Origin of the sequence: Roseobacter sp. GAI101, assembly GCF_000156335.1 — a bacterium.
Classification (GTDB): domain Bacteria; phylum Pseudomonadota; class Alphaproteobacteria; order Rhodobacterales; family Rhodobacteraceae; genus Sulfitobacter.
On record NZ_DS999213.1, the window covers coordinates 1,611,947 to 1,669,160 of the forward strand.

Here is a 57,214-nt window from a genome sequence, read left to right on the forward strand (position 1 = left end):
GCGACGCCCAGGATCGAGTTGTCGTGCTTACCGGAATAGACTGGCTCGAAGTCGCGGTCGGGCAGCAGGTCAAAGTCGCTTTTCAGGATCGCGCTTGGGGCCTTGAAGCCGGAATTCGACGTCGGCGAGGTAAAGGCCAACTGCTTGCCCTTGATATCCTCGACCTTTTCAATGCCCGAGCCGGGATAGGTGATGATTTCCATCTCGTAGCCGAAATTGCCATCCTTGGACGCCATGATCGTAAACGGGTTGAACCCCGCGCAATTGACCGCCAGCGGGTTCGATCCCGTATTGAAGCCCGCGATGTGCAAACGTCCCGACCGCATCGCTTCGATCTGCGCCGCGTTGTTCTGCACCGGGAAGAAGATGACCTTCTTGCCGGTCTCCGCCTCGAGATGGGTCAGGAAGTCGGACCAAGCCTCTTTGTAGACGGCGGGGTCTTCGACGGGCGTATAGGCAAAGATCAACGTATCGGGATCAACCTGTTCCGCCGGATCGGTGGGCGTGTCGGCGATCAGGTCGCCGTCCACATCGCAAAACCGCTTGTCCAGATCACCACGCGGGCAATCCTGCGCCGCAACGGGGGCCGCCAGCGAAAGTGCAAATGCCATGGCAGCGCCAGACAAAAGTGTATTCATTAATTTCATGTAAATATCCTCCCAGATACGAAAGGCTAACCGGAAAGGAATATTTTGCAAGCGCGTTTATGTTCGTTTTTCAGCCGGTCGGAATGCCGTGGGCCGTCCAGTCGTCGAACCGGCTTGCCTCTGGCAGGTCCGGCAAAGGCGCGTTCAAGTAGCCATTTGTGTACAATCGAAACGGGACATCCGCGTTGCGGGCCGTAAAATAGTCGATCGTGCTGTCGCCGACATACAAAGTCTCAGACGGCTTGGCGCGCAGGTCGTCGATACAGGCCAGCAAAGGTGCCGGATCGGGCTTTTTGGCCTGCCCGTCCTCTGCCCCTGCGATGACCTGAAAGTACGGCGTCAGATCCAGCCGTTCACAGATTTCGCGCGCCGGTCCGGTTGGTTTGTTGGTGCAGATGCCCAGCGGAACACCGGCATCCTGAAACGCCGCAAGTGCCGCCATCACGCCGGGGTAAGGACGGGTCAGTGTCGTCATGTCCTGATTGTAGCTGTCCATGAACAGACCAAGGGCCGTTTGCCTTTGCGCCGCGTCGTAGCCGCCTGTGGCGTCCAGGCTGCGTTCAACCAGCTTTTCGACCCCGTTCCCGATGAACGAGATGACGGTCGGCAAATCCAGCGCCTCGCGCCCCAGGGACGTGAGGGTCGCATTCGCGGCGGCGTGAAGATCAGGCGCGCTGTGGATCAGGGTGCCGTCCAGATCAAAGATGATCGCTTTGGGATATGTCATGCGGGCTACATATCGCGGCATTTGCGGTTCTTCAAAGCCAAAATACCGGTGCGCAGTCCTGGCCCCGCCCTGCTCATCCTTCTGATCTGTGCAAGCGGCGCGCCGGGACGACCGCCCCGACAATGGACTTTTGCCGGGGTTGATTGAACAGGTCGAAGCTGCCATCGTTTTCTTCAGGTTGGAAAATGAGAACCCCATGTTGGCCTATCTGACGTTGATACTTGTCTGCCAACTGGCCGGAGAGCTTGCCGTAGGTGCCTTGGCGATGCCCGTTCCCGGCCCCGTCGTCGGCATGGTCTTGCTTTTCATTCTCCTGATCGCGATTGGCTCCGTGCCCAAGGGGTTGGATCAAACGGCCACCGGCCTTCTGAATTCAATGTCCCTGCTTTTCGTTCCGGCGGGGACCGGCGTGATGCTGCATTTCAAACTGTTGGGAGAGGCGTTGCTGCCGCTCAGCCTCGCATTGATCTTCAGCACGCTGGCCACGATTGTCGTGACGGCCCGACTGATGCAATGGCTGGGAAAAGAGCGTGCCGATGAATAGCCTGCAAGACACCTGGGTTTATCTGAGTGCGACGCCGCTGTTCCATCTGACGATGACGCTGGTCGCCTTTCAGGTGGCCAACTTTGCCTTCGAGAAAGCCGGGCGAAACCCTTTGTTGAACCCGGTGCTTGGCGCGGTCTTGCTGCTTGTCGCGATGCTTTTGATCACCGGCACCGACTATGGCACCTATTTCGAAGGGGCGCAGTTCGTTCATTTTCTTCTGGGGCCCGCGACGGTCGCCCTGGCCGTACCGCTGTACCGGCAATGGTACAACGTGCGCCGGTCTGCACTTGCCATCGCAGTCAGCCTGATTGCCGGATCACTCACTGCCATCCTCACGGCGGTGGCGACGGCCTGGTTCTTTGGCGGGTCGTTGCCGATACTGGCGTCCCTGGCCCCCAAATCCGTCACGGCTCCGGTTGCGATGGCCATCGCAGAGGAGCTTGGCGGTTTGCCGTCCCTGACGGCGGTCCTTGTGATTGCGACGGGCATCTTCGGGGCCATGTTCGGGCCGGGCATTCTGAACCTTGTCGGGGTCAAGGACTGGCGCGCAAGAGGTCTGGCGATGGGCACGGCAAGCCACGGGATCGGCACGGCACGCGCGCTTCAGGTCAATGAAACGGCAGGGGCGTTTTCAGGCCTTGCGATGGGGCTGAACGCGCTTGCCACGGCGCTGTTGTTGCCGATCATATGGGGCATTCTCGTCGGTTTGCTTAGCGTCTGACCGGCCCTGCATGCGCGTGATACGTCACGGGAAGGTTTGACATGCTGTAAGCAATTCCATCTTAGACGAACAGGCAAGTGCGAGAGGCTTAGCGGCAGATTACCGTGAAGACATTGATAGCCTGTGACCTGCGCCACCGATGGTGCCGGACGATCCGGTGCCGCGTCGGGCCCGCTGCCCGAAAAGCGGAGCGGCCAATTTCTCTGCACCGGGGCGCAAAGCTTGCCACGATGGCCCTTTCGGTGACGACACCGGGGATGTATTCCACCGAATAGCGTGACCGGCTTAACGGTGTCACAAGATAGACGTGGGGCGCGACTTCTGCGCTCAATATCACCGGGGACCGATAGGGCTGCGGATACATTTCCATGTTGCACCCCGCCACCCCAAGGACAAAAAGCCACGACAGGATTGATGTGAGACACTTCATGATGACCTCCTGTGATTGGAAAACGCTATCGCGTCGGGGCCAGGTGCAAATTGATTTGCCGCAATCGTGTGGCGCGAAATCTTGGACGGTGCGGCGTTCCGACCGTTAGAATCTCGAACAGATACGAACATTGATCTGGGAAACATCACTCTGGCCTTTTACGGCCTGTAATCATCGCCTGGGCCAGATTTTCATGATGCGCAAAACTGGCCAGGATCACCCCGCCGATATGCAGCAAGGCCAGCACCAGCGTTATGTTGGCAAATGCTTCGTGCAACTCTTCGAGGCGTTCGTCTTCGGCATCATCCGTACGTGCTGCTGCGTCGTCGTCAGAATTCTCCTCGTCCGCAAGGGCAGTACTTGCGGCTGCGGTGGCCCCTTTCGTCTCGGCAAAGACCGCGCCAAGGGGGCCTTTGTTTTCCACCTGACCGTAGTAGGACATCCCGCTGATCACCGTTGCCGACAGTCCCGTCAAAAGCGCAAAGACCATCCATGCCCCCGCGGGACTGTGGCCCAGATAGCGCTTTGAATTGCCGCCGAAAACGCTGAACAGATACCGCAGGGCCGCGAATGGACCAAAAAGGAAATCACTGAACCGCGCATGTTTGGGGCCGATGAAACCCCAGATGATCCGCAAGACCACCAATCCCCCGACAGCATATCCCGCCCAGACGTGAACGGCCAAATTGCTGCCTTCGGGTTCCACGAAATATGCGGCCAGAAAGGCCACCACCAAGGACCAGTGAAAGACCCTTACGAACGGGTCCCAGACCTTGACGCTTTGCTGGCTAGATGCTGCCATGACGCTATCCCCCCTTATGGTTTTCCGGTGGCCGCGCCCGCGCGTCAGAACGGTTTCCGCTGTGCCCGGAATTCCCAGATTGTGACGTTGCCATCGCCGTTGGCGTCAGCCGCCTCATAGCTTTCCTGCGCCTTTGCCATGAATTCAGCCAAGGTCACGTTGCCATCGCCATCCGCATCCAGCGCCTTGAAACGTTCTGTCCGGTTCTGGTACCGGCGTTCCTGACTGCGCCGCCCCATCGGCATGGCCCATGGTGCGTTGTCCAGAAATTCATCCATCGAAATCTGGCCGTCGCCGTCGCCATCGAAATAGGCAAATGCCGTGCTGGCATGTTTGGACGCCTCGGAGGCGCTGATCTTCCCGTCGCCGTCATCGTCGACACGCAGGGTCATCATATGCAAATGCCCAAATAAGCCGGACCCGAAGGGCATCATGTGATCCCGGTCATCATCGTCGGTTTCTTCGGTCATCTCGGATTGAGCCTTGTCGGATTGCGCCTTGTCGGATTGCGCCCGAAGCGGGGCTGCCGTGGCCAATGTGGCAATCACTGCGACAAACGCGACAAGGCCGCGAAATGTAAGGTCGTGTTTCATGTTCTTTCCTTTCGGGATGTATGAAATCATGCAAGCAAGGGGCAAGTGCTGCAGACCATGTTCAGTCTGCGCATACGCCCCCGTTCCTAGTTCTTCCCGGAGCCGCCACCGGCCCCACCTGCGCCGCCGTCCCCGCCCGCGCCGTCAGAGGCAGGGTCGCAATCCTTGTCGCGATCGCGGTCCCGGTCGCGATCCTGATCCATCTCCGCATCGGCGCAGGTCTGCAGGCGGTCACGCTCGCGGCGCACATCGGCACATTCGGCCGACCCCGATCCGTCGCAGTCCATCAGTTGTTCGCGCACCTGCAACAAAAGCGCGCAATCTTGGGCATTCAGGCTGCCGCAATCTTGTAATTGGTCTTGTGTCTTATTCTGCGCCTGGATCACGCCGGGCATGGCAAGACCTAGCGTCAGTACAAACGGGCTGAAAAAACGCCATCGCATCGCTATTTCCTTTCCAATGGCTTCAATCTCATGACGCCAGAAATAGGATGCGCACGCCCCGTGGTATTGATACGGATCAATCCGCCCGGCACGAAGGATGCGGGTCGGCCAAACCCCGCCTCACCTGCCCCGGTCGACAATGCGGACAGGCCAATCCAGGTTGCACGCCATGGCTCCCGACCCTCACGACAGGATCACATCACCGCATTCGTTACGCGATGGCACTTGGTGCAATCCGCGTCTATTCTAGGCGAATGCGAGACATCAATCTTAAAGCCACTGAATATTTCGAGGCCGTCGCCCGACTGGGCACGGTGACCAAGGCGGCACAGGAACTGGGCGTGTCGCCCTCTGCCGTGAGCCAGCAGTTGACGTCACTCGAATCCCAGCTTGGGGTCAAACTGTTCCGGCGGGAAAAGCGTCGGTTGATCCTCAAGCTGGATGGCGACCGGCTGTTCCAGACGACGACGCAGGCGTTCCGCGCGCTCAGGAACGCCAGCAGCGCCATCGGGCGGCAACGAGACATGCGCAACATCACGATCAGGGTCAGCCCCAGTTTCGGCGTGCGCTGGCTTGGCCCCCGGATCGCCACATTCGCCGAGCAAAATCCAGACTGGAACATTCGCGTCGATGCCACCCCTGACTACAGTGCCTTTGACACCGAGGCGGTCGATCTTGACCTGCGTTACGGCGTAGGCAACTGGTCCGGCCTGACGGTCGAACCGGTGGTCAATGATCTATCGCTACCGATGTGCAACCCCGATTACCTTGCCTGGCTGCAACGCCAAAGCGATGATCCGGTCGAACAGCTAAAGCACGCCCGCCTGATCGACAGCGTAAAGACGCTTTAGCGGTGGGACATCTGGCTTGCCGCCAACCAGATCGAACTGCCCGACATCGCCTATCCTTTCCGCTTTGACCGGTCTTCCATGTCCATCGAGATGGCCAAGCAAGGTGCCGGCATTGCGCTCGACAGCGCGGTTTTGTGCCATGGAGAGTTGGAGCGCGGCGAACTGGTGCCCTTCGCGCCCCTTTTCCCGGTGGTCGATTTCATGGCCTACTGGATCGTCTGCCCGCCACGCCACCTGAACCGGCGGATCGTGAAACGCTTTGCGCATTGGGTCGTCACCGAAGCCCGTGAACACGAAGAAAGAACGCGCGCCCTGCTGATCCGTGCGGGCTGCCAATTCAGACCCGCAATCGACCTTGAGATGACCGAAGTCACACCTTGGGCGCTGTGACCGGGCGTCAGTAGATGGTCAAGGCAGGGATGAACGAGATCGCGAGAAGGACCATGAGCGCCACCAGATAGAACGGCATCAGCGCCTTGACGGTTTGCCCTATGCCGACCCGCGCAATCGCAGCGGATATAAACAGGGTCGTGCCTACCGGAGGCGTATAAAGCCCGATCGACAGATTGACGACCATCATCAAGCCGAGCTGGACGGGATCAAGGCCGATCGAATTGCCGATGGTTACGAAAAGCGGCCCCAGCAGCAGCACGGCGGCCGGCAGGTCAAGAAACGCCCCGACAATCAGCATCACGACATTCAACGCGAGGATGATCATCCAGGGGTTCTGGATGGTCGCGGCAACCCATTCCGCCAGTTCTTGTGGCACACGCTCAGCGGTCAGCACCCACTGGATCGTCGAGGACGCCATGATGATGATCATAACCGCGCCGGTCATCATCGCCGTGTCTACGCTGGCATCCCAGATGCCCTTGAACGTCAGGTCGCGGTAGACAAGGCCCGATATCAGCAGCGCATAGGCGACCGCCAGAACCGAAACCTCGGTCGGGGTTGCGATGCCGAAGCGCAGCGTGCCGATGATGAACACGGGCATCAGCATCGCCGGAAAAGCGATTATAAGCTGGCCGCGGAATTCCTTGAACCCGCCCGGCAAAGGGGAGCGCGGCAGCTTCTTGCGATGCGCCACCAGCCAGACGGTGGCAAACATCCCGATCCCCAACATCAGGCCGGGCAAGATACCCGCAACGAAGAGGTCCACGATCGAAACGTTAGAGACAAGGCCATACAGGATCAGCGGGATCGACGGCGGGATCAGTACCGAAACGGTCGAAGAGGCAGAGTTGATCGCGGCGGCAAAACCACCCGGATAACCTTCCTTCTGCTGGACCGGGATCAACGCGTTCCCCAATGCCGACGCATCCGCCACGGCGGAACCCGAGACACCGCCGAACATCACCGACCCAAGGATCGACACCTGCCCCATGCCCCCGCGCATGTTGCCGACCAGCAGCCGCGCGACGTTGATAAGGTAGACGCCGAACTTGCCCGACATCATCAGGTTGCCCGCCAGAATGAAGAACGGGATTGCCAGCATCGGAAAGCTTTGCGTCGGGGTGTACAGGCGCTGCGCGATCACCGCCAAAGGCTTGCCATCAAACCAAAGCGCTGCGGCGACGCCGCCAATCATCGCATGGGCCACGGGTACGGACAGGGCCAGCAAGGCAAAGAAAATCCAGATCATCGGAGCGGCCATGGTGTGTCCTCAGCTAAGGCTTGAATGTTCAGGGTCGCTCTTTTCCGGAGCGATGTATGCGACGCGGACCACACTGAGGGCCGCAATCACCGCCATGCTGGCGAAGGCGTAGACAAGGCTTGAATAGCCCCAGATCTGTTTTATCCCGAGCGTCGACAACGTCTGGAATTTGGACGCTCTGAGGATCGGCTGGCTCGACACCAGAACGTTGACCGAGATCACCAAGATGATGATGTTGACGGCGATCATCAGGGCACGCTGCCAGTTGGCGTTCAATGCGTCGGGCAACAGGAGGATCGCGATGTTGCGCGCCCGCGCCGCGGCGATGACGATGCCGCCCGCCACGAGCCAAGGCAGTGTCATTGCGTGAATCTCATAGGCCCAGGCGATGCCTGCCCCCGTCGCATAGCGCAGGATGACATTGACCAGAAGGGTCAGGAAGGTAAGCGAAAGCATCGCGAAGGCGATGATCTTCCCGCTCCACTCCAAGGCCGAAATCAACCCCGTTGCGGCTGTCAGGAAGGGGCGCGAACGCCCCTTCCTGTTTTCCACATCGGGCTGCAGCTGCGCCCCCGACGACATCAGAGACCCGCCGCTTCCCGCAGCGCTGCCACGAGCTCGGGATACTGCTCCGCGTATTTGTCATAGACCGATGCCGTTGCGGCCTGATACGCGGCCTTGTCTGCCTCGGCAAAGATAGCGCCTTCGGCTTCCATCACAGGACGCAGATCCTCATCGCTCGACAGGACCAGATCGCGCTGGATCTTGCCTGCTTCGGCCGTGGCTTCAAGCGCACAGGTCTGCGTTGCTTCATCCAGACCGGACCACCAGCCCAGACCTGCCACCACGGGGGTCGATTCGTACTTGTGACCGGTCAAGGTGACGTAGGGTGTGATCTCGTGCAGCTTGGCGGAATAGATGTTCACCAGCGGGTTTTCCTGTCCGTCGAAGACACCCGACTGAAGTGCTGTCGGCAGTTCGGACCATGCCAGCGGTGCCGGTGACGCGCCAAGGGCTTCAAAGATATCAACGGTCATCTGATCCGGTGGCGTGCGGATTTTCATCCCTGCCAGATCACCCGGTTCAGCCACGTTTTTCGATGTGTGCGTGACGTTGCGAATGCCGTTGTCCCAAAAGCCGAGGATCTTGAGACCGGCGTTCTGTGCACGCGCGTCGATCATTTCACCGACTTCGCCGTCCAGAGTGCCCCAGGCTGTCGGCAAATCCTTGAACAGGAACGGCAGACCCAGCAGGCCGATCTCCGGCACGATCTGGCTCATTGCGCCCTGGCTGTTTGCAGAAACCTGGATGACACCTGCCGTGGCAGAGGTCAGCATTTCCACATCGTTGCCCATCGTCGCGGACGGCGCATGGTTCACGGTGTGCGCCCCACCCGAGCAGGTGGCAAACAGCTCTGCCCATTTCTCGGCGGCGACATAGCGCGGGTTGCCTGGGTTGGCACCGTGCGCGAAAATCACTTCATCCGCATGCCCCGCACCGGCAAAGGCGGTAGTTGCGGCCAGAATGGCCAAGACGTTGATCTTCATGATGGTTTCCTCCCTTTTTGAAGATAGTCGATAGGCCCCTTTATGCGTAGGGGTATTGGGTAATTCAGTGAATGAGCGAGCCCCCGTTCACGTCCACTTCGGTGCCGGTGCAATAGGCCGACAGGTCCGAGGCAAGGAACAGGGCACAGCCCGCCACGTCGGATGCTTCGCCCGCACGCCCCATCGGAATACCGTCGAGCACTGTCTTTTGCATTTCCGGTGTCAGTTTTCCAGCGGTGATATCCGTGGCGATAAAGCCGGGACAGATTGCGTTCGACCGCACGTTGTCGGGGGCCAGTTCGCGGGCCATCGCCTTGGTCAGGCCCAGAACACCGGCCTTGGCAGCCGAATAATGCGGGCCGCCAAAGATGCCGCCACCGCGCTGCGCCGACACCGACGACAGGTTGACGATAGACCCGGATTTCTGCGCGCGCATGGCCGGAATGACGGCCTGGCTCATGTAAAGTGTGCCGCGCAGGCTCACGTCGGTCACGGCATCGTAATTGTCCGGCCCGATCTCCATCAGCTTGAGCGGCTGGGTGATGCCTGCGTTGTTCACCAGAATGTCGATGCGCCCGAACTGGTCAAGCGTCGCCTTGGCGACAGCATCGCAGGCTGCCTTGTCAACGACATTGCCCGCCAACCCGATGTGCCCTTCGCCGGGCAGGTCCTTGGCGGCGGCACTTGCCTGATCCGCATCAAGGTCCATGATGACGATCGTGGCACCATGTTCGGCAAACAGCTTGGCTGTCGCCTTTCCCAGACCACGCGGGCTTGCCGCCCCTGTAATGATCGCGATTTTTCCGTCAAGAAGGCCCATAGCCTCTTCTCCTCCCGTTAAAACTTCTGGCTTAAAGCCAGCTCTTGATCCGCTCGGCGACCTTGTCGACCGAAAGACCGTACATTTCGTGCAACGTTGGCAGTGCACCGGCTTCCAGAAATTCATCCGGCAACCCGATCATGCGGAACTGCGGCGCGATCCCGGCGGTCAGCAAGGTAGTGGCGACGGCTTCGCCCAGCCCCCCGTTGACCGTGTGGTTTTCTGCCGTAACGACCAGCCGGCCTTGCTTTGCCGCCTCGGCGCGGATGGTCTCAACGTCCAGCGGCTTGATCGTGGGAACGTGCAACACGCCGACATCGACATTGTCATCCGCCAGTTTCACGGCGGCATCCAGCGCCCGCATCGTCATGATGCCCGTGGAAATCACCAGCACGTCCCGGCCTTCGCGGATCATCTGCGCCTTGCCCAGTTCGAATTTGTAATCCGGTTTGTGCTTGCGCAGCACCGATGGCACCTTGCCCCGCAACAGACGCGCATAGACAGGGCCGTCATGGGCAACCATCGCAGGGACCATGCCTGCGACATCGGCGGCATCGCAGGGATCAATCAGCACCATGTTCGGCAGGCCCCGGAAAATGGCGAGGTCTTCGGTTGCCTGATGGCTTGGCCCATAGCCCGTCGTCAGGCCCGGCAGCGCGCAGGCAATCTTGACCGGCAGATTTTCTTCGGCAATCGCCATTGCGATAAAGTCATAGGCCCGGCGCGATGCAAACACCGCGTAGGTCGTCGCGAATGGAATGAATCCTTCACGCGCCAGCCCCGAGGCGGCAGAGAACAACAACTGCTCGGCCATGCCCATCTGGTAGAACCGCTCCGGCATCTCGTTGGCAAAGATATGAAGGTCGGTGTATTTTGACAGGTCAGCAGACAGGCCGACGATCCGCTTGTCCTTTTTGGCAAGTTCGACCAGCGCGTGACCGAAAGGCGCGTTTACGGTGTCATACCCTTCGGCCGCCAGCGACGCGATCATCGCCGAGGTTGCAACCTTGGTTTGCGCGACGCGGCGCGGCTCGTATTTGCGGGCCATCGAAGCAAGGGTCATTGTGGCTTTCCTTCTTCCAGCTTGGCGAGCGCCTTGGACCATTCATCCGCTTCGACGCGGACGAAATGGGTGATCTCGCGGGCCTCGAGGAAATCGACGCCCTTGCACATGGTCGTGTTGCAAATGATGACACGGGGTCTGGCGTCGGTAAGGTCGCGCGCCGCATCAAAGGCGGCAACCAAAGCGTCCAGGTCATTGCCGTCCACTTCTTGCGCGAACCAGCCGAACGCTTCCCATTTCGGCGCTTCGGCCCCGACCGCCAGCGCGTCGCGCGTCGGGCCATCGGCCTGCTGGTTGTTGAAGTCGACGATGCAGATCAGGTTATCCAGCTTCCACTGGACCGCGGACATCACCGCTTCCCAGGTTGAGCCTTCGTCAAGCTCGCCGTCAGACATCAGGTTATAGACGAACGCCGGGTTTTTCTTGCGTTTCAGCCCCATCGCCATGCCGACGGCGATGCCCAGACCATGGCCCAGCGATCCGCCGGTGATTTCCATGCCGGGGGTATAGGACGCCATGCCCGACATCGGCATCCGAGAGTCGTCCATGCCGTAGGTCTCAAGCTCTTCTTCCGGCAGGATGCCCGCTTCCATCAGCACGGCGTAAAGTGCGATGGCGTAGTGGCCGATCGACAGCAAAAAGCGGTCGCGCCCTTCCCATTCGGGGTCTTCGGCCTGAAAGTCCATGGCGTGAAAATAGGATGTGGCCAGCACATCCGCGACGCCAAGCGCCTGTCCGATGTACCCCTGCCCCTGAACTTCGCCCATCAGAAGTGCTTTGCGACGGATATTCCACGCACGCATCTCCAAGGACATGTTCGAGAATGCGCCCGGTGGCGTTTCAGCTGTCATTTGCTCCTCCCGAGTTGACGACCTGGGACAACGGTAGCAAGGTAAAATGGCCGCGTATTGTATGAAAACTGAAAGACCTCGTTAGCAATTCTTAACAACTTTCCCCGCGATCATCGGCTACTACTCGGGCGATTCCGCACGGGCGCGGCCGCGCCCAGAACGGAAAACTGAGGGAGGAACTTTATGTCACAGATGATCTTTGCCGACAGCTTGTCGCGCTTGGGAACAGAATCGGCTTTCACGGTACTGGCGCGGGCGCAGGCCCTTGCAGCGCAGGGCCACGACATCATCAACCTTGGCATCGGCCAGCCGGATTTCCAGACGCCTGACCATATCGTCGAGGCCGGAATTAAGGCGCTGCGCGATGGCCATCACGGCTATACGCCCGCAAACGGCATCCCCGCGCTGCGCGAAGCGGTCGCCGCCGATCTGCACAAACGGCACAAGGTCGAGGTGAACCCCGACAACGTGGTCGTCGTGCCGGGCGGCAAGCCCACGATGTTCTTTGCCGTGCTGATGTTCGGCCAGCCCGGCGTCGAGATCATGTACCCCAACCCCGGCTTCCCGATCTACGAAAGCGTGATCCGCTATTCCGGTGCCACGCCGGTGCCGATCGCCCTCGAGGAAAGTAACGGCTTTGCCTTTTCAGCCGAAGCCGTTCTAGACCAGATCACGCCGCGCACACGGCTGATCATCATCAACAGCCCCGCGAACCCGACTGGCGGCGTGACACCGCGCGCCGAAATCGACAAGTTTGTCGCCGGGCTGGCCGATCACCCCCATGTCGCCGTGCTGTCGGACGAGATCTACAGCCAGATGTTGTACGAGGGCCGCGAGCATGTTTCGCTGCTGCAATATCCCGAAATCCGCGACCGCCTGATCGTGCTGGATGGCTGGTCCAAGACCTATGCCATGACGGGCTGGCGTCTGGGTTTCGCGGTCTGGCCCGACGACGCTGTCGGCCCCGCGACCAAACTGGCGATCAATGACCATTCCTGCGTGAATGCCGCCACCCAATACGCGGGTATCGCAGCACTGACCGGCCCCCAAGATGCGGTTGCCGACATGATGGTGGCCTTTGACGCGCGCCGCAGGCTGATCGTCGAAGAACTGAACAGCCTTCCCGGTGTGCGCTGCTCGGACCCCGGCGGCGCGTTCTATGCGTTTCCCAACATCGAAGGCACCGGCATGACCGCCCGCGAGGCGCAGGACCGGTTCCTGGATGTGGCAGGTGTCGCGACCGTCGCGGGGACGTCCTTTGGCAGCTACGGCGAAGGCTATCTGCGGTTCTCCTACGCCAATTCGACCGACAATATCAGCGAGGCGATCCGTCGCATCCGCGAAATTTTATAAGAGGGCCCCGCGCGATGACCGATATTCAGTCGATGGCCCACGCCATCCGTTTCACCGCCCTTGATTCCATCCTGAACGCAGGCGAAGGCCATCAGGGGGTGCCTTTGGGCATGGCCGAAATCGCGGCGACGCTTTATGCCCGTCACCTCAAGGTGGACCCGAAGGACCCGCTTTGGCCTGATCGCGACCGTGTGGTGCTGTCCAACGGACACGGGTCGATGCTGCTATATTCCTTGCTGCATCTGGCAGGCTACGCGCATGTCACCACCGACGCGCTCAAGTCTTTCCGCAAGCTGGGATCGGTCTGCGCGGGGCATCCCGAAATCGAGCAAGAGGCAGGCATCGAGCTGACGACCGGGCTTCTGGGTCAGGGAATCGCCTGCTCTGTCGGGATGGCCGTGGCCGAAGCGCGGCTGGCCGCGCAATTCGGGTCCGACCTTGTGGACCACCGCACCTGGGCCTTTGTCGGCGACGGCTGCCTTCAGGAAGGTGTCGGCCAGGAAGCAATATCACTGGCCGGTCACCTGCAACTGGGCAAGCTGACGTTCCTTTGGGATGACAACCACATCACCGATTACGGAACGACAGACCTGTCGATCAGCGAAGATGTACCGGCGCGGTTCCAAGCCGCCAACTGGCATGTGCAAGCCGTTGATGGCCACGACATCGAAGCCGTCTCGGCCGCGATGGATGCCGCCAAGGCCGATCCGCGACCGTCCCTGATTGCTTGCCGCACCGTGATTGCCCGCGGCATTCCGCGCCTGCAAGGCCAGCGCAGCGGTCACAGCGCCCCCTTGACCCAGGCGGATTCCGACGAGGCGCGGGCCTTACTGAAGTGGGACCACGCGCCGTTTTATCTGCCCGAAATCGTACGCCACGACTGGGCCGCCTGTATGGAACGCGGCACGCAGGCACATGCGGCATGGCGATCCCGGATCGACGACCATGCATCGGCGACGACCTTTCACCAGTGGACCAGCGGCGCTTTGCCAAAGGACTGGACTGCCGCAATGCAAGGTATCACCAAAGATCAGGCGTCGCTGCGTACCCCCCGCCCGACGATCCAGTCGTCTGGTGAAGTCTGTGATGCACTGGCCCGGACACTGCCTGACACCCTTGTCCTGTGCGCCGATCTCGAGGCTCCGACAAACCACAAACGCAGCCGGATTGCCTTTGACGCATCCGACCATTCAGGCAGCTATGTCCACTGCGGCGTGCGCGAACATCTGATGGGGTCGATGTGTGACGGGATCGCCGCCCACCGCGGCTTGCGGCCCGTGAATGTCACCTATCTTGCCTTCGCCGATTACGAGAGACCCGCAATGCGCATGGCGGCGGTGATGGGTCTTCCCGCGCTTTTCGTGTTCAGCCACGACAGCATCGGTGTGGGCAGCAACGGGCCGACCCACCAGCCGGTCGAAATCCTTGCCAGTTTCCGCGCCATGCCGAACATGAAAGTGTTCCGCCCGGCCGACGCCGTCGAGACCGCCGAAGCATGGGCGCTGGCAATGGAGGCGACAGATGGTCCCAGCCTGTTTGCATTGTCGAGGCAGCCTGCGGATCAGGTGCGTGACACCTGCACCGAGAACCTGACCGCACGCGGGGCATATGTCCTGCACGAAGCGGATGGCGCGCGCGATATCACCTTGATGGCAAGCGGTACCGAAGTCGGCCTTGCCGTGACAGCACAGCAGGCGCTTGCGGGGATGGGCATTCAAGCCGCCGTGGTGTCCATGCCCTGTTGGGAACTTTTCGATGCGCAGGATGCAGACTATCGGGCCAGCGTCATCGGAACCGCGCCGCGCATCGGCATAGAGGCCGCCATGAAGTTCGGCTGGGAGCGCTGGCTTGGGGAGAACGGTCATTTCATCGGCATGAGCGGGTTCGGGGCATCGGATCAGTCCGCCAAACTGTATGAGCATTTTGGCATTTCGGTTGATGCCATCGTCACAGCCGCCACGACCATGGCGGGGAAAAAGGCGCGCTGAGCAAGCCGTACCTGTCCGCCGCCCTTGCCCGGTCTTTTGTGTTGTGCAAACGCCTGTCTCAGCATGCAGCCCCGTTCCAATGAACCGGACTGCATGGTATTTGCCGCCTCGCGGGTGACTTGACGGGCGGCTAATTCACTGCCGGGTTACATTTTGCTTAAGCCCGGACCGCTAGCATTCTATCGGTCGGCGGCACGCCAAGCCTCTCAGAGGGGGACAGCGGCAATGACATCCCGCGGACCAGAATGCGCGACCCTCAAGAGCGGCTGAACCTGGGCTCCTTTCTTGCGCCATTTTATCAGGATCGTTGCCGTATTCTTGATCCCGTGCTGGGCAAGGACCGAGGGCAAGGATTGAACATCACAGATCGCGATGATCTGCGCATCGGACTGGGCATTCGCAACGATGGTCACACAGATATCATCCGCGCCCTCTTTGGCCGAAAGGTGCGCGCTGACGCTTTGTGCTGCGGTGACCGCCATATAAAGGGCGACGCAACTGCCGGGCGCGAGATTTTTGATCGCGTCCGGCACGCCATATCCGCCTGAAAAATGCCCCGTCGTCAGGATCAGCGTGTCGATGGCATCGCGTTCGGTCAGCGTCTGCGCGCTGGCCGCCGCAGCCCCGCAGGCGGCCGTGACCCCGGGGACAATTTCAAACGGAATTGCGGCTGCACGCAGGGCGTCCATCTCTTCAAGGCTGCGGGCGAAAATTGCAGGGTCGCCACATTTCAAGCGGACGACCCGCGCGCCATTCCTTGCCGCAGCGACCATGGTTTGGGTGATTTTCTCTTGGGGCCAGCTGTGGCATCCGGGCCTTTTGCCGACATAGATCCGCTCGGCATCCCTGCGGGCGAGTTCGAGGATCTCGGGATCGACCAACCGATCATAATAGATCACATCCGCTTCCTGAAGCCGCTGCACACCGCGCAGGGTGATCAGGTCCTTGGCACCGGGGCCCGCGCCGACCAGGGCGACACTTCCCCCCATGTCCTGACCAAAATCACCGGTTTCAATCGCCTGCTTGATCATCTGCGCGGTCTCGCGCGCGGCACCGCGTGCATGGCTCCGCCGGGGGGCGTCGCCGAACACCCAACGCCACAAATCGCGCCGCACCCGAGGGGCAAGCCGGGCTGCCGCACCTGCGCGCAAGCGCCCGGCAAGCGCTGCCAGATCGCCCAGATTCGGTTCCAGCATCTGTTCCAGTTGCGTCTTGATCTGGCGGGCCAGAACCGGGGCAGTGCCTTCGGTCCCGATGGCCACCACCACCGGATCACGGTCCACGATCGACGGGGTGATCACATCGCATAGCGCGGGCTGATCGACCACGTTCACACAAGCCCCTGCGGTCTTGGCCAGGGCATGCAGCGCGCGGTCTGCACCGGGGCAGCCGGTTGCAATGAACACCAATGCGGTACCGGCAAAGTCATCCCCTCGTATCTGCCCGCGCTGCTGCCTGATCCGGCCCGTGGCAGCCAGGGCGGCAAGCTCGTCCTCCAGCGCGTCGCTGATCACCGTGATATGTGCATCTGTCTTGAGCATGAGGCGCACTTTTTGGGCCGCCTGCTCTGCGCCGCCGACGATCACGACACGTCTGCCGGCCATTTGAATGAACATGGGAAAGGTTTTCATACACGACATCCTTCATATGCGGCACGGTTGGCCCACAAGTCCTGCGCCTTGATCTGGGCCTGTGCGACGGTGGTGGTTGGGTCGACGGTCCACAGCGCAAGGGCGGCTGTGCCCGTCACGGTCGCTTCGGCGAACGCGTCCTGCGTGCGGCCTTGCCAAAGCGCAAGAGCGTCGACAGCGGCACCGGTTTCGTGCAGGCGGCGGGTTTCGGTCAGCAGGGCCGGCGCTGGCTGCTGGATATGCGCACCGTTCCGCAGGCCGAAGCAGATGATATCCTTGGACGGGTGGCGTTCGAATTCCCCGCCGCCGCCTTTGATGATGCTCAGCCTGTGTTGTCCCAGCATCGACGCTGCCCGGGCCTGTAAACTGCGGTAGGACGGGTGAAACACCCCCTGAACCGTTGCACCGGCACGCGACGGATTCCACATGCGCAAAACAGTGTTGATGCAGGACCGCAGGCCAAGATCGGCCCGCAGATCAAGAAGGCGGAACGCCTCGGGCGACAGCGTGACAAGCGGGTCATACCGGACCTGTGGTCCGACCAGCGCGCGGATGTCTTCGGCGCGCATAGTGGCGTTTTGAAAGGCGTTGTGGCCGTGCATCGAAATGCGCACCCCTGCCTGTGCCACCAGCCGTGCGGCCAGCAGGTATAGCGGTGCACCGCGGCTGCGCCCTGCGGCATAACTGGGCCAATCGAGATCGGCAGCAGGCAGCATGTCCGCCACACTTGCCCGCAAGGCGGCGGTAAAGCCTGCGATTTCCTGCGGCTCTTCTCCGCGCAGCCGAAGCACCATCAGCAACGCGCCCACGGCCTCGGGGGCGGCGCGGCCCTCCAGGATCACGGTCATGGCCTCTTGCGCCTCGGCCAGCGTCAGGGCGCGGGCACGCCCCTTGCCCTGCGCGACGATCCGGACGAAGGGTGCCAGCGTCATTCCGCAGCCGCCCGGAGCTTGTTTTGCGCGACGAGACGCGCCAGTTCCGGCTTGCAAGAGCCGCAGCTCGTACCCGCGCATGTCACTTCGCCCAAGGTCTGGACGGACTGCGCGCCCTCAGCGATCGCTGCCAGCAACGTATTCTGGCCGACGCTGAAACACGCACAGATCACAGTGCCCGGATCAGGCTGGTCCTGCCCCATCCGCCCGGCAAGCGCCTCGAGCGGTGTGGCGGTGGTGCCGATATGCGCAATCGCTGCTGCACGCGACAGGATCACCGGCTGACGCGCTGCATAGAACACAGCCTGCACCACGCCGCCCTCGCACAGCGCAACCCGCACCGCACCACTGGTGCTGTCCTCAAACACTGACGCCTCGGCATCGGGCAGTTGCGCGACCGCGCGTGCTTGCGCCACCCAGTCGGCCGGCAGATCCCGGCTCGCCAGTTCCACCTGCCAGCCCGTCTGCGTCCGTGCAATCGCCGCATAGGCCGTATCTGCGGTTGGCTGGTTGATGCAGGTCAAAAAACCGTACCAGCGCGCGCTGAAGACGCTGACAGACACGGCACCCCGCTTGAGCGCGGGCTGGCCGGAATGGGGGTCGGTCGCGGGGGTGATCACGCTGTTGATCGTGCCGTTGCGCGCGGTCTGGCGCGTCCAGTGCATCGGGGCAAACAGCGCGCCTTGCGTGACGCGGTCGGTAACGAGTGCGCGCAGTATCGTCGTGCCAAGGGTATTTCTGACCTCGACCAGATCACCATGGGCCGCGTTGATACCGGCAGCATCCTCGGGGTGGATTTCCAGATAGGGTTCAGCCAGATGTGCGCCCAGCCTGCGCGACTTTCCGGTCCGTGTCATCGTATGCCACTGGTCGCGGTTGCGACCCGTGTTCAGGATCAGACCCGCGTGCTGCGGCACGGGTGTTTCGACCGGTATCATCCGTGCCTTGCCATCGGGGTGGTAAAACTGCCCGTCCGCAAAGAACCGCATGTCATTGCGCGGCCATTGGGTGGGGATCAGCTGCGCGTAATCGGCATCGGCAAATATACTCAGGTCCAAATCACGGCCAAAACGGCGCGAGGCTGCGTCCAGCGCGATGTATTCCGCAAAAATCTCCGCAGGTGTCTGATAGGCAAAGGCATCCCCGAACCCCATCCGGGCTGCCACATCGCAAATGATGCGCCAATCCGGCCGTGCCCCTTCGGGTGCGGGCAAAAATGCCCGCTGGCGCGAGATGCGGCGCTCGGAATTTGTGACGGTACCGTCCTTTTCGCCCCAACCCGTTGCAGGCAGCAGCACATCGGCCAGATCGCCCGTATCCGTGCGCGCCATGATGTCCGAGACGGCGACGAAAGGGACATTGGCGATGGCGCGGGCCACCCCATCTGCATCCGGCATGGAAACGGCAGGGTTTGTGGACATCACCCACAGCGCCTTGATCCGGCCCGATGCGCAGGCCTTGAACAGATCAACTGCCTTGAGCCCCGCCGACCTGCATATGGTGGGGCTGTCCCAGAATGCCTGAACCGTGGCGCGGTGGTCAGCATTTTCGATGTCCAGGTGGTTTGCCAGCATGTTGGCAAGGCCGCCAACCTCGCGACCGCCCATCGCGTTGGGCTGTCCGGTGACCGAAAACGGGCCGCAGCCCGGCGTGCCGATCCGGCCCGTGGCAAGATGGCAGTTGATGATCGCGCCCACCTTGTCGGTGCCGCATGAAGACTGGTTCACGCCTTGGGAATAGACGGTCACGACCTTGGGCATGGCGGTCCAGAGGGCATAGAAGTCGGCAAGCTCGGCGGCGGTCAACCCCGAGTGCAAGGGGGCCGCCTGCCCGGCTGTCGCCACGGCCACATCAAGACCATTCACATGGCGTGCGACATAATCGGCATCGACCGCACCGGACGCCGCCAGATGTGCAAGCAATCCGTTGAACAAGGCGATGTCCCCGTCCGGAGCCACCCGCAAATGCATGTCCGCCAGATCACAGGTCGCGGTGCGGCGCGGATCGACGTTGACGACCCGCATCGCGGGGCGCGCTTGCTTGGCCGCTGCAATGCGCTGGTAGAGCACAGGATGACACCACGCGAGGTTCGAACCGACCAGCACGACCAGATCGGCCTGTTCCAGATCGGCGTAGGTCCCCGGCACGGTATCGGTCCCGAAGGCGCGTTTGTGCCCCGCCACCGACGACGCCATGCACAGCCGTGAATTCGTGTCGATGTTGGCTGATCCGATAAAGCCTTTCATCAGCTTGTTGGCGACGTAGTAATCCTCGGTCAAGAGTTGGCCCGAGACATAGAAGGCAACGCTGTCGGGGCCGTGATCACGGATTGCATCCGCGAATTTGCGGGCGACCAGATCAAGCGCCGTGTCCCAACTGGCAGGACGGCCTTCGATCTGCGGTTGCAAGAGCCGACCTTCGAGATCAATCGTTTCGCCCAGCGCCGACCCTTTGGAACACAGCCGCCCGAAGTTCGCCGGATGATCGGGATCGCCCTTGATGGTCCCATCTGCACCAGCCAGAACGCCGCAGCCGACACCGCAGTAGGGGCATGTGGTGCGCGTCAGGGTCATGCGGCGGAACGTCGGTTCAGGGCGGCCTTGTCCAGTAGAATCCGCCCGTTTTCCACCGTTGCCGGATAGGTTTCGACACGACCGTCGTCCGCGCCCTGTGCCTGGCCCGTTTCCAGCGAAAACACCCAGTTGTGCAGCGGACAGGTCACCTTGTCCCCGTGCACAATGCCTTCCGCCAGAGGGCCGCCCTTGTGCGGGCAACTGTTGTTGAGGGCGTAAACCTCATCCGTTGCAGTCCGGAACACAGCGACGCAACCGGCCAGCGTCTTGACCACCCGCGCCCCGCGTTGGGGCACGTCGTCCAGGGCGGCAATATCAATCCAGTCGCTCATTCCGCGGCCTCCATCTGCAGGGTTGCCAAAGGCTGATAGCTTTGTGCTTTTTGCTGGACGTGATCGGCCCACGGATCGCGGCGATAGATGCTCTGGCTCAGTTCGAACCCGGCAATCAGGGCTGCGCGCCCCTCAAGATCGTCCACCACACGTTCCTTGATCCAGTCCGCCCCCACCTTGCTCATCCACTTGTAGATACGATCAAGATAGCGGGCATTTTCGCGATAGAGCTGCGTGATCGCCTTGATCACGTCGATCGCTTCGCGTTCGGATGGCACCTGCACCAACAGATCCGTTTCGCGCACATCCATCCCGGCCGCGCCACCGATGGAAATCTGATAGCCGCTGTCGACACAGACGACGCCGATGTCCTTGCACGTTGCCTCTGCACAGTTGCGCGGACAGCCTGACACACCCAGCTTTAGCTTGTGCGGTGTCCATGCCCCCCACAGCGTCTTTTCCAGCTTGATCCCCAAGCCGGTACTGTCCTGGGTGCCAAAGCGGCAATGGTCGGTGCCGACACAGGTCTTTACCGTGCGCAACCCTTTTGAATAGGCATGCCCCGACACCATGCCCGCTGCGTTCAGATCTGCCCAGATGGCGGGCAGATCCTCGCCCCTGACGCCCAGCAGGTCGATCCGCTGACCGCCCGTCACCTTGACCGTCGGCACAGCGTATTTATCCGCCGCATCGGCGATGGCACGCAATTCGTCCGGTGTGGTGATCCCGCCCCACATGCGCGGCACTACGCTAAAGGTACCGTCCTTCTGGATGTTGGCGTGTTTGCGTTCATTGATGAAACGGCTTTGCGGATCATCCGCATATTCAAGCGGCCAATCCGCCAGCAGATAGAAGTTCAGCGCGGGGCGGCAGACATGGCACCCGCATGAGGTTTTCCAGCCGCATTCCTGCCAGACTGCCGGCATTGACGTCAGGTGCCGGGATTTGATCATCCGGCGCACGTCCTCGTGGGTCATATCCGCGCAGGCGCAGATCGACGCGGCGGCAGGCAGGACGAAATCATCGCCCAGCGTGACGGCCAGCACCTGTTCGACCAATCCGGTGCAGCTCCCGCAGGAGGCCGAGGCCTTGGTGGTCGCCTTGACTGCGCCAAGGTCGGTCGCACCCGCCGTGATGGCGTCTTCGATCTGGCCTTTGCAAATGCCGTTGCAGCCACAGATTTCCGCATCACGCGGTAAGGCTGCAACGGCTGCCAACGGGTCCAGCGGGGTGCCCCCCTGATAAGCCGGGCCAAAGATCAGCGTATCGCGCATCCGGGCGATATCGGTCTTGTCGCGGATCAGACCGAAGAACCAGTTGCTGTCAGCGGTGTCACCGTACATGACCGCGCCGATGATGATGTCGTTCTCGATCACCAGACGGCGGTAGACGCCGCGCCCGGGGTCCCGGAACACAATATCTTCGCGCCCGTCCCCATCGGCGAAATCGCCGGCGCTGAACAGATCGCATCCGGTGACCTTCAACTTGGTCGAAAGTTCCTTTTGCACAAAGGTTGCGGCCTCGCCCAGCAGCGTCTTGGCCGCCACCCGCGCCTGATCGTAAAGCGGGGCAACAAGGCCAAAAATTGCGCCGTCATGTTCCACACATTCACCGACGGCCAGAATGTCTGCGTCCGATGTGACCATCTGGTCATCGACATGAATGCCGCGCCCCACGGCCAGCCCTGCCTCGGCGGCAAGGGCCACGTTGGGCCGGATGCCGACGGCCATAACCAGCAGATCGCAGGGCAGTTCGGTGCCATCATCCAGCAAAAGCGCGCGGACGTGACCGTCTTTGCCAAGAATCTCCTTGGAGTTGGCCGAGCATTTGATCGTGATGCCCTTGTCCACCAAGGCCTTGCGCAACAGGTACCCCGCCGCTTCGTCCAGTTGCCGTTCCATCAGGTGGCCCATGATATGCACGACTGTGACCTTGACGCCCCGCGCGGCCATGCCTGCGGCAGCCTCAAGACCCAACAGACCGCCACCGATCACCACGCAGGTGTTGTCGGGGCCAAGGCCCATCATCCGCTCGGTATCCTCAAGATCACGGTAGGCGATGACACCTTCCAGATAGTGCCCCGGCAACGGAATGATGAAGGGATTTGATCCGGTGCCGAACATGAGCTTGTCATAGCTCAGCACATCGCCATTCTGCGCCGTCACCGTCTTGGCCGCGCGATCGATCCCGGCAATCCTTTCGCCAAAGCGGCAGGTCACGCCATTGTCGGCGTACCACTGCGGTGTGTGTGTCTCGATCTCGGCATAGGTTTTGTCCCCCGCCAACACGGGCGACAGCATGATGCGGTTGTAGTTTCCACGCGGCTCTGCGTTGAACAGGATCACGTCATACGCGTCGGGGGCCGTGTCCAGCAGGGTTTCCAGCGCACGGCCCGTGGCCATGCCCGCCCCGATGATGATCAGCTTCTGTTTCATCTCTTCACTCCGCTGCAATGGTTTTTCTGGGGGCGGCAGACGTCGTCTTGGAGGTGTTGCCATGCTCGTATTCCTCAAGGAAGTCGAGAACCTCCTGCCGGTAGCTGTAGTAGTCGGGATGCTCCAGCAGCGCCTTTCGGGTGCGCGGGCGCGGCAGTTTCACGTCTGTGATCTTGCCGATGGTCGCCTGGGGTCCGTTGGTCATCATCACCACGCGGTCAGCCAGCAAAATCGCCTCGTCCACGTCATGGGTCACGCAGACGGCAGTAACCTTGGTGCGTGACCACACTTCCATCAGCACTTCCTGCAGCTCCCAGCGGGTCAGGCTGTCAAGCATCCCGAAAGGTTCATCCAGCAGCAGCAATTTGGGCGACAGGGCAAAGGCCCGCGCGATGCCCACGCGCTGCTTCATGCCGTTCGACAAGGATGCCGCGTTCTTGTCCATGCTGTCGGCCAGACCGACACGTTCGAGGTAGTATTCGATCACATCCTGCCGTTCGGCCTGGCTTGCCTTGGGGTAGACCTTGTCGACCCCGATCGCCACGTTCTCTTTGGCGGTCAGCCACGGGAAAAGGTTCGGCGACTGGAAGACCACGGCACGCTCGGGGTCTGCGCCCTCGACGTTCCAGCCGTCCAGCCGGATTGCCCCCTTAGAGATCGGATTGAGCCCGGCCGCCATCGTCAGGACGGTGGATTTGCCACAGCCGGAATGCCCGATAAGCGAGATGAATTCGCCCTTGTTGATCTTGAGGTCGAAATTTTCGACCACGGTCAGCGGGCCTTTGGGGGTGGGATAGATCTTGTGCAGTTGCGAGAAGGTCAGATAGCGTTCTTCAATCGGGCTTTGCTGCGCCTCGGCCACTACTTTGGGGACCGCATGTATCGGGGTCACCTTCGGCAGCGTCTTGATCTCTTCGACCTTCGCCTCGATGCCAACATCCATCAGATACTTGGTAACGCCGGCCCGCAAGGCCTTGAATGTGGCATCGTTGTTCATCGCCATCCGGTCACGGGGGCGCGGAATGTCGACCGTGATCGGGTCTGCCAGGGTACCGTCAGGGTTCAGGGGCACGATGCGATCGGCCAGCAAGATTGCCTCGTCCACGTCGTTGGTGATCAGGATGCAGGTTTTTTTGTCCTGCTCCCAAATCTCGAGGATTTCATCCGCCAGATTGGCCCGCGTCAGTGCATCCAGCGCCGACAACGGTTCGTCCAGAAGCAACATTTCAGGGTTCATCGCCAAAGCACGCGCGACGGCGACCCGCTGGCGCATCCCGCCCGACAGTTCGGCAGGACGGCGGCCTGTGGCGTGGGACAGGCCGACCATCGACACGTAGTGGTCGATCTTTTCCTGCCGCTTTGCCTTGGACAGTTTGGGAAAGACCGCATCGACAGCCAGCCCCACGTTGCCGCCGACGGTCAGCCAGGGCATCAACGAATAGCTTTGAAAGATCAGACCGCGTTCCGGCCCCGGTTCGGTGATCGGTGCCCCGCGATAGGTCAGCGTGCCGCTGTCGGGCATCTCGAGACCCGCAATCAGGTTCATCAGCGTGGATTTTCCCGTGCCGGAAAATCCGAGGATGGCCAGAAATTCGCCCTCCCGCACATCGAGGTTGATCCCCTTGAGAACTTCTGCGCGATGTGTCCCCACGCCAAAGCCCTTGTTCACGTCCTTGATGGAAAGAATGCTCATATCGCTCACCGGTTTGCCGAAAAGGTAAACATGGATTGCAGCGCGAACATCACTCGGTCCAGCAGGAAGCCGATGATCCCGATGGTAAAGACCGCGACCATGATCTTGGCCAAAGACTGCGAGGAACCGTTCTGGAATTCATCCCAGACGAATTTGCCCAGACCGGGGTTCTGCGCCAGCATTTCCGCGGCGATCAGCACCATCCAGCCGACCCCGAGCGACAGGCGCAACCCGGTGAAGATCAGCGGCAGCGCCGAGGGCAACACCAGCTTGGTGATCTTGGTCCATGTGTTCATCTTCAACACGCGGCTGACGCTGACGAGGTCCTTGTCGATGCTGCTGACGCCAAGGGCCGTGTTGATCAGCGTGGGCCAAAGCGAACACAGGGTGACCGTGATTGCCGAGATCAGGAAGGATTTGGAAAACATCCCGTCGTTGCTGGCGTAGACCGCCGATACGATCATCGTCACGATGGGCAACCATGCCAGGGGTGAAACGGGTTTGAAAATCTGGATCAGCGGGTTCAGCGCGGCATTGGCCGTCTTGGACAGGCCCGCTGCAATGCCCAGCGGAATGGCAACCAGCGATGCGATCAGAAACCCGAAGAAGACGGTTTTGATCGACGTCCAGATCTGCGCGTAATATGTGGGCCTGCCGGTGTATTCACGCTGCTTGACGTCATCCGCCCTGCCGTCCGCGACCAGCTTTGCATTGCGCACATCCTGACGGTCATAAAAGGCGGCTTCCTTCTTGCGTTCTCGGATCGCGTCGGCATTCAGGCTGATGGCCTGTTCCCAGACCTGTGCGGGACCTGGGACCGCCCCCAATGACGTCTGAACCTTGGGTGCAAGTATGCCCCACGCCAGCAGGAAGATCACGATCGCCAGAAGCGGCACGCCCAGCAGACGCCAGATTTCACCCATCTGGGCGCGTGGGTTATCCCCTGCCGCAGCCTTCAAGACCGGTGTGATCCACGCAAGGCCCAGAACCTGAAACCAGTTGTCGGCCTTGTTGATGCGGGTGAAAAGGCGCGCGCGCTTTGCCTCGTTGCTCAATGTGTCGGGGTCGGTGACGGACATGACGGGAATCCTTTGATCGGGACGTAGAAAAGGTGCCCCCGCAACGGCTGTCGCGGGGAAGGGAAGCGTGTCTACCCTTTGACCTGGCTGCCAACGACGGTCTGGTCGCCCTTCAGGCCGATCGGGAGGCTTTCAAGATAGGCGTTGGGTGTGCGGCCGTCGTAGACGATCCCGTCAATGACATCGGCAGCCGCTGTCGGTTCCTTGAAACCGTCGCTTTCCCATGGAAAGTCCGCCTCGTTTGCCATGCCGTCGTCCACCAGCAGACGCGCAGCCTGAAGATAAAGGTCGGGGCGGTACACGTCCTTGGCGGTGTTCACGAACCACTCATCGGATTTCGGCTCGGCGATCTGGCCCCAGCGGCGCATCTGGGTCAGGTACCAGATCGCGTCGGAATAGAACGGATAGGTCGCATTGTGGCGGAAGAAGACGTTGAAATCGGGGATCTCGCGCTTGTCGCCCTTCTCGAACTCGAAGGTGCCGGTCATCGAATTGGCGATCACCTCGTAATCCGCACCGACATATTCGGACCGTGCAAGGATTTCGACAGCTTCTGCCCGGTTCCCGTTGTCATTTTCATCAAGCCAGATCGCCGCGCGGATCAGCGCCTTGGTCAGGGCCAGCGTGGTATTGGGGTTCGCGTCCGCGAATTCCTTCGAGATGCCAAAGACCTTCTCGGGGTTGTTTTTCCAAAGCTGGTAATCCGTGATCACCGGCACACCGATGCCTTTGAATACCGCCTGCTGGTTCCACGGCTCGCCCACGCAGTAGCCAAAGATGGTGCCGGCCTCCATCGTGGCGGGCATCTGCGGTGGCGGGGTCACGGACAGGAAAACATCCGCGCCGATCTGCCCGGAGATATCTTGCGGGGAATAATACCCCGGCTGCAATCCCCCCGCGGCGAGCCAGTAGCGCAGTTCGTAGTTATGGGTGGAGACGGGGAAAACCATGCCCATGTTGAACGCGATGCCCTGGTCCTTGTAACTGTCGACGACCGGGACCAGCGCGCTTGCGCTGATGGGGTGCTGCGGACGACCGTCCGCCATCTTGGGGACATTGGGTTTCATCTGTTCCCAGATTTCATTGGACACGGTGATGGCGTTACCGTTCAGATCCATCGAAAAGGGCGTGATGATATGCGCCTGGGTGCCATATCCGATCGTCGCGGCCAGCGGCTGGCCCGCCAGCATATGTGCGCCGTCCAGCTGGCCGTCGATCACGCCGTCCAGCAGGACTTTCCAGTTCGCCTGCGCCTCAAGCGTGACGAACAGGCCTTCATCCTCGAAATAGCCGTTCTCGTAGGCGACCGCCAATGGGGCCATGTCGGTCAGCTTGATAAAGCCGAAGGTCAGTTCGTCCTTTTCAAGGTCAAGCATCTCGGCAGAGGCCGCAGTCGCCCAAAGACCGGTGGCCGCAAGGATGAGGGGAAGCGTTTTATACATCTGGAATGTCCTTTGTCAGTCTGGCCCGGTCTGGTTCGACAAGGCCTGCAAAACGAAAAAAAGCCGCGCGTAAGCATCACGGAAAAATTCCATGGTTCTTACGAGCGGCTTTGCTCTGGGAGTATTCTGCCGTCATTGGCAGAAGGAAATCAGGCAGCAGTGCCTGACGTGTTGTATTCAGGGTTGAACAGTTCGGCCCCGGCTTCAACTATATTCTGCACTCCCGCATGCAATTTTCCTGCCGCGCGCGAATGTGCCCGTTTATTCACCATTTGAAGCATCGAAATCAAAGGTTCTGCCGTCAAAGAAAGCATCCGGCGCAAGAATCATCTGCCCCCGCGATGACGCCACGGCGGTGACATCCCGCATCGCGCCTTCGACTTTTTCCGACGCGCCGGGCAGATCCGCGCCGACAGGACCCAGATATTTTCGGTACAGATCCGTTCTGAAACACCTCTTTGCCTGCGCGATGCCCATCGCATCCACGCCCAGTTGCGCGGCGATCCACGCCGCCTGGCTGCGCCATGGAAAGGACGCGGCATGGTCATGGAACGTCAAGAACCGGTCGACTTTTGTCGGTGTGCCACCTTGCTCAAGCGTCAAGATGCCGGTGATTGCCGGCTCAATCACCTCATGCGCCAGATTAAGGTGTTCACTGCGGCCCAGAATTTCGACCGCCAAAGGCTTGTTGCGTTCCACGTCAAGCCATCGGGCCGACTGATAGACCGCGCGCATCAGGTGGCACGTCGTATCGGGGTTCTCCACAATCCAGTCATGTCGCGCGGCCAACACCTTTTCGGGCGCAAAACCCCAGACATGTCGCCCCGCCATCAGGATCTTGCCGGCCCCCCGACCGACAATGGCACTGCCCCAGGGTTCCCCCACCCAAAAGGCATCGACATGCCCCTGCATGACCGCATCCGCCATGCGCGGTGGCGGAACGGTCACGATCTCGACCTGCAGATCAGGTGTTGAAGCTGTCCAGTAGGACAAAAGCAAGCGGTGCATTGAAAACGGAAATGGCACCCCGACCCGCAAGGGCTGCGGCCCCCGCGTGCCAAGCGCGGCCAGCAATGCATCCGGATCGCCAAAGGGTACCGCCCCCAAGGCGTCCGCCAGCCCCGTCGACACACCGAACACCGTGCCGTTGGCGGAAAGCCCCATCAGATTGTCGATCCGTGCGGGCAACCCCCCAAGGCCAAGAGACATGGCAACCGGCATCGGAGACAACATCTGTGCCGCATCCAGATGCCCCAGGGCCAGCATGTCACGCAGCGCGGACCATGATGGCTGCCGGACCAGATTAAGGTCCAGCCCTTCTTCGGCCGCAAACCCAAGTTCCTTGGCGATGATCAGCGGCGCACTGTCCACCAGCGGGACATAGCCGCAATTCAACACGGTGCGGGTCATGTCAAAAGGTCCGACGCCGTGACCAGCGCCTGCGCCACATCAATCACCTTGCGGCCCTGATCCATCGCCGCCTTGCGCATCAGCTTGTAGGCCGCATCCTCGGAAATCCCGCGCCTGCGCATCACGATCCCTTTGGCGCGGTCGATCGTCTTGCGGTCCTCGAGCGCCTGTTTTGCAGCATCCAGTTCGGACTGCATCTGCCGCATCATCTGGAATCTGGCAATCGCGGTTTCGATCACCGATTTGATGCGGTTCATCTGCAACCCGTCCACGACATAGGCGCTGACCCCCGCCGCGAGGGCAGCCTGCGTCAAATGGGGGTCGGTCTGATCAACGAACATCGCGACGGCCCGCGATTTGGTGTCCGATACGGTTCCGATATGTTCCAGCGTGTCGCGATCCGGATTTGCCATGTCGATCAGCACGATATCGGGGGCATGTTTCGCGATGGACTGTTCAAGCCCTGAAACCTGGGCAATCTCGTGCACATCGCTCCAGCCTGCCTCAAGCAGAGCGTTGATGATGTTTTTCGCCTTGGCGCTATCAGCCTCGACGACAAGGATGCGCAAATCTTTTCTCATCCGCCTTGAGTAATGCTGCGGGGCATGGCTGAACATCTGCTGAAACGCAAATACGTGCGCGGCACAGGCCGACGCCAGCGGTCCGCGTATATTTTAGGCAGGCCAATGCCAAAACGAGAGTTTAACAGGCACTCGACGCCTTTTGGGGGATGCGCCCGCCCCCTTTTCAGTCAGCGACCGCTGACCGCCGGCAGGGTCAAGGATGCGGGTCTTGAAGCAGCTCCTTGAGGCTTCTTGACTGTGTCGGACGATCCCGCAGGTCCAGGGCCGAGTTGAGATCGACAAGATGGCTGCGCATCAGTTCTTCTGCGTTTTGTGCGTCCGCCTTCGCTATTGCGTCAATAAGGGCATGGTGGGCATGGCTCTCGCAGAGCGCGCTTTCACGACGCCAATACAGCGCGATAATCAGGGATGATCGCGCGATCAATGTCTCGATGAACTGCCGGATCGTATCCTGATCGGCGATCCGCGCAACCTCGATGTGAAAAACTCCCGACAGGCTTAACGCACGGCCATGATCACCGGCATCCATCGCGGCATGTTCCTGGGCGATGTGTTCCTTGAGGATGGCAATGTCGCGCGGGGTCGCACGCGCGGCAGCGGACCCTGCCGTGCGCGGCTCAAGCAGGGCGCGCGCCTCGAAGACCTCGCGGGCCTCGCGCAGGCTAGGCTGGGCAACGAATGCACCCTTGTTACGCTGGATCTCGACCAGTTGGATATGCGCAAGCGATTGCAGCGCGGCGCGTATCACGGTGCGGGAGACATCGTAGATCTCGCCCAGCTCGTCTTCACCCAGTTTCGTTCCGGGGGCGATCCGATGCTCGTGAATGGCCAACGCCAGTGCATGGGCCACCTTTTCGGTCGCATCTTTGGGTTTGGGGGGCGAAATTGGCAGTGGTGGCATAGTGCGTGTCCTTCAGAATCACTGATGCCAGAGCTGATCGTATTGAACAAGGCGATCCAAACGACCACAAAGCCTCAACTCATTGTATACAATCTTGCGTGCAATATTTGAGCAACAGCCCAAAATTGTGATCAAATTTGCGCCATTTTCAGTTTTGCCCCACTGCAAGCCACGGCTTTGTTTGAGTTTGCGGCACCCGATGCGCCCAATGGGATCAAATGTGGGGGCCTGAATGACAACATCAAAAAACGATCTGGAACTTGTCGGCGTGACCAAGCGCTATGGCGCAACGGTTGCCGTGGATGCGATTGCGCACAAGTTCAAACCCGGTTCCTACGCCTGCCTGCTGGGCCCTTCGGGCTGCGGAAAGTCATCGACGCTGCGGATGATCGCCGGGCACGAAAGCGTGACCGACGGGGCGATCCTGCTGGGAGGGCGCGATATATCGCACCTTGCCCCCGCACAGCGTGGCACGGCGATGATGTTCCAGAATTACGCGTTGTTTCCACATCTTAGCGTGATCGACAACGTCGGCTTCAGCCTCAAGATGCAGGGTGTCGACACCGCCAAACGCCGCGCGAAGGCAGGCGAGATGCTGGAACTGGTGGATTTGACGGCACTTGGTGACCGGTTGCCGGACCAGTTGTCGGGCGGGCAGCAGCAGCGGGTCGCCCTGGCGCGGGCCCTGATCACGCGGCCTGATGTGTTGCTGCTGGACGAGCCGCTGTCGGCCCTTGATCCTTTTCTGCGGATCCGGATGCGGGCCGAGTTGAAGAAGCTGCAAAAGGAACTGGGCATCAGCTTTATCCACGTCACCCACGGGCAGGATGAAGCCCTGGCGCTTGCGGACGAAATCGTCGTGATGAACAACGCCGTGATCGAACAGGCGGGCCCCGCGCAAGAGGTGTTCAACGCGCCCAAGACCCAATTCGTGGCCCGTTTCATGGGCGGCCATAACGTGATCGCCCTGTCCGGTGGGCATTACGCGATCCGCGCTGATGCCGTCGACGTGACGCCGTCCACCCAGGGTGTGGTCGAAGGGCATGTTACAGCGGTCGAATATCAGGGCACCCACGTGTCCGTGCTGTCGCGCATCGCAGGTGATCAGGAAATCACGGCCCTGATCCCCGATGGCGCATTTTTCGCAAACCCTCACAGCCCCGGCGACACCATCGGACTGTCCTGGGACACCTCGAAACTACACCAACTGACTGCATGAAGTTGCGGCTTTCCACCAACAAGGAGAACGACGAATGACGATGTTTACCAACAGAAACGGCCTTAGCCGCCGCACCTTGCTCAAGGGGGCCGCGTCGACGGCGCTGGTTGCGAGCGCATCCACCCTTGGCGCGCCGATGGTTTGGGCGCAAAACATCAAGGACGTGACCATCCGCCAGTTCGGCACGGGCGTCTCGAACCTCAACGAGGTGGCGACCAAGGTCAAGGAAGACCTGGGATTTACGCTCGAGATGACGGCCCTTGATACCGACAGCGTGACCCAGCGCGCGGCCACCCAGCCCAACAGCTTTGACATCGCGGACATCGAATATTTCATCTGCAAGAAAGTGTGGGCCGCAGGCAACCTGCAGGCGATGGATACCACCAAGCTGACAAATTATGACAAGATCGTCGGCATCTTCCGGGACGGCAAGCTGACCCCCGAAAGCACCATTGCCCAAGGGACCGCCCCCCACACCGTCGGCTTTACCTCGGGACAGAACGGCACCGATTTCGTGAATGAGGAATCCGGTTGGATGACCTTGATCCCGACGATTTACAATGCCGACACCCTGGGCATCCGCCCTGACCTGATCGGGCGTCCGATTTCGAAATGGTCCGAATTGCTGAACCCCGAATTCAAGGGCAAGGCGTCGATCCTCGACATCTCATCCATCGGGATCATGGACATGGCGATGGTCGTGGAAAGCATGGGCGAATACACCTATCCCGACAAGGGCAACATGACTAGGGAAGAGATCGACATGACCCTTGGCATCTTCACCGAGGCCAAGAAAAACGGTCAGTTCCGTGCCTTCTGGAAGTCCTTCGACGAAAGCGTCAACCTGATGGCGTCCGGTGAAGTCGTGATCCAGTCCATGTGGTCGCCTGCGATTACGGCCGTGAAATCACAGGGCGTGCCTTGCGTCTATCAACCGCTCGAAGAAGGCTACCGGTCATGGGGCGGCGGCTTGGGCATCTCGGCGGCGCTGTCCGGTCTGGAGCTGGAAGCGGCCTATGAATACATCAACTGGTACCTCTCCGGCTGGGTCGGCGGGTTCCTGATGCGTCAGGGGTATTATTCGGCCGTACCTGAAACATCCAAGGCGTTCATGTCGGCAGATGAATGGGGCTACTGGTTCGAGGGCAAGGAAGCCGAAGGCGATATCACGTCTCCGTTCGGCGACAAGCTGGCGGGCACCGGCGACACCCGCGATGGCGGGTCGTTCGAAGACCGCATGGGCGCGGTGGCCTGCTGGAATTCCGTCATGGACGAAAACCAGTACATGGTCCGCAAGTGGAACGAGTTTATCGCCGCCTGATCGACCACAAGAGGGCGCGCGCCTTGCCTCCCGAGGGTGCGCGCCCTTCCCTCCCCCTTTTGACCGGAAGCCCCATGAACAAACTGCGTGAAAATAATGCTCTCAAGGGGTGGATGATGCTATCCCCGCTGGCGCTGGTCCTGCTGGCCTTTCTGGTCACACCGATCATCATGATCACCGTGGTCAGTTTCTGGCGCGCGACCGAGTTTTCGATCATCCCCGCCTTTGTCTGGGAAAACTACGACTTCCTGTTCGGATCGCCGGTGACCTACACCGTCTTTTTCAACACCTTCAAATACGCGCTGATCACATGGGCCGCCACCTTCGTCATCGGCTTTACCGTCGCCTATTATCTGGCGTTCCATATCCGCACGCAGACGTGGCAAATCGCGCTTTTCCTGCTGTGTACGATCCCGTTCTGGACCTCGAACATCATCCGGATGATTTCATGGATCCCGTTTCTGGGTCGCAACGGTATCGCGAATTCCGCGTTGATCTCGTGGGGGGTGATCGACGAACCCGTTGAATGGCTGCTGTTCTCGGACTTTGCCGTGATCCTTGCCTTCGTGCATCTTTACACGCTGTTCATGGTCGTTCCGATTTTCAACACCATGATGCGGATCGACAGATCCCTGATCGAGGCGGCGCGCGATGCGGGTGCCAATGGCATTCAAATCCTGTGGAACGTGATCCTGCCGCTGACCAAGCCGGGCATCATGATCGGCACCATCTTCGTGGTGACGCTGGTGATGGGGGATTTCATAACCGTGCGGTTCATGTCGGGCAGCCAGTCCGCCAATGTCGGTCGCCTGATTTCGAATGACATCGCACTGCTGCAATATCCCAGTGCGTCGGCCACGGCCATCGTGTTGCTGCTGACCGTGCTGATCGTGATCGGCATCCTGCTGCGCTTTGTCGACATCCGAAAGGAGCTTTGACCCATGGAACCGCGCCCCCGCTCTTTCTATGTCCTTACCGGATTTTTCATCCTGTTCCTGCTGTTTCTCTACGGCCCCACGATCACCATCGGCATCCTGTCCTTTCAGGGTGAAAACGGTGGGCTGACCTTCCCGATGCGCGGGGTGTCGCTTTATTGGTTCAAGGATCTCTTCGAGCAGCAGGCCGTCGGCGACATCTGGGGCAGCTTCCGCCGCAGTTTCGTCCTGGGCCTGATGGTCATGGTCACGACCGTCGTCGTGTCTGTCATGGGCGGTCTGGCGTTTCGCAAGCGGTTTCCAGGGTCGGGCATCCTGTTTTACCTGATCATCACCTCGCTGGTCATCCCCTCGATCCTGATTTCGCTTGGCGTCGGTTTGATGTTCTCGCAGACGGGGCTGACCGTGCATTGGTCCACCTCGGGCTTCGGGGCGCAGTTGACCTGGACCCTGCCCTTTGGTCTGCTGATCATGTTCGCCGTCTTCAACCGTTTTGACAAAAGCTATGAGGAAGCCGCCCGTGATCTGGGTGCCAGCCCGTGGCAGACCATCCGGCATGTGGTGTTGCCGATCATCGCGCCTTCATTGATTGGCGTGGCCCTTTTCGGCTTTACGCTTAGCTATGACGAATTCGCCCGCACCCTGCTGACGGCAGGATCGTACAACACGCTCCCGCTCGAGATTTACGGGATGACGACCAACGTCACCTCGCCTGTGCTCTATGCGCTCGGCACGCTCACGACGGTGTTCTCGCTTGTCATCATCGGCGTGTTCCTCGCGCTGGCACTTGTCAGCAACCGGCGGCGTGCCAAAGCAGGCACCGACGCGGGCAAGGGTCTGGTATGATCGTCATCATCAACCCCAACAGCACGCAGGCCATGACCCGAACCATGGTCGATACCGCGCTGGACATGGGCATCAAGGTCGAGGGCTGGACGTCGCATGACGGCCCTCCCGCGATCCAGGGACCAGAGGACGGGGCCGCCTGCATTCCCCCGCTTCTCGGGCTGGTCCGCAAGGCGTCGGATGAAGGTGCCAGCGCGATCATCATCGGCTGCTTCGATGACACTGGCCTGGATCTTGCCCGCGATATCGCGCGCTGTCCTGTGATCGGCGTCGGCCAGGCGGCCTATCATATGGCGGTGCTTGCAGGGCAACGGTTTTCCGTCGTGACGACATTGCCGCAATCAATCCCCGTTCTGGAGCAGAATATTCACAGCTATGGCTTTGCGCCCCGTCTTGGCCGTGTGCGCGCCAGCAATGTGCCGGTTCTCGCGCTCGAGACGGATCTGCCGGGGTCCGCCCCAAAGGTCATCGCCGAAATCGACCGCGCCGTGGTCGAAGACAAGGTCGGCATCGTGGTGCTGGGCTGCGCCGGCATGGTCGGTATTCCCGACCTCTACGGCGATCGGCCCGACGTTCGGTTGGTCGACGGGGTCAAATCAGCGGTCCAGCTGTCGGCCATCCTGTCACGCTAGCCCCCAAGAAGTGCGATCTTGCATTTTGCCGTCGCGTGACTGTTTCTTTCGGCTTGCTTGGACGCTAAGTGTTCGGGCAAGGCAGAAACAGGAGAAATCAATGCGTATAGCGGTCTATGGAACACTTGTTGCGGTCGCGCTGACAGCCCTTTCGGGGTGTGAACTGGCAACGGGCGGTTCGGGTGGCAACTATGAGGTCGCTGGCGTCGAGGCAGATGACATGCTGAAAATGCGTGCGGGACCGGGCATCGGATATCGGGTCATCGTCGGTCTTCCGAACGGCACGGCCTTGCGCATCTCAAGTTGCCAGCAGACAGGTGGTACCCGCTGGTGCAAAGCATCCCTGAACACGTCGCCGGGGCTCGAAGGGTATGTCTCGTGGGCCTATCTAAAGGAAATCTGACCTAGATTGGTTCTGGTTTAACCTGATGCCGCACTCCATGTCGGTTCGCTAGTCTGGGGGCGGTACAGCGCTTGAAGCGGCGGTCACTAAAGGACCGGCACAAGACCTGCACGGTTTCAATCTTCGCCGCTCATGACGATATCCATTTTTGCGAAGATATTGTTTTCTTCTTCAAAGGACAGATTCGGGAACAACTCCCCCGCGGTCAGATTCTCGCGCAGTTTTTCACTGGCGGAAATGCCGGACCAGATGCGCTGGTCCGTAATCGGCTTGATCCGCATCCGGGGCGGTGCCGGAACCTCGCCACGTGCCGCGTCCCAATTCTTTTCCATCTTCAGATTCATGTTTTCCGCAATAAGATCGAAGTCCAGCCTGCGACGCCCCATCTGATACCCCACGAAGCGCCCTGACCCGGCGTAAGCCAACTGACTTGGCTGTTTCATCAGAGAACTGGCACCGGCCTCGGCACCCTGAGTAACGCAATAGCGGAAGGCAGGCGGCTTTACCGCGCGATAGATTCTGCGAAGCCCCTCGATTTCGACGGTGAACAGATTGATCCCGTAGCACCCGTTCTGGAGCCGCAAAAGCTGGTTTTCCAGTTCCAGAAATTCACCGACACCGTCAACATCAAGCTTGATGCGTTCATCGAACCTGATCTTCGTCGCCTGGGTCAGTTCTTCAAGCCTGTGGCGCGCCTGCTCTTCGCGTCGAAGGCTGTCGTTCAAAAGACCGGCCGTCTTGATCCGCGCGCCCAGCTCGATCCCGTTGAGTGGTTTGGTGATGAAATCCGTGGCCCCGACGACAAACGCGCGCTGCATCAGACCGATTTCGCGGCTGGCCGTGATCATCAGGATCGGCGTCGACCGATAGCCCGGGGTGTTTCGCAATGTTTCACATAATTCGATACCGCCGACGCCGGGCAACATGATGTCCAGCAAGAAGCAGTCGAAAGGGTGCTTTGCAGCCTTCAGCATGACCAGAGCGTCTTCGGCAGAAGTCGCGCAGGTCAGAAAATAGTTGTCATCCTCTGTCAGGCACCCCTTCAAGAGATCGCGGATGACCGGGTCATCATCAACAGCTAAAATGCGCATAAGTACTTACTTCCCCATAACTGGCCCATATCTGGCGTGCTGGTCTCAAACGGCCTCGAAACATTCTCAGCCTGTAAGGAAACACGTCTGGCGGGCAATGTTGGGGCGAGATTGTGTCACATTTTAGCCAAATGTTAATAATTCCCACAGATTCTGCCGCGCTTCCGGAAAACCGCGCGTTCAGGGGTGCCAATGCAGGGACTTCATTGGCGGTTTATCCGCGATAACCCGCCAGTCGGACCAAAAGTTGACCTTTTGACACAATTTGGCCGAAGTTTTGCGAAATGCTGTTTGAAAGTTACCGATGCCTTTGCGTGCAGTATCAAAGGCAGCAACCCCGAAGAGGTATTATGAGAATTCTTGCAGTCGATGACGATTCGGTCGTGCTGGACCTGCTTGAGGTGATCTTCAAGCAATCCGATGGCATAGAAGTCGTGGTTGCGGCCTCCGGCGCTTTGGCCCTCGAGGCGATAGCCACTTCAAAAGACGGTTTCGACTGCTTTCTTCTTGATATCTCAATGCCGGAAATGACCGGCATCGAGCTTTGTGAACGTATCCGTGTGCATGGCGCGCACCGTGACACTCCGATCATCATGCTGACGGCGAATACTGACAAGACATCGATCGAACAGGCGTTTGCCGCAGGGGCCAGCGACTATATCACAAAGCCATTCGATGTCGCTGACATCAGCACCCGAGTCCAGATTGCCGCGCGCATGGTTCAAAGTGGCGACACCGTCCGGGCAATCGACCCGTCGGAACCGTCGCGCAGCTCGGTTCCGGGCCGTCACCGCTTTGCCGTGACGGAACCGCTGCAAATTCTAAGCGCGGACCAGCTGATCCTGCCCTACTCTCTGGGCAATTATCTCTCCCAGCTGTCGCAAAGGCACTTGAACCACTGCCGGCTTTTCGCCGCCAAGATCATAGGGGTCGAGGCGCTGTATGACAGCTGCACCAGCCAGGAGTTCGCCATCGCGCTCTCGGCCGTATCGGATGCCATTTCAGACGTGGTAAACAGCCCGAAGTTGCTGTCGTCCTACTTTGGTTCAGGGATTTTCATTTGCATCGGTACCGAAGATTTCGGGACCCTTTGGCCGCAGATCGAAACGGATGTGCAAGAGGTGCTTGATACGTCTTATGCAGTCTTCGAAGACGGCCGCGCGATGAACATAAACCTGCACATCGGTCGCCCCGTACGCCCCAACGGCAGCCGGACACAACGTGTCAAACCAACGATCGACCGCGCGATTTCTTTGGTTGAACGTAGCGGAAAAAGCAAACGATTGAAGGCCTAGCACCCGCTTCGCGCACTCCGCAGGCGGGGCCTTTGCCCGGCAATGCCATTTCAACCAAGACAAACCTCACTTCAGGTCAGCGCTGATCCGCCAGGGTAACCTGCACCCCGCTAATGCATGACCCTGTTAAGATGGCTCACAAGGTCCTGTTCTTTATAAGGTTTGCTGAGGATAGCTGCCCCTTTGAATGCGGTACCCAGATCCGAACTATCGATTTGCCCGCTTAGAATTAAGAACGGGATCGCAAGTTCAGACAGGTGCAACGCAATCGCATCGGTTGTTTCCTGGCCCAAGTTCACATCCAGCATCGCGACGTCCGGTTTTTCACGGATAGCCTTGAGGGCACTTGCGACAGTCGTGAAGGGACCAATGACAGTCGCGCCCCGCGCTTCAAGAATATCAGCGATATCCATACCGATGATCGGATCATCTTCTACGACCAATACCCTTTGACCCGAGAACGAGACGTTACTGATCTGCGACTGGTCCACCGGAAATATCGCGGTTGGCGGGGCAGTTACCTCGGCGGCCTCTCTTTGAAAACTGTCGTTGATGACGATATCGCAGACCAGCCCGCCCGGGGCGAAATCGAGGTTGATGGCACCCTGATCCCGCATGGCTTTTTGCAGGATCGTCGACCCGATCCCGGTTGTCCGCTCCGCGGGCAAGGATGGGCCGCCAGTTTCAGTCCATTTGATATGAACCCGGCGGCCGGTTCCCATGACTGCTTTAATGCCCACTTGGCCGCCCCGGACCGAAAGCGCCCCATGTTTCACGGCATTCGTGAGAAGTTCGTGCAGGACCAACGCCAGAGCCTCGGACGCCTCACCAGAGAACCAGACGTTTGTGTCTCCCTCGATGGAAACGCGTGCTTCCCATCCGGCAAAGGCTTCCATCTCCATCCTGATAATATCCTGCAGGCTGGATCGCTCGGCCACCTCAGCCACCAGAACCCGGTTGGAGCGCGACAACGCGCCCAGCCGTTCCGTCAGGGAGCGAGCGAATTCTTCAACGCTGTCCGTCTTTTTCGACGCGTGGCGGATCATTGAGTTCAAGATCGTGAACGTATTCGCGACACGATGATTGAGTTCCTTCGACAACAGCTTGAGGCGGTCCTCATTCTGCTTCATCTCGGTGATGTCGATTACGTGGCCGATCAGTTTCGTCACAACACCGGTGTCCGAGAATTTTGGCATCCCCTTCGCGCTGATCCAGCGATCTACGCCATCCGCCCGACGAATCCGCGTTTCAAACGACCACGGCACCCCATCCTTCAGGGAAGCTTCCAACAGGCCACCAACGCGCTGGCGGTCCTCCTCGAAAACATAGGTTAGAAAGATTTCCCCGCTCCAACGGTCTAAAAGTTGATCATGTCCAAAGATTTGATCATGGCGCTCGTTGCGCATCGCCGTTCCGGTAACGGCGTCAAGCTCCCAAATTCCGATTTCGGATGTGGCAAGGATAAGGTCAAGGTGATCCCCGCCATTGTTCGTAAAGAGAAAGTCGTTCGTCATTATGGTCTCTCAAGAGTTCAGCCGTTCAATCATACACACCATTCTCCGTCTCGCAAACAGGCAACATAATCATGTGATAACAGAGATGCTTTGTAGGGGGTTTCATGCTGGCTCGGGCCTCGGAACCTGATCACTACCGTAGCCGCACATGCGATGGCGCACAGGAAGATCGTCGCGCATAAATCGTTTCGCGGGGCTACATGCCGTCAGTCCTTCGGGTGGCCAGATATGATCGTTGAGGCTTAGCGCCGAAGGCGCAATCCGGCATGGAAGTACCGGAACGACCCGCCCTCAGGCCCTGCGCAGAAGATTTGGCGGGCAGATCGCCAAGATCCGTCACCGCAACACGTTTTTGAAACACACCCTCCCTCCCTATTCCCTTCACTGGCCCATGCGGAATTAGCCCGGCTGTCAGTTGAAATATGAAACAGCGTCATTTGCCATAACAAGCGACGAAACCCTCACCGCGCACCGGCATGATCAACTTCTGCCAACTACGTGCGAATGCATCCTCGAAGCCGTCACAGGCACGAGATGGCACAGTCGGTGGCAGCGGCAAGGCTCCGGCTAGTGCTTCGATCCTGCGCGCCCATCGGGCAACAGAAGCGTCGGCCACGGCAATCGCGCCATGCGGCACATGATCTTTCAACCCGTCGATATCGTTGACCAAAAGAACCCGCCCCGCCGCAAGAGCCTCTATCGCAACCAGCCCGTACGCTTCCCACCGCGACGGCATGACCACGGCATCAACCCCCGCCATGACGGTGCGCTGATCGCCACAGTACCCCATAAACTTTATGCGCGGATCGTCGCCGGCACAGGCGCGCAAGGCAGGTGCCTCTGCACCGTCGCCATAGATATGCAGTGCAATGGCGGGATCGACCGTCTGCCGAAAAGCGGTGATCAGCGTATCGAACCCTTTCTGGCGGTCCAGACGCCCGATTGCTCCGATCACGCGGACGGGACCGGAGGGGGCCGCGAGGGCCCGAAAGCTGGAAAGATCCACGCAAGACTGGATGACACTCAATTTCATTGAAGGTATCGAAACCGACTGCGCCAGCCACCGGGCCTGCGCATGACTGACGGCGACGACCTTGTTGAAAAGCGCGTAGGCCGTGCGCAGCAAGACCGTGAAACGCCGCTTGCGGGTCACATTGTGGGTGACGAACCCTTCCGTATAGCTGTGTTCCACATGGACCAGAGGCGTCCCGGGATGGGCTGCACGCAACGCCAAAAGCATTGGCAGCGTCCGCCAACTGACCGCCAGATGCGATACGATGATATCGGCATTGATGCGTCCGACCGAAATGCTGCCGCGGTCTATGCAGCGCAGGCTATGGTCGCCGGTCTGCGCCATCGCAGGTGCCGTGAGGATGTGATCCAATACGCGCATCACGCCGCCGGCAGTCGTATCGTCGACAAGATGGACAATCCGGGCGCGTGTCATCGAACGGCCTTGCGGTGACGAAGAAGCTGAACGCCTTTCATGGCCTGACGCACGCCATGGGTCCCCACCATCGACAGGCCAAGGCTGGCCACCAGTGTCACAATCGATTTCACCGGTTCTTCTACAAGTGTCATCCGGGATTCCGCCAGCCACGCCCGCTGCCACATCAACGCTTTGGCCCCGTCAAGATCACTGACCGCGCGGCGGCAAAGATAGCGCAGTTGATAAGCCCGCGCGATGGGGGCATTGACGGTGAAAAAGGCCGGGTTCAGCGGGGTCAATTTGGTGACCATCCGTTCCCAGGCCGCCAATTGGCGTTCGGTCGCGGCGGACAGCCCGCCTGCGGTGATCCGGTAGTGGGTCAGCAATCCGGGAATGCCCTCGAACACCCAGCTTGTGGTCAACGCGATGCGCAACCAGCATTCGATGTCTTCAGACTGTCGGAACGTTTCGTCGAAATACCAGTCTCGCGCCGGCTCGCTTTGCGGGCGATAGGAAATCTCCTCCAGCACGGCGCGGCGCATGACGGCGGCAGAGCCGTTTCCAATCGGATTGCGTTTAAAGATGGTCGACGCACAGATGTTTTCCAACCGGGGGCGCTGCGCCTGCCCGATCAGGACGCCAGCGTCATTCATCAACGCAGACCCTGCATAGCTGACACCGACATGAGGGTTCGCCATCAGATGCGCCACATGGCGCGCAAGCTTGTGCGGCAGCCAGATGTCATCGGCATCACAGAACCCGATGATGTCACCGCGCGCGGCTGCGATGCCGCTGTTGCGTGCACCTGCAAGACCCCGATTGCCCTGACGGATAACCCGCACCCGGCGGTCGCGCGCGAATTCAGCGGCGATGCGCGCCGTATCATCGCTTGATCCATCATCGACGATGATGATTTCAAATGCGGGATATGTCTGGGCAAGAAGCGCATTCAGGGTGGCAGCCATCGTGGCTTCGACGTTGAACGCGGGCATGATGATAGAAGCAAATGTCATGGGGTAAGCCTTTCGGGAGGATCAGGAAAAAAGATAGCGGCGCAGCGGGTGCGGCAGCAGGGTGGCCACCAGCGCGCCTGCAAGGGTTGGCGCACCGCGCCGCAGGGGCGTCAGAAAGCCCACGGGGCTGTGTGCGAAACCGGCCACGCTATGGCGCAACGCATCGGTCCGGTTAGCACCAAGTCGCAGCGCGCGCCGCGCCAGATAGCGATGGTGGATTGCATGGCTTCGGGCACTGGGCCTGACACCGAAAGCCGCCGCGGATGCGATGGCACGCGCCCGCCCTGCCAGCATCGCATCAAGGTTGGTGGAAAGCCCGCCAACGCTGGTGCGATACCACGTCTGAAGCGATCGCAAGCCGATGATCCGCGCACCGCCGCCCACGACGCGGATCAGCCAGTCGAGATCTTCGTTATGGATCATCGACACGTCAAAGCCGCCCGATTGCACAAAGATGTCGCGCCGCACCGTCATGTTGGACATGGTGCACACGGGGTTTTCCCCCAGCAGCATATCGATGGTCAGATCCTGTTCGGGAACAGTCGAAAAGACCGTTGCATCATCTGGCCCGTCCTGGAAAAATCCGATCTGACCAAAGGCACCACCCACTTCGGCCTTTGCAAAGCTTTCGGCAAGCTCTGCCAGCTTGGTTGGCAGCCACAGGTCATCGGCATCGCAAAAGGCGATCAGACCGCCGCTTGAATGGTCCAGCGCGCCGGTGTTGCGGGCACTGCTTGGTCCCTTGCCCTGATTGCGCACAAGACGAATTCGCGGGTCGATCAGGGCGGCATTCTGGATCAGCGGCACCGTCGCATCCGTTGAACCGTCATCGACACAGATGGCCTCCCAATCGCCGAACGTCTGGCCGGTGATGCTTTGCAATGTTTCGACAATGGTCGTCTCGGCGTTGAAACACGGCAGGATAATCGAAAAGTCAGGCATGGTTCAGACCTTTGCTGTTGCGCGGCCAAAGGCCAGATAAAGAGCGGGAAAAGATGCGCCGACCATCAGAACCGTCGCGACAATCGCATAGCCTGTCGCCACCGCCACAAGGCCTAGAGGGGCAAGCACCACGGTGTTGAGCATGAAGGCAACGGTCATCGCCGCAGTCACCCAAAATTCGACCTGCGCCCGTCCCGTCGCCCGCAACCAGCCCGCAGTGGCGGACCAAAGCGTCGTGGGAATGGCAATGAGGCATAGAATGGACACGATCGTATCAATCCCCGACCACCCCGCGCCGAACAGAACCGGCACATAGTAAGGGGCAAGGATCGCCTGAAGGACAACGGCCGGCGTGATCAGCCCCATGGCAAGCAGAATGCTGTGACGCAGGGCAGCGCCCTTGTCGTCGCTTGCGCACAGATGGGGGAACAGAACGGTGGCGAACGCGACCGAGAAGGAATTGGCAAGGCTCAGACCCGCATTGAACGCCATGAAATAAAGCCCCAGCGCCTCTGCGCCCATCAGCGCCCCCACGATCAGCTTGTCCGCCTGAAGACGAACGGCCTTGACCAGTTCAACCCCCAGCACGGCCCATCCAAAGTGAAGAAACGGGCGCAACGGCGCGAAACCATTGCGAAGATCGCGCTTCCAGGGATGCAAACGGCGCATGGCGATCAGCCAGAACGGTGCGGTCAACAGCCGGGGCAGGATCAAAGCAAGCGCCGAAGGCCACAGCAGCGCAAGCACCGCCGAGATCAGATTCGCGCCGACGATCTGTGCCCCTGAAATAGCCGCTGTCTGGCGCAATTTTCCCGCACGCATCGCCAGGGCCGTCTGGACCAGCCCCGCAGGCATGAACAGATACTCGCCCGCAAGCAGCAGGATCAGGGCAAGCAGGACGACATTGCCCCCCGATGCGTACAAGGCAAGACCGATCAATGACTGCGCCACAAACAGACCCACACACCAGACCCAAAAGATACGGTGCGCGGTGGCGCAGATTTGCGGCAACTCCGCCTCGGGTGCGGAAATGATCTTTTGCCCGACACCGTTTTCCGTCAGCGCCTTGAGAATATCTGCTGCAGCCAGCGCCGCAGCCGCGACACCGATCTGCGCCAGATCAAGCGACCGCGCGACCGCGACAACGACCAGCAGACGCGATGCCTTGGCTGCAACCTCTGATGCGCCATAGGCAAAAAGGTTGTGCGCGATGCGAGAAGTCTTTTGAATGGCGCTCATGGTATTAGGGTCCGATCAAGGGAGGTTAACCATACCTAACCGCAACCTTTGCCCCCTGTCCTGGCCACCCCCGGAGAGGTCTAGGGCGCAACCGATCTGCATCATATCCGAACGGATAGACACTGCACGCCAACGCACCCTCGACCGGGCGGGCTGAAATGCATATCAGTGATTCAACCGAAGGCTATGAAGTGAGCGTAATGATGACGAAGACATTCAGACTTGGCTCTGCCCTTCTTGCTGTTATGGCGCTTGGCAATTGCACGGGCTTTGATGCGCCCGACAATCTGGAGCCCATTGCTGAGGGTGACGGGTATCAGGCCCAATACCGCGCCATTGATGGCAGCCGCAATTCCGCGCAATTCCTTCGGTCGCCTGCGATCAACGCCCAGAAATGCACCGCTCCCCGTGGCGGAACAGGGGGCAAGGGGGCCGGTCTGGCAGCCGCAAGCTTGCGCGGAGAGCGTCTGACCCGTAACGATCTGGTCGACATTCGCATCGGCGATGACGAGACATTCAATGGCGACTATGTCGTGTCGCGTGACGGGACGATCAAGCTGCCTTTTCTCGCCCCGATCCGCGCGCAGGGACAGCTGACCAGCGAGATTGAAAACGACATCGCAGAACAGCTGATCGCAAGGGACTTCTTTGTGGACAGGCCCAGGGTTTCGGTCCGGGTTGCCGACTTCGCTTCGGTGACAGTCGGGGTTTCCGGCGCGGTCTTCGAGCCGCACGCGGTAGAGATCGGGGGCGTGCCGGGCGATCAGGTAGACAGCAGACGCCAGACGGCCCTTGGCGCATCGACAGAGGGCCGGAACCTGTCCGCAGCCCTGCGCGCCGCAGGCGGGGTGCGCCCGGACGCTGATATCTCGGCGGTGGAACTGCGTCGGAATGGTGCGCTTTACCTGCTGGACATGCGCGGCGCATTCGAAGGCAAAAACGCCGTCGACATCATGCTGTTGACGGGCGACGAAGTTTCCGTACCCAGCCGGGGATGTTTCCAGGAAGACCTGATGCGGCCAAGTCCGATCAGCCCGCCCGGCATATCGCTTTTCCTGTCCAACCTGACGCAGCCTGCAGCAGGCAATGCGATCTCGGCCGTGGGCCGCGACGTGCGTGAAGTGCCTTACGGCACCCGCTATCTGCAGGCGGTGATCAACACGAACTGCGTCGGCGGCGCACGCGCATCAAGTGCCCACCGGTCATCCGTTCTGTTTTCGCGCAATCCGGTCACGGGGGTGTCTGTCGTGATCGAACGCGACATCGAGGATCTGGTGCGCCGCGCGGATCGGGATGACTATGACCCCTACCTCCTCCCCGGCGACTCCCTCGCGTGTTATGACAGCACGATCACCAATATCGGCGAGGTCGGAAGGGTTGTCGGCCAACTGGCGCTGTAGCTATCGGCGCGCCAGATATCGGATGGGGTGCAGGGCCAGCGCCGTCACTCGGGTTGAATTAGCGGACGGGTGACGCGCCAAACCTCTGGCAAGACCGCGATTGCGCCTTCCATTCGTGCCTGGTCTTTCCTCTTGGCCGCCTGTTCGACTTCGATCAGGGCAGAACGAAGGGCTGTCGCGCCAAACATCGCGGCACTTCCGGCGATGCGATGCGCCTGTGATGCGATTTCACCAAACGAATGACCCGCGGGGTCATTAAGAAAATCGAGCGTGCCGTCAACTTCCTGCTTGAACCGCTCAAGAAGAGATTTCAGCGCGCCGACACCCAAGGTGTCGCGCAGATCATCCAGATATGTCGCTTCAAAAGCGGAAGCCTGGTTGCCGGCATCCGGTGCTGCACCGTCCTGCCCCGGAACATGCTTGGCCAGAACACGGTTCAGGCTTTCCTGCGAGAGCGGTTTTGTAAGGATGTTGTTCATGCCGTCTGCCAAAAATGCCTCTTGCTCATCTGCCATTGCGCTGGCGGTCAACGCGATAATCGGCGTCTTGGCGCACACGCCGTGACCTGCGCGGATTGCCCTTGTCGCCGCACGGCCATCCATGACCGGCATACTGATGTCCATCAAGATTAGATCGAAGCTATTGACCGCAGCCAGATCCACGGCCACTTGCCCGTTCGGTGCTTCGGTCACTTTGTGGCCTGCACCGCTCAGCATTTCACGCGCCACCACGCGATTGATCTCGTTGTCTTCAACCAGCAAGATGTGGCTGGGACGCAGGTTTTTCTTGCCCGGACGCCTTTCGGCGGTGACATCAGGGGGCGATATCGGCGCAATCGGGAAGAATATCCGAAACGTGCTCCCTTCCCCCTTCTCGCTTTCGACCTCGATACTGCCCCCAAGGGCCTTAACAAAGCGTTGCGCGAGGCCGAGGCCAAGACCGGTACCGCCGACGGTACGCTCGTAAGACGTGTCGCCCGTCAGGAAATCTTCAAAGATATGCGCCTGAAGGTCAGGATCCATCCCGATGCCTGTATCGTTCACGCTAATCTGCAAAACCGGATCAGCATCAGGTGCGCCGTTCACCGACATTTCAACCGCGACCCGTCCGCCATGGGTAAACTTGACCGCATTCCCGATGACATTCATCAAGATGTGCTGGATCCGGTCCGGGTCCCCCAGAATCCAGTCAACTCTTGGGCCAATCCAGCCCCATTCAAGCGTCGTATCATTGGCCGATGCGGCACCGCTTTGGTTGTCGACGATGTCTTGCAGCAACGTGCTCAGGTTCATTGCGACGGACCGGAGCCTGAGCTTGCCTGCATCATATTTGGTGATGTCGAGAACGTCGGTGATATGGCTCATCAAAAGCTTGCCGGACGTGTCCATGTTCTTGACGAAACTGGCCTGTTTCGCGCTGAGGCGCGTGTTGTGCAGCAAGGAAAGATTGCCCAGCAGCCCATTCAACGGGGTTCGGATTTCATGGCTCATTGTGGCAAGAAAGTCGGTCTTGGCCTTTTCCCCGGCCAAGGCACGGTCGCGGGCCATCACCAATTCACGCTCGGCCTCTACGCGATGTGAAATATCCCGTAAAAACGCCACAAAGATTTCACCCTCATCTGTCTGTGCAGATTGGATCGCGAATTCGACGGGAAAGACTTCGCCGTTCGACCGCTTGGCTTCCAGTTTGATCCGGCCCTTTCCAACGGCTCTTCGTTCACCGCCTTCACGTATCCGTTTCATGCCTGATTCATGCGCAGCAAGGTGGTGATCCGGCACGATCAGCGCGCCCAGATCGCGACCGATGGCGTCCTTGGCCGCGTGGCCAAAGATCTGCTCTGCTGCCGCGTTGAATTCCAAAATCAGGCCGTTTTCGTCGCTGACGATGACGCCGTCCAATGCGGTACCCGTCACAATGTTCATACGCCTGCTGGCCTCGATCGCCTCGGCCCGCCGCCTGATGTTCTGGCTGTTCAGATAGCCAAGATAGACTGCAAACATCAGCAGGGCCACGATCAGAATGCTGACACCGGCCGCCATCTGCGTCAGCGTCCTGGCCACGGCCTGTCGACGCTGGTCCGCGTCGTTCGCAAAAAAGTTCAGCCCGGAGTTCGAGAGGCGTCGAACATTCGCCCTTGTGTCGGCGGTCAGATCGATCAGCGATGGCAATGCCTGGATCAATTCGGCATCCGGGGCATCAATCAGGGGTACGGCGCGGTCCAGAAAGGTCTGGACAATCCTGAGGTTGCGCGAAAAGTCCGGTAGCTCGCGCAGCGGCGCATAAATGGATGCCTGCCGCAGCGTGGTAATGCGACTGTAAAAGATATCGAATTCCCGCCGGAGGGTTCCCAGGTCAGGCTCGGGGTCTCTCAATTTCGTGACGAGGTCCATTTCGAACTCGAGAAATTCAACCTCGGTTTGCGAAAGGGTCCATTGCACATTGTCGGAACTTGCGGAATTCAACAGCCGCAAATCCCGTATGACGTTGGTGGACAGAAAGATCGCCGCCGAAAGGACAATGGCCGCCAGCAGAACAAAGGCGATCAGACGTGCGCGGACGGAGGAGCTTTTCAAACGGGACATTCTGATGCTCCTGTGTCTGGGCAGCAACCCGTTGCCTGACACCGGGTTGCTACAGGGTTACTCTAATGCTTCGACCCGGTCGAGTTGCCAAATGCTGCGCGAATAGATCACTTCGGACCGGTAGTCCGCGTCGTCATCATAGGGGTAGATGATCCAGAGCGGCCCCTTGTCGCGCACCGACATCGTTTCACCGTCCATGCGATAGGCAATGATCGGCCCGTTTTCAACCGCGTCAGAGATCGGAATATCAACGGCATAATCGTTGATCGCAGTCGCGCGCAGATTTTCCCCCGTGATCCCAAGGGCGTCGACCAGAACGTACAAAGACACACCCTTGAACGTGTGGGTTCCCTCGGTCCAGATGGTCGATGTCTCGATCTCCTCACCGTCGAGCGCTTCCAGCATCTCAAGATCGAACTGTGCGGTGCCGTCGACATTCGTATTTTCGACAAGCCCCGACACGGTGAGCAGCACATCACCCGTGGGCGTGGCAAGGTCCTGTGCGAAGACAGGCGCGGAAACCAGAGCCGCAAGGGCAGTGGCGTAAAAGATGGAGCGAAGCATGGGAACGTCCTTTTCCAGATTTAACAGTCGTATCGCATGAAACTGACGGCCAGACATCAGGTAAGACGGATAGGCTCCTATCCTTTCGGATAGAAACCCGGCTTCATGCCACTTGGCGGGCGGGCGCAGTGCAGGTGTCCAAAAAAGCCGAGAGGTCGCCGTGCAGCTCAGGGCGGTCCAGCGCAAATGCGACCGTCGCCTGGACAAAGCCCTGAACCGAACCGCAGTCAAACCGTTCGCCGTCAAAGCGGTAGCCGTTGACACCTGCCGTCTCTACGTCTGCATTGATCGCATCGGTCAGTTGCAGTTCGCCCCCTGCCCCCGGTCCCAGATTGGCAAGGCGTTCAAAAATGGACGGCTCCAGAATATAGCGGCCAATGACAGCGCTGGTGGACGGCGCGCGCGCGGGCCCGGGCTTTTCGACCAGGCCCCGCGCCTGAGAAAGCCGCCCCGTGGTCTGCGCCACATCAAGGATGCCATAAGACGACGTCGCAGCTAGCGGAACATCCATCGTCGCAACCATATGTCCGCGATGCTTGGCATGAGCGTCAACCATCTGGCCAAGCGCACCTTGCGGGGACCGGATCACGTCATCCGGCAAGAGCACGGCAAAGGGTTCATCCCCGACAAGTCGCTGGGCCAGACGGACTGCATGTCCCAACCCCAAAGGATTATTCTGCCGCACGAAAGCCAGTGACCCTTCTGACATGCGGGTACGGTCAAGGGCGGCCAACGCATCTGTCTTGCCGTTCATCGCCAGACGCTGCTCAAGCGCGGCCGCGGTATCAAAATAATCCTCCAGCGCCCCTTTGCCGGCGGCGGTGATGAAAATAAACTCCTCGATCCCGGCCGCGCGCGCTTCGTCCACGGCATATTGGATCAACGGGCGATCCACCAAAGGCAGCATTTCCTTTGGAATGGATTTTGTGGCGGGCAGAAAACGGGTCCCCATGCCGGCAACGGGGAAAACGGCTTTGCGGATATGTGTCATGATCGTGGTCCTTTTCAATGAGAGGGTCAGTATGCGCCGCGGCCAGATGTGACGGCACCGAAGGTTTTGAGGATAAGCACCAGGTCCAGCAGAAGGTTCCGTGATGCGGCGTAGGACAGATCCATTTCGACCATCTGGTCAAATCCGATCGTCGCGCGACCGGATACCTGCCAAAGCCCCGTGATGCCGGGTTTGACCGCCAGTCGCCCCAATGCCCGCGAGGGGTATTCGGAAACCTCACAGGGCAAGGCAGGGCGCGGGCCGACGATCGCCATGTCGCCGCGCAGCACGTTCAATATCTGCGGCAGCTCATCAATGGAAAAGCGCCGAATGATCCGGCCGACGCGCGTCACCCGCGGGTCGGTCCGGGATTTGAAGCAGACGCCTTCGCGGTCGGATGTCGCGATCAACCCGTCGCGCCGCTTTTCTGCGTCTTGCGCCATCGACCGAAACTTGAAGATCGTGAAGCTATTGCCATTCAGCCCGACCCGCTTTTGTTTGAACAAGACCGGCCCGCGGCTGTCGGCCTTGATGGCAAGCGCCGTGATCGCCAATAGCGGCGAAAGCGCGACCAAGGCAGTTGCAGACACTGTGATATCAAGGAAGCGCCGCTGCATGGCTGCAACAGGCATCTGCAAGACAGCACCTTTTGCCGCATGAGCCAGAAACGTCGCGTTGCCGACAAGATAGCGTTTCGCCAGACGTTTCGGTTCCTGCGCCAGACGCCAGATCCACTCCATCCTTGCGCGGCGCACCCATTTCGGGGCCCGCGATACGCTACCGGCAAGGAAATCAAACAGCGCGCCGACGGCCATGGTCAGCGGCGCGTCAAGGCGGTGTGCATGCTTGTGCAACCACAGCTCTTGCAGGGGGACGCCAAGTGCCACCAGCACGATATCCGCGCCGCTTTCGTTGATCTGCTTGATGACGGCGTCGGGATCGGACGCCCCGTTGAACCCGTCGCGTGTTCCCGCCACACAAAGCCCCGGGATCGAACGGATCAGCCGGTTTGCGGCGGCCTCTGCCGTGCCCGGTGCCCCGCCGAACAGAAAAACCGATTTGCCCATGCGGGCTGCTTCCTTCAGCAGGTGCGGCACAAGGTCGGTGCCATTCAGATTGGCAGTCAACCGGTCTGCGGTCATCCTCGCGGCAAGTTCGACACCGATGCCATCCGGCAGAACGACATCCGCCGCCGCCACCGCATCCGAGTAGTCAGAATCACGGCGCAGTACGTTAAAGCAGTGAGCGTTAATAAAGAACGAACGGCGTCGGCCCGGAGCCAACAACACCGACACCACCTGATCCGGCGTCGCATCAACCAAATCCAGTCCCAAAGCAGGGATTTTTTTCGTGGGCAGGCGCTGCATTTTCAGGGCCGCAGGTACCGGGGTGCCAAAGCCGAAGTTGATGTGTTTCATGGGGCAAGTCCTTGAGAAAAAGAAGTTGTCTCAAGCTGACCGATGCCGGGCATTCGCTCAACAGAGCGGACGGACAGACGCGCGGAACATTGGTTAACGAAACCTTTCTTGCGGTTCCAGATTCTATCCGAACGTAGAGGTATCTATTCGAACGCGCTCTCTTCTTGCCATTGTTGTGCCTGAAATTTGCCGTGCAACAATCTCATTCACAGTTTAAGTGTTGTGGAATGATGGGGAGACATAAATGCGGGTTTTGATCGCTGACGACCACGTTCTGCTGCGCGATACCTTGGTTATGTTTTTACAGGCCCAGGGCGATATCGAAACCAGCACCGCCGCTGATCTGGCAGGGGCGTGCAAGCTGATCGGGGATGAAGAACGGTTTGATCTTGTCCTGCTGGATCTCAACATGCCGGGGATGAACGGTCTGGAAGGGCTGAAATATGCGTTGACCCTCAAGGATGGTCAGCGGGTTGCCCTGCTGTCCGGTGAAGCCACCCGCGAGATTGCCGAACAGGCGCTTGATGCCGGGGCCGCGGGGTTCGTCCCCAAGACGCTTCCGGCCAAGTCCATGATCAATGCCGTGAAGTTCATGGCGATGGGCGAACAATATGCCCCCGTCGATTTTATGACTGCCGTGGATGACACGCCCACCCATCCGCTGGCAGAAAAGCTGTCCTCGCGCGAGCTTCAGGTTCTCAAGGGGCTGACAGAGGGCAAGGCCAACAAGGAAATCGCGCGTGACCTGGATATATCAGAGCCCACGGTCAAGCTGCATATGAAGACGTTGTATCGCAAGGTCGGGGCCGCCAATCGCACCCAGGCCGCGCTGATCGCGCGCGAAGCAGGGCTTTTCTGACCTATCCGAACGGATAAGCGGAATTTGCGAATGTCCCGCTGACCAACCCGTGCGCGCGCAAGCACGATGAGCCACCACAGTATAGAGTTCGGGCAAAGGAGATGCCCGATGACACTTCAAGATGGCTTTGCCCCCCACGACGGTTCGATCTACAAACTGCGCCGCCCGAAAAAGCGCCGGCCCAGTCTGCGGCGCATTCTGGCAGGCGGTCAGATCAGTGATATGGGGCGCTTTCCGCGCTATCTGGCCTTTGCCGTGCTTGGCGGGACGATGATTTGGGCACCGATCACCGGCTACCTGCGAACGGCTCCGCTGTCGTTCAAATCTCATACCTCGTTGATCCTGCCGGGCTCGGGCGCATCGGCGTCCTTGAACCTGAATGGCATTGGCCAGGCATCCTCCTATGCGAACTCGGCGTTTTCCAGCAATTCGGTAAGCCCGACAGAGACCTACAAACGTCTGATCGGGGCAGACCGGATCCTCGAGACAGCCGCGACCTCGATGGGACTGAGCCGTGAGGCCTTTGGCAGGCCCCGGATCAATCTGGTCGATCAAACCAGCCTGATCCAGCTTGAGATCACAGGCGGCAGCGCAGAGGAATCGCAGGCACGCGGGGAAGCGTTGCTGGCCGCGTTTTTCGCCGAACTGGATGCCCTGCGCGCGGATGAGCAGAACACACGCGAAGACAGCGGCCTAGCCGCGATCGAAGACTATCGCAATTCAGTCGCCGCGACGCGTGCGGACATCGCCATGCTTCAAAAGGAAACCGGGCTGATTTCCAGTGATCAATACGATGCCATCGTCGAAACGACACGTCTGCTGGAAATCCGGGTGCAGGACCTTGCAGCAACCCTTGGCGAGAAAACACAAAGCGTTGCGGCACTGGAAGCCACACTTGGCATTCCTGCGGCAGACGCGGCAACGACCCTCAAGATCTATGCGGACGCAGAGTTTATCGCCCTGACGGACGAAATGGGCATCCACGCCGCCAAGCTGTCCGAAGCACGCTCTTTGTACGGCGAAGGCCACCCGAAAGTGCAGGATGCGCGCGCGGCCCATGCCGCCGCAACTGCAGCCGCTTTGGGACAGGCGGTTCAGGTCACAGGCTTGAACGCGGCCCGGTTGGGCAATCTCGATCTGGCACCTGCCGGCGCGCGAGCAGAGCTTCTAGCCCAGCTTGTGCGCATGGATACCGAACGATCCGGAGCCAGCCAGCAATACGAGACACTGAAGGCCCGGCTACTGGAAGATTCGACCAAGCAACGAAACCTCGCAGCTGCGGCGGCACGGCTTCAGGATCTCCAGCGGGATTTCTCGGTGGCCGAGGCGGTCTTTGCAACCGCCATCGCCCGTACGCAATCAACGAAATCGGATGTCTACGCCTCCTATCCCCTGGTTCAGGTACTCGAGAACCCATCCCTGCCCGACAGACCCTCTTCGCCCAATCGCAAGCTGGCCATCGCGGCAGGCGGGGCCGCGACCCTGATGATGCTGATCGGTCTTTTGCTGGGATGGATGCGCTCGGCGCTGATCGGGCGGCTTCTGGGCCAAGGCAAGGCCGCAGCATGACACCGCAAAACCCCGCCGAACGCATGGTCTACAAGGCGATGATCTATACATGGCCGCTTTATGCGATTGGCGCGCTTTACCTCGTCGGCCCGGTTCTGGCCTGGGTCTTGGGCGGGCTTGCAGCGCTTGCCCTGTATCTTGGCCCCGCCATGCGCAGCGATCTGCGGGTTACAGGTACCGTGCCGCCGCTGGTCTGGTGTTGGTTCATCGCCATGTTCGTCATGCTTGTCGCCTTGTGGGTCGGGCATCTTGATTGGGGTCTCGGCACCAAGCAAACGATCAAGTCGTCCGTTGGCTGGGCCAAGGGCTGGGCGCTTTTGGCCTTGTTCCCCTTGATCGGAGCCGTCTTGCCGATCCGTCGCGCAATCTTGATCCGTGGGCAATGCGTCATCGGGGCATGGACCCTGGCGGTGGCCCCTCTCCTGCTGGCAGCCCCTTATATCGGCCTGCCCGAACGCATCTTCACCTCACCGCTCAAGGCCGTTGGCGGGCCAGGGCCGGAGTATTTCTCGGTCTTTCTGTTCACCTTCGATCCCGCGTCCTGGACACCGCGCTGGCAGTTCTACGCCCCGTGGTCGCCCTTCGCCGCCCTGCTGGGGGTTGTGATGGTCCTGTTCGCGCTCGAAGAAAAGGAACGCAAATGGATGCTGGCGGGCGTCGGGGCCGGACTGTTGATGATCCTTGCCTCCAAGTCGCGCATGGGGCTGGTGGGGCTGGTTGCGTGTACCATCGCCCCGCGGATGATGCCGTTGCTGATGCGCGGTTGGGCATGGCATGTGACGGCGGCCCTCACAGCGTCGCTGGCCGTCTTGGGGACCACAATGATGACTTTGGCGCGGGACGCGGTATCAACGTTCAAAGGGGCGCGCGCAGACAGCACGCGCGTACGCGAAACCCTGCAACGGATCGCAAGCGAGCGCTGGCAGAACGAGGCTGTCTGGTTCGGCCATGGCACGGTGCAGCCTGGGTCGCATGCGGTTGAATACATGCCCATCGGCAGTCACCATACCTGGTTCGGCCTGCTGTTTGTCAAAGGCATTGTGGGGTTCGCAGCCTTGCTTGTCCCGATGGTCTGGCACACATGCTTTGCGATGATGGACGCCGCACGACACCCCCGGGGACGGCTGCCCATGGGCATCTTGATGACAATTGTCCTGCTGTCCTTTGGCGAAAACCTTGAAATCGAAGCCTATATGCTGTGGCCCGGTCTTGTCCTGCTTGGCGTCCACCTGCGCGAAGTCGCGCAAAGCTCGGAAGGCGGGTAACGGGGTCGGAGTTGTGCATCCCGTCGGGTCTGTTCTTAATCATAACGCGAGCTTTCACCGGAAACAGCCAAGCACACGATCCGAACCTTGATCAGCGCAAAAGCTGACAACAGGATGTTGGCCTAGCGGTACCGAAATCTTGCCGCACCTTGTCTGCTGACAACCCAAATACCAGCTGTTTCTGGCACTCTGGGCTGACAGTTTCATCAATGTCCAGACAGTCTCTTGAACGGCCCTTCCGGCCCGGCCGCGTCCTGGTCCCATTCAAGGCGAAGGGTCCTCTCCGGGGTCTCGACCACCCGCCCGCCGGACAGGCGCGCTTCGTGATCCATGCGCCGCGCCAGCCAGCCGCGCCCTTCTTCGTCAGCCCTTTCAAGCCGGAACCGATGGAGCCGGTAGGGCAACATTTCCAGCGCCATCAGCGCGCCTGTATCACGCCGGATATCGGCCACATACCCCAAGACCAGCTCGGGGCGAAACCCATCCTTGCCGCCAATCCCCTCGTAGTCATTGACCAGATCGCCCGCCCCGAAAAGCACAAGCCGCCCCGACCGTACGACCACCGCGCGCGGGTGGTGCGAGGAATGACCGAAGACGATATCGACACCTTGCGCCACCACCGCTTCGGCGATTGCGCGATGGACCGGGGCAATCGGATAGCCCCAGTTGGAACCCCAGTGGATCGAGAGCGCAAAAATGTCACCGGGCCGCCGGACTTGCCCAAGCTGCGCCGCCACTCGGGCGACGACCTCGTCCGGCTCAAGGTACGCCACGCCGGGGTGGTTCGGACCGGCCTTCCAGGACAAGGGTATCCCGGCATCTTCAAGCGCAACGGCAAGCACCACCAGTCGCCCCCCGCCCGCGATCGGCAGGTACTGCGGCGCGAACGCCTCTGCGTCATCCCGTCCCGCGCCCGCGTGCAGGATCGCGGCATGGTCCAGGCTGGCGAGCGTATCAGCAAGCCCTGCCTGCCCCCAGTCCAGCACATGGTTGTTGGCCAGCGTGACACCGTCGATCCTGGCGGCCGTCAACAGCGCCACATTCGCAGGATGCATTCTGTAGTGGATGCCCTTGTCCGGGTCATGCGCACCGCCGGACGTGATTGCCGTCTCGAGGTTCACCAGTCTCAAATCCACGTCCCGCGCATCAAGGTCGGCCAGCAAATCGCCCCAGACATAGCCCGGATCGACCCGGCGCGGGATCGTGCCACTCGCACGTTCGGCAAGCGTGACATAGTCCTGTGCAGAGGTGACATATCCTTCGAAAAGTCGGGGGTCACAGGACTGCGGCTGAATCTGATCGATCCCGCGGCCAAGCATCACGTCACCGGCGAGAAAGAGCCGCAGACAGTCTGGAGGGCGGCTCATCCGTGCCACCACATTTGGGCGGAGGGTCGCTTTGCAGCACTTTCCGGCATGCCGCCGCGCAGTATTTGAGCTGAAAAGGGATAATCGCTGGCCATACGGCACTATTCAACATCCGGCACGCTCCGCCTTGATCACGGTCAATGGCACCGCTGGAAATATGCTCCCTCAAGAACCGGTGCGAAGCACCGCAAGCGTGGCGAAAAGCACTGAACGATGTGCCCTTCCCGCTTGATGAGAGCCTGCGAATTCTCAGACAGAAAGGAGTTCAGCTTGGGATAGAACCCACCTGCCAAGTTCCCCCTGGCGACAGACGTACCATAGAGCAGCCTCACGGAGCTGGCCGACGATGCGCTATCCCCTTCAAATCAAGAAATGGCCTGCAACAGGATCGGCCCTAGGCAGATGTCCCTTCGGCGGCTTGCCTTTCGGCATAAGACCTGCGGGCCTGCTCGATCATTTCCAGATTTCCTTCGGCCCACAGCCAGACGCCGCAGAATGCCTTGCTCAAACCCAGACCGAGGTCTGTCAGACGGTATTCCACCTTCGGGGGCACGACGGCATAGACCTTGCGCGTGACCAGACCGTCACGCTCCATCGCCCGCAGCGTCTGCGTCAGCATCTTCTGGCTGATCCCGGTGCAGGCGCGCGCCAGTTCACCGAAACGACAGCATTCCTGCTCCGTCAGGATTTCGATCAGAAGCATCGTCCACTTGTCCGCGACGCGGCCGATGATCTCTTCCACCAGACGATCGACGGCCGGGTTGTTGGCCTGAAGTCCAAGCAGCTCTTGCCGCAGCGATCCGTCTGTCATGAAACCCACACTCTCTTTTTGGTAAGTATAAATATTTCGGGTGCCTACTTTCTGAAAAATAGCACGAGTGACATGTTCGGACCAGTCAATTGAAAGGATGAACTCTCATGACCTTCACCAACCGAACAATTCTTATCACCGGCGGCAACTCCGGCATCGGCCAGGCGCTGGCCGAGGGCCTCCAGGCCTTGGGCAACCGCGTCATCATAACGGGCCGCAAGCAGGACAGCTTGCAGACGGTTCTGGATCGAAATCCCGAGATGACCGGCTATGTCCTTGATGTTATGGACGACATTGCCCTTTCGGCCTTCCCGGACGGGGTATTGGCCGCGCATCCCGACCTTGACACCGTCATCCTGAATGCGGGCATCATGGAAGCCGAAGACTACACGACCGACCCGGTCGAGCTTGACACTGCCGAGCGCACCATTGCCACCAACCTTGTTGCGCCGATCCGTCT

At 60.1% G+C, this 57,214-nt stretch carries 51 protein-coding genes and 1 pseudogene (1 of these 52 only partly in view); 17 read left to right on the top strand and 35 right to left on the bottom strand.

Annotated features, from left to right (window positions below):
* The coding region (gene phnD, locus RGAI101_RS07575; RefSeq protein WP_037229226.1) for a phosphate/phosphite/phosphonate ABC transporter substrate-binding protein at positions 1–647 on the bottom strand (647 nt) is incomplete at its 3' end.
* A gap of 70 nt (positions 648–717) precedes the next feature.
* The gene (gene gph / locus RGAI101_RS07580; RefSeq protein ID WP_254655254.1) at positions 718–1,395 is read right to left on the bottom strand and encodes a phosphoglycolate phosphatase; all 678 of its coding nucleotides are present in this window, start codon (positions 1,393–1,395) and stop codon (positions 718–720) included.
* A 175-nt stretch (positions 1,396–1,570) separates the two neighbouring features.
* On the opposite strand from gph, the gene RGAI101_RS07585 reads away from it, so the two are divergent.
* Together RGAI101_RS07585 and RGAI101_RS07590 are read left to right on the top strand one after the other, a co-directional pair.
* The gene (locus tag RGAI101_RS07585; protein ID WP_037227682.1) at positions 1,571–1,918 is read left to right on the top strand and encodes a CidA/LrgA family protein; all 348 of its coding nucleotides are present in this window, start codon (positions 1,571–1,573) and stop codon (positions 1,916–1,918) included.
* Complete coding sequence (locus tag RGAI101_RS07590) at positions 1,911–2,642, top strand: LrgB family protein (protein ID WP_008227208.1); 732 nt, start codon at positions 1,911–1,913, stop codon at positions 2,640–2,642. Before RGAI101_RS07585 ends, RGAI101_RS07590 begins: the two co-directional genes overlap by 8 nt.
* An 88-nt stretch (positions 2,643–2,730) precedes the next feature.
* Here RGAI101_RS07590 and RGAI101_RS07595 read toward each other — a convergent pair whose 3' ends face one another.
* From RGAI101_RS07595 to RGAI101_RS07610, 4 genes are all read right to left on the bottom strand, one after another.
* The gene (locus RGAI101_RS07595; protein ID WP_037227684.1) at positions 2,731–3,072 is read right to left on the bottom strand and encodes a hypothetical protein; all 342 of its coding nucleotides are present in this window, start codon (positions 3,070–3,072) and stop codon (positions 2,731–2,733) included.
* A 145-nt stretch (positions 3,073–3,217) separates the two neighbouring features.
* On the bottom strand, positions 3,218–3,874 hold the full coding sequence (locus RGAI101_RS07600) for a cytochrome b/b6 domain-containing protein (protein WP_008228926.1): 657 nt from the start codon (positions 3,872–3,874) through the stop codon (positions 3,218–3,220).
* Positions 3,875–3,918: 44 nt separating this feature from the next.
* Entirely contained in the window at positions 3,919–4,467 is a 549-nt protein-coding gene (locus RGAI101_RS07605) for an EF-hand domain-containing protein (RefSeq protein ID WP_037227686.1), read from the bottom strand.
* 86 nt (positions 4,468–4,553) lie between these two features.
* On the bottom strand, positions 4,554–4,910 hold the full coding sequence (locus RGAI101_RS07610; RefSeq protein WP_037227688.1) for a hypothetical protein: 357 nt from the start codon (positions 4,908–4,910) through the stop codon (positions 4,554–4,556).
* Positions 4,911–5,164: 254 nt separating this feature from the next.
* Here RGAI101_RS07610 and RGAI101_RS07615 point away from each other — a divergent pair.
* Positions 5,165–6,151 (top strand): annotated as a pseudogene (locus tag RGAI101_RS07615) (LysR substrate-binding domain-containing protein).
* Between the two features lie 7 nt (positions 6,152–6,158).
* On the opposite strand, the gene RGAI101_RS07620 reads toward RGAI101_RS07615, so the two are convergent.
* The 6 genes from RGAI101_RS07620 to RGAI101_RS07645 all read right to left on the bottom strand — a co-directional run bounded on the left by RGAI101_RS07620 (position 6,159) and on the right by RGAI101_RS07645 (position 11,696).
* Positions 6,159–7,415, bottom strand: a complete 1,257-nt coding sequence (locus RGAI101_RS07620; protein WP_008226113.1) for a TRAP transporter large permease — start codon at positions 7,413–7,415, stop codon at positions 6,159–6,161.
* A 9-nt stretch (positions 7,416–7,424) separates the two neighbouring features.
* Positions 7,425–7,967, bottom strand: coding sequence for a TRAP transporter small permease (locus tag RGAI101_RS07625; protein WP_254655255.1), 543 nt, complete (start codon positions 7,965–7,967; stop codon positions 7,425–7,427).
* 29 nt (positions 7,968–7,996) lie between these two features.
* Positions 7,997–8,962, bottom strand: a complete 966-nt coding sequence (locus RGAI101_RS07630; protein ID WP_008229132.1) for a TRAP transporter substrate-binding protein — start codon at positions 8,960–8,962, stop codon at positions 7,997–7,999.
* 64 nt (positions 8,963–9,026) lie between these two features.
* Positions 9,027–9,782 carry an SDR family NAD(P)-dependent oxidoreductase gene (locus RGAI101_RS07635; RefSeq protein WP_008226627.1) on the bottom strand — a complete coding sequence of 252 codons (756 nt, stop codon included), beginning with the start codon at positions 9,780–9,782 and terminating at the stop codon, positions 9,027–9,029.
* 31 nt (positions 9,783–9,813) lie between these two features.
* Positions 9,814–10,845, bottom strand: coding sequence for a transketolase family protein (locus RGAI101_RS07640; RefSeq protein ID WP_008226844.1), 1,032 nt, complete (start codon positions 10,843–10,845; stop codon positions 9,814–9,816).
* Positions 10,842–11,696: a transketolase gene (locus tag RGAI101_RS07645; RefSeq protein WP_008228953.1), complete on the bottom strand. Its 855-nt coding sequence runs from the start codon at positions 11,694–11,696 to the stop codon at positions 10,842–10,844. Before RGAI101_RS07645 ends, RGAI101_RS07640 begins: the two co-directional genes overlap by 4 nt.
* A 183-nt stretch (positions 11,697–11,879) precedes the next feature.
* Here RGAI101_RS07645 and RGAI101_RS07650 point away from each other — a divergent pair, with 183 nt between their 5' ends.
* Positions 11,880–13,049 carry a pyridoxal phosphate-dependent aminotransferase gene (locus tag RGAI101_RS07650; protein ID WP_008228198.1) on the top strand — a complete coding sequence of 390 codons (1,170 nt, stop codon included), beginning with the start codon at positions 11,880–11,882 and terminating at the stop codon, positions 13,047–13,049.
* 14 nt (positions 13,050–13,063) lie between these two features.
* Entirely contained in the window at positions 13,064–15,037 is a 1,974-nt protein-coding gene (gene tkt / locus RGAI101_RS07655) for a transketolase (protein WP_008228267.1), read from the top strand.
* Between the two features lie 206 nt (positions 15,038–15,243).
* On the opposite strand, the gene cysG is transcribed toward tkt, so the two are convergent.
* From cysG to RGAI101_RS07710, 11 genes are all read right to left on the bottom strand, one after another.
* Positions 15,244–16,668, bottom strand: a complete 1,425-nt coding sequence (gene cysG / locus RGAI101_RS07660; protein WP_008225956.1) for a siroheme synthase CysG — start codon at positions 16,666–16,668, stop codon at positions 15,244–15,246.
* A complete protein-coding gene (locus RGAI101_RS07665; protein ID WP_008226764.1) occupies positions 16,665–17,600 on the bottom strand; it encodes a glycosyl transferase family 3 in 936 nt (311 codons plus the stop codon). The genes cysG and RGAI101_RS07665 overlap by 4 nt, the downstream gene beginning before the upstream one ends.
* Positions 17,597–20,173 (bottom strand): nitrate reductase, encoded by a 2,577-nt coding sequence (locus RGAI101_RS07670; RefSeq protein WP_008225902.1) that lies wholly within the window; start codon positions 20,171–20,173, stop codon positions 17,597–17,599. The genes RGAI101_RS07665 and RGAI101_RS07670 overlap by 4 nt, the downstream gene beginning before the upstream one ends.
* On the bottom strand, positions 20,170–20,505 hold the full coding sequence (nirD, locus tag RGAI101_RS07675) for a nitrite reductase small subunit NirD (RefSeq protein ID WP_008228559.1): 336 nt from the start codon (positions 20,503–20,505) through the stop codon (positions 20,170–20,172). The genes RGAI101_RS07670 and nirD overlap by 4 nt, the downstream gene beginning before the upstream one ends.
* A complete protein-coding gene (gene nirB / locus RGAI101_RS07680; protein ID WP_008229065.1) occupies positions 20,502–22,940 on the bottom strand; it encodes a nitrite reductase large subunit NirB in 2,439 nt (812 codons plus the stop codon). Before nirB ends, nirD begins: the two co-directional genes overlap by 4 nt.
* 4 nt (positions 22,941–22,944) lie before the next feature.
* Positions 22,945–24,633 (bottom strand): ABC transporter ATP-binding protein, encoded by a 1,689-nt coding sequence (locus RGAI101_RS07685; RefSeq protein ID WP_008225320.1) that lies wholly within the window; start codon positions 24,631–24,633, stop codon positions 22,945–22,947.
* A gap of 5 nt (positions 24,634–24,638) precedes the next feature.
* On the bottom strand, positions 24,639–25,712 hold the full coding sequence (locus RGAI101_RS07690) for an ABC transporter permease (protein WP_008226878.1): 1,074 nt from the start codon (positions 25,710–25,712) through the stop codon (positions 24,639–24,641).
* Between the two features lie 71 nt (positions 25,713–25,783).
* Complete coding sequence (locus RGAI101_RS07695) at positions 25,784–27,154, bottom strand: CmpA/NrtA family ABC transporter substrate-binding protein (protein ID WP_008227683.1); 1,371 nt, start codon at positions 27,152–27,154, stop codon at positions 25,784–25,786.
* 261 nt (positions 27,155–27,415) lie between these two features.
* Positions 27,416–28,564: an ABC transporter substrate-binding protein gene (locus tag RGAI101_RS07700; RefSeq protein ID WP_008228446.1), complete on the bottom strand. Its 1,149-nt coding sequence runs from the start codon at positions 28,562–28,564 to the stop codon at positions 27,416–27,418.
* Complete coding sequence (locus RGAI101_RS07705; RefSeq protein WP_037227696.1) at positions 28,561–29,145, bottom strand: ANTAR domain-containing response regulator; 585 nt, start codon at positions 29,143–29,145, stop codon at positions 28,561–28,563. The genes RGAI101_RS07700 and RGAI101_RS07705 overlap by 4 nt, the downstream gene beginning before the upstream one ends.
* A gap of 196 nt (positions 29,146–29,341) precedes the next feature.
* Positions 29,342–30,049, bottom strand: coding sequence for a GntR family transcriptional regulator (locus RGAI101_RS07710; protein WP_008227311.1), 708 nt, complete (start codon positions 30,047–30,049; stop codon positions 29,342–29,344).
* A gap of 232 nt (positions 30,050–30,281) precedes the next feature.
* Between RGAI101_RS07710 and RGAI101_RS07715 the strand changes: the two genes are divergently transcribed.
* The 6 genes from RGAI101_RS07715 to RGAI101_RS07740 all read left to right on the top strand — a co-directional run bounded on the left by RGAI101_RS07715 (position 30,282) and on the right by RGAI101_RS07740 (position 35,405).
* A complete protein-coding gene (locus tag RGAI101_RS07715; RefSeq protein ID WP_008225394.1) occupies positions 30,282–31,268 on the top strand; it encodes an ABC transporter ATP-binding protein in 987 nt (328 codons plus the stop codon).
* Positions 31,269–31,308: 40 nt separating this feature from the next.
* Entirely contained in the window at positions 31,309–32,589 is a 1,281-nt protein-coding gene (locus RGAI101_RS07720) for an ABC transporter substrate-binding protein (protein ID WP_008226724.1), read from the top strand.
* A 74-nt stretch (positions 32,590–32,663) separates the two neighbouring features.
* The gene (locus RGAI101_RS07725; RefSeq protein ID WP_008227351.1) at positions 32,664–33,527 is read left to right on the top strand and encodes an ABC transporter permease; all 864 of its coding nucleotides are present in this window, start codon (positions 32,664–32,666) and stop codon (positions 33,525–33,527) included.
* A 3-nt stretch (positions 33,528–33,530) separates the two neighbouring features.
* The gene (locus tag RGAI101_RS07730) at positions 33,531–34,370 is read left to right on the top strand and encodes an ABC transporter permease (RefSeq protein ID WP_008229003.1); all 840 of its coding nucleotides are present in this window, start codon (positions 33,531–33,533) and stop codon (positions 34,368–34,370) included.
* A complete protein-coding gene (locus tag RGAI101_RS07735) occupies positions 34,367–35,002 on the top strand; it encodes an aspartate/glutamate racemase family protein (RefSeq protein WP_008228146.1) in 636 nt (211 codons plus the stop codon). Before RGAI101_RS07730 ends, RGAI101_RS07735 begins: the two co-directional genes overlap by 4 nt.
* Before the next feature lie 100 nt (positions 35,003–35,102).
* Positions 35,103–35,405: an SH3 domain-containing protein gene (locus RGAI101_RS07740; protein ID WP_008225721.1), complete on the top strand. Its 303-nt coding sequence runs from the start codon at positions 35,103–35,105 to the stop codon at positions 35,403–35,405.
* A gap of 116 nt (positions 35,406–35,521) precedes the next feature.
* Here the strand turns inward: RGAI101_RS07740 and RGAI101_RS07745 are convergent, their stop codons facing one another.
* On the bottom strand, positions 35,522–36,496 hold the full coding sequence (locus RGAI101_RS07745) for a response regulator (RefSeq protein ID WP_008229177.1): 975 nt from the start codon (positions 36,494–36,496) through the stop codon (positions 35,522–35,524).
* A 350-nt stretch (positions 36,497–36,846) separates the two neighbouring features.
* Between RGAI101_RS07745 and RGAI101_RS21220 the strand changes: the two genes are divergently transcribed.
* Positions 36,847–37,791, top strand: a complete 945-nt coding sequence (locus tag RGAI101_RS21220) for a response regulator (protein WP_008225873.1) — start codon at positions 36,847–36,849, stop codon at positions 37,789–37,791.
* A 110-nt stretch (positions 37,792–37,901) separates the two neighbouring features.
* Here RGAI101_RS21220 and RGAI101_RS07755 read toward each other — a convergent pair whose 3' ends face one another.
* The 5 genes from RGAI101_RS07755 to RGAI101_RS07775 form a co-directional block, all read right to left on the bottom strand.
* Positions 37,902–39,305, bottom strand: a complete 1,404-nt coding sequence (locus RGAI101_RS07755) for an HWE histidine kinase domain-containing protein (protein WP_008225953.1) — start codon at positions 39,303–39,305, stop codon at positions 37,902–37,904.
* A gap of 433 nt (positions 39,306–39,738) precedes the next feature.
* Entirely contained in the window at positions 39,739–40,752 is a 1,014-nt protein-coding gene (locus RGAI101_RS07760; RefSeq protein ID WP_008229085.1) for a glycosyltransferase family 4 protein, read from the bottom strand.
* Positions 40,749–41,747, bottom strand: coding sequence for a glycosyltransferase family 2 protein (locus tag RGAI101_RS07765; protein WP_037227698.1), 999 nt, complete (start codon positions 41,745–41,747; stop codon positions 40,749–40,751). The genes RGAI101_RS07760 and RGAI101_RS07765 overlap by 4 nt, the downstream gene beginning before the upstream one ends.
* A 21-nt stretch (positions 41,748–41,768) precedes the next feature.
* A complete protein-coding gene (locus tag RGAI101_RS07770; protein ID WP_008226715.1) occupies positions 41,769–42,689 on the bottom strand; it encodes a glycosyltransferase family 2 protein in 921 nt (306 codons plus the stop codon).
* 3 nt (positions 42,690–42,692) lie between these two features.
* On the bottom strand, positions 42,693–43,928 hold the full coding sequence (locus tag RGAI101_RS07775) for an oligosaccharide flippase family protein (protein WP_008228620.1): 1,236 nt from the start codon (positions 43,926–43,928) through the stop codon (positions 42,693–42,695).
* A 200-nt stretch (positions 43,929–44,128) separates the two neighbouring features.
* Between RGAI101_RS07775 and RGAI101_RS07780 the strand changes: the two genes are divergently transcribed.
* Positions 44,129–45,328 carry a polysaccharide biosynthesis/export family protein gene (locus tag RGAI101_RS07780; RefSeq protein WP_441295889.1) on the top strand — a complete coding sequence of 400 codons (1,200 nt, stop codon included), beginning with the start codon at positions 44,129–44,131 and terminating at the stop codon, positions 45,326–45,328.
* Between the two features lie 44 nt (positions 45,329–45,372).
* Here the strand turns inward: RGAI101_RS07780 and RGAI101_RS07785 are convergent, their stop codons facing one another.
* The 4 genes from RGAI101_RS07785 to RGAI101_RS07800 all read right to left on the bottom strand — a co-directional run bounded on the left by RGAI101_RS07785 (position 45,373) and on the right by RGAI101_RS07800 (position 50,883).
* Positions 45,373–47,910 carry an ATP-binding protein gene (locus tag RGAI101_RS07785; protein ID WP_008225851.1) on the bottom strand — a complete coding sequence of 846 codons (2,538 nt, stop codon included), beginning with the start codon at positions 47,908–47,910 and terminating at the stop codon, positions 45,373–45,375.
* A gap of 57 nt (positions 47,911–47,967) precedes the next feature.
* Positions 47,968–48,474, bottom strand: coding sequence for a molybdopterin-dependent oxidoreductase (locus tag RGAI101_RS07790; RefSeq protein WP_037227701.1), 507 nt, complete (start codon positions 48,472–48,474; stop codon positions 47,968–47,970).
* Between the two features lie 103 nt (positions 48,475–48,577).
* Positions 48,578–49,465, bottom strand: coding sequence for a UTP--glucose-1-phosphate uridylyltransferase (locus tag RGAI101_RS07795; RefSeq protein ID WP_037227703.1), 888 nt, complete (start codon positions 49,463–49,465; stop codon positions 48,578–48,580).
* Positions 49,466–49,491: 26 nt separating this feature from the next.
* Entirely contained in the window at positions 49,492–50,883 is a 1,392-nt protein-coding gene (locus tag RGAI101_RS07800) for a WecB/TagA/CpsF family glycosyltransferase (protein ID WP_008227667.1), read from the bottom strand.
* Between the two features lie 244 nt (positions 50,884–51,127).
* On the opposite strand from RGAI101_RS07800, the gene RGAI101_RS07805 reads away from it, so the two are divergent.
* From RGAI101_RS07805 to RGAI101_RS07815, 3 genes are all read left to right on the top strand, one after another.
* Positions 51,128–51,742 (top strand): response regulator transcription factor, encoded by a 615-nt coding sequence (locus tag RGAI101_RS07805; RefSeq protein WP_008225297.1) that lies wholly within the window; start codon positions 51,128–51,130, stop codon positions 51,740–51,742.
* A gap of 108 nt (positions 51,743–51,850) precedes the next feature.
* On the top strand, positions 51,851–53,311 hold the full coding sequence (locus tag RGAI101_RS07810) for a hypothetical protein (RefSeq protein WP_008226060.1): 1,461 nt from the start codon (positions 51,851–51,853) through the stop codon (positions 53,309–53,311).
* Positions 53,308–54,576 carry a membrane protein gene (locus RGAI101_RS07815; RefSeq protein WP_008225195.1) on the top strand — a complete coding sequence of 423 codons (1,269 nt, stop codon included), beginning with the start codon at positions 53,308–53,310 and terminating at the stop codon, positions 54,574–54,576. The genes RGAI101_RS07810 and RGAI101_RS07815 overlap by 4 nt, the downstream gene beginning before the upstream one ends.
* A 206-nt stretch (positions 54,577–54,782) precedes the next feature.
* Here RGAI101_RS07815 and RGAI101_RS07820 read toward each other — a convergent pair whose 3' ends face one another.
* Complete coding sequence (locus RGAI101_RS07820; protein ID WP_050763190.1) at positions 54,783–55,943, bottom strand: CapA family protein; 1,161 nt, start codon at positions 55,941–55,943, stop codon at positions 54,783–54,785.
* A 394-nt stretch (positions 55,944–56,337) separates the two neighbouring features.
* Positions 56,338–56,754: a winged helix-turn-helix transcriptional regulator gene (locus tag RGAI101_RS07825; RefSeq protein ID WP_037227705.1), complete on the bottom strand. Its 417-nt coding sequence runs from the start codon at positions 56,752–56,754 to the stop codon at positions 56,338–56,340.
* 107 nt (positions 56,755–56,861) lie between these two features.
* Between RGAI101_RS07825 and RGAI101_RS07830 the strand changes: the two genes are divergently transcribed.
* On the top strand, positions 56,862–57,214 hold the beginning of the coding sequence (locus tag RGAI101_RS07830) for an SDR family oxidoreductase (RefSeq protein WP_008229146.1). Its footprint extends 394 nt past the window's final position; the window shows 353 of its 747 coding nt (coding positions 1–353); it begins with the start codon at positions 56,862–56,864; its stop codon lies off the right edge, out of view.

Excerpts from the sequence above, each read along its gene's own strand:
- RGAI101_RS07815 (WP_008225195.1), top strand. The coding sequence starts at position 53,308 with ATGACACCGCAAAACCCCGCCGAACGCATGGTCTACAAGGCGATGATC.
- RGAI101_RS07645 (WP_008228953.1), bottom strand. The coding sequence starts at position 11,696 with ATGACAGCTGAAACGCCACCGGGCGCATTCTCGAACATGTCCTTGGAG.
- RGAI101_RS07690 (WP_008226878.1), bottom strand. The coding sequence starts at position 25,712 with ATGTCCGTCACCGACCCCGACACATTGAGCAACGAGGCAAAGCGCGCG.
- RGAI101_RS07715 (WP_008225394.1), top strand. The coding sequence starts at position 30,282 with ATGACAACATCAAAAAACGATCTGGAACTTGTCGGCGTGACCAAGCGC.
- RGAI101_RS07700 (WP_008228446.1), bottom strand. The coding sequence starts at position 28,564 with ATGACCCGCACCGTGTTGAATTGCGGCTATGTCCCGCTGGTGGACAGT.
- nirD (WP_008228559.1), bottom strand. The coding sequence starts at position 20,505 with ATGAGCGACTGGATTGATATTGCCGCCCTGGACGACGTGCCCCAACGC.
- gph (WP_254655254.1), bottom strand. The coding sequence starts at position 1,395 with ATGCCGCGATATGTAGCCCGCATGACATATCCCAAAGCGATCATCTTT.
- RGAI101_RS07795 (WP_037227703.1), bottom strand. The coding sequence starts at position 49,465 with ATGACACATATCCGCAAAGCCGTTTTCCCCGTTGCCGGCATGGGGACC.
- RGAI101_RS07765 (WP_037227698.1), bottom strand. The coding sequence starts at position 41,747 with ATGACATTTGCTTCTATCATCATGCCCGCGTTCAACGTCGAAGCCACG.
- RGAI101_RS07725 (WP_008227351.1), top strand. The coding sequence starts at position 32,664 with ATGAACAAACTGCGTGAAAATAATGCTCTCAAGGGGTGGATGATGCTA.
- RGAI101_RS07790 (WP_037227701.1), bottom strand. The coding sequence starts at position 48,474 with ATGCTTCGCTCCATCTTTTACGCCACTGCCCTTGCGGCTCTGGTTTCC.
- tkt (WP_008228267.1), top strand. The coding sequence starts at position 13,064 with ATGACCGATATTCAGTCGATGGCCCACGCCATCCGTTTCACCGCCCTT.
- RGAI101_RS07620 (WP_008226113.1), bottom strand. The coding sequence starts at position 7,415 with ATGGCCGCTCCGATGATCTGGATTTTCTTTGCCTTGCTGGCCCTGTCC.
- RGAI101_RS07785 (WP_008225851.1), bottom strand. The coding sequence starts at position 47,910 with ATGTCCCGTTTGAAAAGCTCCTCCGTCCGCGCACGTCTGATCGCCTTT.
- RGAI101_RS07740 (WP_008225721.1), top strand. The coding sequence starts at position 35,103 with ATGCGTATAGCGGTCTATGGAACACTTGTTGCGGTCGCGCTGACAGCC.
- RGAI101_RS07800 (WP_008227667.1), bottom strand. The coding sequence starts at position 50,883 with ATGAAACACATCAACTTCGGCTTTGGCACCCCGGTACCTGCGGCCCTG.
- RGAI101_RS07610 (WP_037227688.1), bottom strand. The coding sequence starts at position 4,910 with ATGCGATGGCGTTTTTTCAGCCCGTTTGTACTGACGCTAGGTCTTGCC.
- RGAI101_RS07665 (WP_008226764.1), bottom strand. The coding sequence starts at position 17,600 with ATGACGCTGGCACCCTTCGTCCGGATCGTCGCGCAGGGCAAGGGGCGT.
- RGAI101_RS07820 (WP_050763190.1), bottom strand. The coding sequence starts at position 55,943 with ATGAGCCGCCCTCCAGACTGTCTGCGGCTCTTTCTCGCCGGTGACGTG.
- RGAI101_RS07780 (WP_441295889.1), top strand. The coding sequence starts at position 44,129 with ATGATGACGAAGACATTCAGACTTGGCTCTGCCCTTCTTGCTGTTATG.
- RGAI101_RS07605 (WP_037227686.1), bottom strand. The coding sequence starts at position 4,467 with ATGAAACACGACCTTACATTTCGCGGCCTTGTCGCGTTTGTCGCAGTG.
- RGAI101_RS07705 (WP_037227696.1), bottom strand. The coding sequence starts at position 29,145 with ATGAGAAAAGATTTGCGCATCCTTGTCGTCGAGGCTGATAGCGCCAAG.
- RGAI101_RS07640 (WP_008226844.1), bottom strand. The coding sequence starts at position 10,845 with ATGACCCTTGCTTCGATGGCCCGCAAATACGAGCCGCGCCGCGTCGCG.
- RGAI101_RS07730 (WP_008229003.1), top strand. The coding sequence starts at position 33,531 with ATGGAACCGCGCCCCCGCTCTTTCTATGTCCTTACCGGATTTTTCATC.
- RGAI101_RS07600 (WP_008228926.1), bottom strand. The coding sequence starts at position 3,874 with ATGGCAGCATCTAGCCAGCAAAGCGTCAAGGTCTGGGACCCGTTCGTA.
- RGAI101_RS07805 (WP_008225297.1), top strand. The coding sequence starts at position 51,128 with ATGCGGGTTTTGATCGCTGACGACCACGTTCTGCTGCGCGATACCTTG.
- RGAI101_RS07720 (WP_008226724.1), top strand. The coding sequence starts at position 31,309 with ATGTTTACCAACAGAAACGGCCTTAGCCGCCGCACCTTGCTCAAGGGG.
- RGAI101_RS21220 (WP_008225873.1), top strand. The coding sequence starts at position 36,847 with ATGAGAATTCTTGCAGTCGATGACGATTCGGTCGTGCTGGACCTGCTT.
- RGAI101_RS07760 (WP_008229085.1), bottom strand. The coding sequence starts at position 40,752 with ATGACACGCGCCCGGATTGTCCATCTTGTCGACGATACGACTGCCGGC.
- RGAI101_RS07695 (WP_008227683.1), bottom strand. The coding sequence starts at position 27,154 with ATGTATAAAACGCTTCCCCTCATCCTTGCGGCCACCGGTCTTTGGGCG.
- cysG (WP_008225956.1), bottom strand. The coding sequence starts at position 16,668 with ATGAAAACCTTTCCCATGTTCATTCAAATGGCCGGCAGACGTGTCGTG.
- RGAI101_RS07685 (WP_008225320.1), bottom strand. The coding sequence starts at position 24,633 with ATGAGCATTCTTTCCATCAAGGACGTGAACAAGGGCTTTGGCGTGGGG.
- RGAI101_RS07755 (WP_008225953.1), bottom strand. The coding sequence starts at position 39,305 with ATGACGAACGACTTTCTCTTTACGAACAATGGCGGGGATCACCTTGAC.
- RGAI101_RS07775 (WP_008228620.1), bottom strand. The coding sequence starts at position 43,928 with ATGAGCGCCATTCAAAAGACTTCTCGCATCGCGCACAACCTTTTTGCC.
- RGAI101_RS07825 (WP_037227705.1), bottom strand. The coding sequence starts at position 56,754 with ATGACAGACGGATCGCTGCGGCAAGAGCTGCTTGGACTTCAGGCCAAC.
- RGAI101_RS07745 (WP_008229177.1), bottom strand. The coding sequence starts at position 36,496 with ATGCGCATTTTAGCTGTTGATGATGACCCGGTCATCCGCGATCTCTTG.
- RGAI101_RS07630 (WP_008229132.1), bottom strand. The coding sequence starts at position 8,962 with ATGAAGATCAACGTCTTGGCCATTCTGGCCGCAACTACCGCCTTTGCC.
- RGAI101_RS07670 (WP_008225902.1), bottom strand. The coding sequence starts at position 20,173 with ATGACCCTGACGCGCACCACATGCCCCTACTGCGGTGTCGGCTGCGGC.
- RGAI101_RS07735 (WP_008228146.1), top strand. The coding sequence starts at position 34,367 with ATGATCGTCATCATCAACCCCAACAGCACGCAGGCCATGACCCGAACC.
- nirB (WP_008229065.1), bottom strand. The coding sequence starts at position 22,940 with ATGAAACAGAAGCTGATCATCATCGGGGCGGGCATGGCCACGGGCCGT.
- RGAI101_RS07590 (WP_008227208.1), top strand. The coding sequence starts at position 1,911 with ATGAATAGCCTGCAAGACACCTGGGTTTATCTGAGTGCGACGCCGCTG.
- RGAI101_RS07810 (WP_008226060.1), top strand. The coding sequence starts at position 51,851 with ATGACACTTCAAGATGGCTTTGCCCCCCACGACGGTTCGATCTACAAA.
- RGAI101_RS07770 (WP_008226715.1), bottom strand. The coding sequence starts at position 42,689 with ATGCCTGACTTTTCGATTATCCTGCCGTGTTTCAACGCCGAGACGACC.
- RGAI101_RS07595 (WP_037227684.1), bottom strand. The coding sequence starts at position 3,072 with ATGAAGTGTCTCACATCAATCCTGTCGTGGCTTTTTGTCCTTGGGGTG.
- RGAI101_RS07650 (WP_008228198.1), top strand. The coding sequence starts at position 11,880 with ATGTCACAGATGATCTTTGCCGACAGCTTGTCGCGCTTGGGAACAGAA.
- RGAI101_RS07585 (WP_037227682.1), top strand. The coding sequence starts at position 1,571 with ATGTTGGCCTATCTGACGTTGATACTTGTCTGCCAACTGGCCGGAGAG.
- RGAI101_RS07635 (WP_008226627.1), bottom strand. The coding sequence starts at position 9,782 with ATGGGCCTTCTTGACGGAAAAATCGCGATCATTACAGGGGCGGCAAGC.
- RGAI101_RS07710 (WP_008227311.1), bottom strand. The coding sequence starts at position 30,049 with ATGCCACCACTGCCAATTTCGCCCCCCAAACCCAAAGATGCGACCGAA.